Source organism: Auritidibacter sp. NML100628 (genome assembly GCF_003185985.1).
Taxonomy (GTDB): Bacteria; Actinomycetota; Actinomycetes; order Actinomycetales; family Micrococcaceae; genus Auritidibacter; species Auritidibacter ignavus.
The window spans coordinates 1-57,671 of record NZ_QHLP01000016.1; the positions used below are offsets into that span (position 1 = coordinate 1).

Consider the following 57,671-nt stretch of genomic DNA (forward strand, 5'->3'; position numbering starts at 1 on the left):
ATAACGCAGCGATCATGTGCCTAGCCCGGCGTCGACTAAACGTCATGTACGCGATGATGAAAACAGGCACCCTATACGAACCCCGCACCCCGACCGCGGCTTGACAAACACCATAGGGACACCCCCCCCACCCCACCCCGGCACCGCGACCGGCCGGCCAGGTGCGTGAGGTCAGTGCCGCGCGGCTGGCGGCGTGGGTCGCCAGCCGGACTGAGGGTGAGCGGAATCGTGGCCTGTTCTGGGCGGCGTGCCCCCTCGCCGAGAACGACACCCCGCCCACCGACACGTACGCCGTCCTGGCTTCGGCTGCCGAGCATGCGGGGCTCACGGCACGGGAGGTGTCGGCGACGATCCGTTCGGCCTACCGCACCACCCACCCAGCCACGCGGCGATCTGGCCATCCATCTGAGGAGCCGCGCCGGGTGCCGGAACAGGCGACAGGGCAGGTGTTGTCATGACGTCGACGAGTGTGCCGGTGGTGCGGCGTCGCGGTGGACGCCTCGCCGTCGTCACTGCGGTGGCCGGGACAGTGCTGATCGCGCTCGGTGCGTTCTGGTTGTCCTTCACCGCGCTGGCCGACCTCGCCCGTCGTTCGGGTATCGATCAGGGGCAGGCGTGGGCGTGGCCGCTGATCGTGGACGGCATCATCGTCGTGGCCACCGTCTCCGTCGTCGCCCTCGCAGGCCAGCGATCGGCCTGGTATCCGTGGGCGCTGCTGGCGGCCGGGGCGATCGTGTCGGTGACCGCGAATGCCCTGCACGCCGTGGGCGCGGCCGATGCCGATGTGCCCGGTGTGCTGGCCGTGTCGGTGGCGGCGGTGCCGCCGCTGGTGCTGCTGGCAATCACCCACCTGACCGTCATCCTAACCTGCCCACTCCCGGAGCGGACACCGGATGCGGCACGGCAGGAGCTGCCACGACGCAGCGGCGCCATCCTGAGCGCTCCGGCGGGTCACGCGTCCGGGGGGTCGGCGCGAGGTCACGGCTGAGCTGAGGGGTCAGGGGTGGTCGAACAAGCGCATCGCCCGAGACCTCGGGGTCCATCCCTCCACGGTGGGCCGCTGGTTCACCGCCGCGCACCTTCCCGACAAGCAGACCGTCGAGGACACCGCCAGGGAGGCGAGGACACCATGAGCACCACCACCGACCCCGGCCACGACCAGCACGCCCGTGACTATCCCCGCGATCGTCAGCGCCAGCCCGGTGACCACGACACGCACCGCCGGGGCCCCGATCCGACGGAAGGGCCTTCGGCGCCGGAGGCAATACGGGCGTCCAGGGTCACCCACCGCCACCGCGACGACAAGATGATGGCGGCGGATGCCGCGCGGCGGGCGCGGGGTGTGGAGTGGGTGAGACCCACCGATCTGCTCGCCCGCCAGTCGGCGACCCTCGCGGGGCGGGGTATCGACTTCGAGGTCGAACTCGCCCGCCGCACCCGCCAGCTCACCCGAACAGGCGGGCGCGGTCTCGGCGAGGTCGCGCGAACCGTGAGTGATCGGGCTCGGCGGCTGCCGGATGTCTCGGAGTTCGGCCGCGGGAGCCGGCACTCCTGGTGGGTGTCCCGTACGGGGATCGGGCTCGGGTGACCTGACATGCGCACCCCCACCAACACGTCGCCGGCGGAGCCGGCCGTGGTGTGGGGGCGCGCGTGCACCTGTCTGTCAGGAGGTGCCTAACCATGACCACGACAACACCCACCCACTCGCACACCGCTGAGGGCGAGGGTGGTGAGGACTTCACCACCAGCGACGGGCTCCGCGCCCTGCTGCATCGACTCCACGCCGCTGGGCTGGGAGCATGGAGCCATGATCCGGTGGCCGCGGAGCTGATGGCCTACACCGCGACCAAGTACGAGCCGCTGGCCCGCAAGCACGGCTTGGGCCCGTGGGAGGCCGCCAGTGCGGCGTTCAAGGTGATGATCACCCGCGCTGCCCGCGAGGTCCGAGATCCGTAGGCGGTGATCACGCACGCGGTGCGGATCACGTGCCTCTTCGAGGAACGATCCCATGGCCTGCTGTGCTCGGTCCACCAAGCCACGCGTCCGCATGTCTCGCCGTTCCACGACCCCGAAAGGTTCTCCGACCGGGAGAACTCGCTGACCAACTACCACCCGGCCTTCCACATCACCGACCCCCACAGCCACGACAACGACACGGACGCGGAGACGGATTCTTCTGGTGGGGACTCCGACGGTTGTGGGTGCGGTTCGGACCAGGCGTGCATGTCCGCCCGGTTGGCGGCCGAGGACGCCATCGCCTTGTTCACGCTGCTGGGCTGGGACCCCGCGACCGCAAGGGCCGGGGTGGAGCATGTCCGCGAGGCGCTGACCAAGACCGGGGCCCGCCAGACAGCCTACGAGAGCTTGCGGCGGGACAAGAACACCCGCGCCCTGCTGGACATCCCACGTTCCTCGTGGACGGCACTGCTGCGGGCATTATTGGGAAACCCGCACCCCGCCTATGCCGCCACGACCGCAGGGCGGGGTGTGCTGCTGCGCCTGCTGATCGGCGAGGCCCTGCCGGTGCTGCTGCGCGACGACGATCTCATCTTGGCCATCTCCCTCGCCGCACCCGGCACCCACGACGACCCCGGTGGTGACCGGTCGTGACCGCGCCGGCCGGGTATATCGAGCTGGAGCGCGCCGTCGAATCCCTCCACGTCGGGCGCCGGCATCGCACCGAGCTGGGCGACATCGACGAACTCGCTGTCTCGATCACGCGCGACGGACTGTTGCAACCGATCACGATCACCCCCGACGGGGTGCTGGTGTGCGGGGCACGGCGGTTGGCGGCGATCAAGAAGCTCGGCTGGCGCAAGGTCAACGTCTGGGTCCGCTCCGGAATCTCCGACCGCCTCGGGCACCTGCTGGCCGAGCAGAACGACAACGTGCTGCACAAGCCGCTCACCCAGACGGAGGCCGCCACGCTCTACCGCGAACTGAGAGCGCTGGCGGCCGAGGACGCCGACCGCAGGAAGGCGGCGACCCAGTTCACCACCGATAACCAGCCTTGCGCTGACGGTCCCTCCCAGTCGGCCGAGCTACGGGCACGGGTCGTGGCGGAAGTGGAACGCATCGATGATGGCGCGGCAGTGCACCCGATCTACGAAGCAAGCCGCACTGCGGCCGAGACCGCACAGGAGCACCGGGAGGCCGACCTGCATCAGCTCGCTGCCGAGGCCCTCGCCCGCGTCAAGGCTGCGAAGGGAAAGAAGCGCACACCCCGACCCGCGCCGGTGACCGATGACGACGGCGAGCCCGCCCGGTATCCGGTGCAGGCGTTCGTGCTCACCTGGGGCGAGCTGGAGCAGTTGTGGACCCATTACGACGCCGAACACCTCGCCGCCGAGCTGAGCGATGAGCAGATCGAGTCGTTCCTGACCATCGTCGAGGGCACCAGCAGGTTCGCCGAAGAACTCCGTATCCTGCGCGACCGCGACACCGCTGACGAGCCGGTAACAGCTCGCGCCCACTTGCGCGCCCTCTGACGGCCACCTTCGCCCTTCCCGTTCGTCCTGCGTCGGTTGGGTGCGGGAACGCATCTGGAGGGCATGAAGACTCCCGACCTCTCCGAGCCCCGCGTTCGCCGCCGACTCATCGCCGTGCTGGTCGTGGTAGTGCTGGCCAGTGTCGGCATCTATGGCCTCCTTGTCGGCCCACCCGACCAGAGCCGTGGTGATGGCGACTGCGAGACTCCTGGCCCAGTGCTCACCGCGCCGTCCGATCCGGTCCCCACCACGACACCGCGGCTACCAGTCGTGCGGGCCTCGGATGATCCGGAGACCTTCGCCCGCAACGTCGCCATCGCCTTGTTCGAGTGGGACACGGGTAGCGGGTTCATGCCCCTGGACTACACCAGCGTGGTCCTCGACGTCGGCAACCTCACGGGTGCCGAGCAGGCCGGGCTAGCCTACGATATCGCCGCCTACCTCCCGTCCCGAGATGCCTGGCTGGAGCTACGGCAGTACGCCACCACCCAGCACCTCAACATCGACAACACGTTCATTCCCGACGCGTGGGGCACAGCGGTCGAGCAGGCCCAGCCCGGGCAGCTCGCCGACGGCACTGTCGCGGTCACGATCGAAGGCACCCTCCACCGCGCCACCTTCGAACGTCACGGCGAACTCGGCCAATCCCTCGCCACGGCCGGCCCGGTCGCGGTCAACGAGTCGTGGAGTCGCCTGCGCACCGACTCGGCCCACCATGCGGTGCTGCGGGTCTCCGAATGGCCCCGCTCGATGGTGTATCCCGGCTTCTTGTCGCCGGTGCTCTTGTCGACCGGGATTCAGCGGTCGTTCTCGCTGATCTGCACCCCGCTGCGCTCCGATCAGGCCGCCCGCGACATTCGCAAGAAGAAGGTCGGGCACATCTCCGATGCCGCGCAGCGAGCGAAGATCGGGCAGATCGAGGACGCCGCCCAGACCGCGGAATATCACGACGTGCTCCAGCAGGAAGCCGACCTGACCGCCGGCCATGGGGTGTTGCGCTACACCGGCCTCATCTCCGTCTCCGCCCCCACCGTCGAGGAACTCGAGGCCGGGGTGGCAACGATCGAACAAGCCGCCATCCAAGCCTCCTGCGAGACCCGGCTGTTGGTCGAGCAGCAGGCCGCGGCGTTCACCGCCGCCGCACTGCCGCTGTGCCGCAGCGTCTGACTGTCACTCTGAGTCGGTTGGCTTGACGAGGATGGTTCCGGCCGGGTCGACGTCTGAGGCCCAGGCCAGCGTCGGGAGTTCGGCGCCATCGAGGCCGTCCAGTTCGAGACGAACCTTTCCGGCCAGGTGGGCCGAGTTGACGGACTGGCCGTTGGCGATAGAGGCATAGAACTGAGCTGCGTAGTTGATCGCGTCAGCGTCGTCGATCTCATCGGCCATCCCGATGGCGAAGGGCACCACTTGCTCCACGAGGGCATCGATTTGTGATGCGGAGTTGCAGGAGTTCAGCAAGACCAGCAGGGGCGGGTCGTCGGTGGCTCGGACGGAGTTCGCGAAAGCAGTCGCGGTGACGATCACGCCTTCGTGGGGTTCGTCCTGCTCGTCCTCGAACACGATGAGGTCGTCGTCGCTGTGACCGGAGAAGTGCACCACGTGCGGTCGGAACTTCGTGATCCCGTCGAGAAGGTCGGCCGTCGTGGCGGCAGGACGAACATCGAGATCGATCTGATCACGATGCAGCGCGGATTCGACCGCTGACCGGATGCGCTTCTGCTCGCGCCCCACGCGCAGGTCCCCCTCGGACGACGCGCCGAGGATGAGGACCCGGAGCTTCTCGGGCTTCGGTGCGGGCAGTTGGCGCAGAACGTGATGCACCGCTGATTCGGTCTGGCTGATGCGGGAGTCGAGCGCGGCTTTTTCGGCGGTAGCACGCCGGTCGGCCTGCTGTTGCTCGCGCTGACGCCGTCGTTCGGCGGCATCGGCTTCGGACCGCTCCGCTTTCGAGAGCTTGGTCTGCAGCGACGATTCCTCTTTCGCGTAACCGGCGGCCTTGGTCTGCCAGCGACCCGCTTCCTTCCCCGCGGTCTCAGCCTCCTTGTCCTTCCGCTCTGCCTCGCGAAGCTTGCTCTTCATCGTGGACTCGCTCTTGGTCTTCGCCGCGGCCTGGCGGGCCTTGGCGGACTCAGCCCGTTTCTTGGACTCCTTCGATCGGTAGTCCCCGGCCTTCTTTTCCGCCTCGACCCGCTGCTTGCGCTTGCGTTCGAGCTGTCCTCGGTACTGGCTCGCGCTCATCTGATTCCTCCTCGCCCCATCGCGTTTCGGTTCTCACTCTACGCCAGACCACGGACATCTCCGGGGAGATCGTCCTGCACCTGGCTGACACATGCCAGGTCAGAAAGGCGCTCCCCTGCCCACGTTCCACGACCCGGCCGACACCTACCGGGTGTTCGGTGACCTCGTGGCCGGGGTGCGGTCGCTGCGTCAAGTCTTCGACCAGCTCGCCAACGCTCACCTGAACGCGCGGGATCGGGCATTCGACGACAACGGCAACCTCCACTGCGGGTGCGGCGTCCGCGCTGGCAGCCGCCGATGAGCTGCACCAGGCCGGCACCCTGCTCAATCAGGTCTACGACCGGCTCGACGCAGCGTTCACCCACTCGGGCAGGATCGCCTGGCACCAAGCGCCGGTCGCGGATCGAGAAGCCGCGCGGGAGCGGCTGGCCGCACGCCTCGGCCTGGGCCCGGCGCCCGCGACCACGGCCGTGGAGGCGGGGACGCTGACGTTGGCGGTGTGGCCTGATGCGCCGGTGGGTGAGCATCAGCGTTACGCTTACCGGATCACCGACGCCACCATCGGCCAAGCGGTGGAGGGCCGGGACCTGTTCACCGGCGCCGGAAGCCCCGTCGAGCCCGACCGGGCACTCCGTGACCTCGCGACCTTCCTGAGCACGGCGGGCGACGCTCGCCAGCGTGCGCCCGATCATCCCGGTAGCAACCGGGGGAACGCGGGACTGTTCCCGGTCTGGGTACCCGAGGCCGCCCACACCAGCGCTGACGCCCTGGCCGAGCTGAGCGAGCACGGCCCCATCCGACCCGAGGAGGTCTCACAGCGGTGGATCAACACGGTATTCCTCCAAGGCGACGAAACCGACCAGGTGCTCGACGTGATCGACCGCGACGGCCAGGACGTGGAGGCCGAGGAGTTCGTCGCCAAGAAGATCGGCCAGGATCTTGCCCGCACCACCTACGACGTCGACCGCACCCGTCGAACCGAAGAGACAGCCGCGCGAGAGACCCCCGCCCGCGGGACCGTCGGCCGGCCGGCGCCCGAGCTGACCGGCGAACGCCGGGCGACGCCCAGCACGTCGCCGTCCTTGGGTCCCTGAAAGGCACGACCATGTCCATCATCAACGAGGCACCCGAGTTCGACGAGCCAGAATCCGACCAGCTCGACGAGGACGACTACGACGAGCTCGACGACCGGCCCGAGGTTGGGCCTGATCTGGTGGCCGAGCCGCCGCATCCGGTGAACTGGAACCTGCTGTCGGCCCATGACCTGGGGCAGGAATGGATGGAGCTGAACCGATGGGTCGACTGGCTCCGGCACGCCTACGGGCTGCCCGCCTCGGTGATACCGCCGTTCTGGCACCACCACCCCGAACTGGTGTGGGCACTCTCCGCCCTGCACCTGCACTGGCTGTGCGCCTACGACCTGGACCAGAACGTGTCCGCGCCCCTGGTCTGGCACCGCGACTTGGCCGACGCTCGCCATCGTCAGCGGGACTGGGTCGCGACCTCGGGCACCCGCCTGGACCGTGACCGTCCCACCCCCAGACCTCCTGGCCCGGCGAAGACCCCGCCCCTGCCGTCGAGGACATCGTGATCACCGACCAGGACGCCGAGTTCGTGCAGTTCGTCCAGGACCAAGTCCGCGAACGACAAGAGGCCGAAAACGCGTTCTACGCTAATCTCGACCAGACCACCGGCGAACTCCGAGATCGCGACCGCGGTCAGGGCCGGTGATCGACTGTGGTGCGGGTATCAGCGGAAGACGGACCGGTCGGCCGCGAGCCGGTCGGTCCGCGTCCGCTACCACCGCCGCGATGAGATCGACGCGGAGAAGGTCGCTGAGGTCCTCATCCGCATCGCGCTGCGTCAGACCGACGGTCCGACGCAGACCGGTCGCACCGGCAACTACCTCCGCGGCCTGCTGACCAGCACCCGGTAGAATCGGCCATGCACCACGATGATTCGCGTCGATGGCACCGATCCATTAAGCCCCTACCTGTGGGGTGTTCTTTCCGCATTCTGACGTGACCGCCACTCGGCGCACCAGTCGCCCAGCCCGTGGCGCTGGGCTCCGGAAAGGCGGTCACACCATGACGCTCCTCGATCTCCCGGCAAGGCTCGACCTCGCGTCCCTCCGGGCCCTCGCCGCAGGCACGAACCACAAGGCGAAGCAGACCACCGAGACCGGTACTGCTGAGATTGGTACCGGTGATCTCCTACCTGCGGGTCTCTACGAAAGACCAGGCCAGCCGCTACGGGCAAGAAGAAGGCCTGTCCATCCCCGCTCAACGGGAGGCCGCGCAGCGCAAGGCTGAACAGCTCGGCGCGGTCATCGTCAGAGAATTCATCGAACCCGGTGAATCCGCCAAGTCCGCCAGGCGGCGCGCCCTGCAGGAAATGCTCGACTACATCGCCACGAACTCTGTCCGCTACTGCATCATCAACAAGGTCGACCGGATCGTCCGCAACCGCCTCGACGACGCGATCATCCACGCCACCCTCCGCGGCACGAACACCACCCTCGTGTCGGTGACTGAGAACATCGACGAGACCCCGTCGGGCATGCTCATGCACGGCATCCTCGCCTCGATGGCCGAGTTCTACTCCCTCAACCTCGCCCAAGAGGTCATCAGGGGAATGACCCAGAAGGCCATCATCGGCGGCACCCCCACCAAGGCGCCACTCGGGTACCTGAACGTGCGTACCACCGACGCCAAGCGCCGGGAGATCCGCGACATCGCCGTCGAGCCCGACCGGGCCGACCTGATCCGTTTCGCGTTCACCGCCTTCGCCACAGGGGACTGGTCACTGTCCTCGCTGGCCAAGGAACTCAACGCGCGAGGTCTCACCACGCGGCCTACACCGGCACAGCCGGCCCGGCCGATCACGACCACCACGCTTCACAAGGAGCTGACCAACCCGTACTACCAAGGCACAGTCACTTTCCGCGGCCTCACCTATGACGGCGCTGCTCACACCCCGGTCGTCGACCCCGAGACCTGGCTGCGAGTCCAGGCCCAGCTCGACGCAAAGAACGCCGTCGGCGAACGTCCCCATAAGTACGACCACTACTTCAAAGGCTCCCTTTACTGCTCATGCGGAGCCAAGCTCATGATCGAACGGCCCCGCGACAAGAACGGCAACCGGTACGAGTACTTCACCTGCTCCGGACGACGCCGCAAGCGCACCCCCTGCACCCGCTCCGCGATCCTCGCAGAGCGGATCGAACAGCGCATCGAAGCCACCTACAACACCAACGGCCTGACCAAGAACGAAGCCGAACGGGTACACGGCGTGCTACACCGGGTGTTCGACCAGCTCGAAGCCACCAGCGACGACGAACTCAAGCTCCTCGAAGCCCAGAAGGACAAGCTCGAAGCAGAACGATTCAAGTTCGTCCAGGCTCACTACGCCGACACGCGATCTCACTCGGCCATTTCTCCGACCTCGGTGACCTCTACAACAAGTGCGAACCAGCCGAACGACGCATCTTCAACCGCGCCCTGTTTACCCGCATCACCATCGACGCCCCGGGCAAAGTCACTGCAGAAACAAAACTGCCCCGCCATCAGGCGGGGCGAGTTCCGATTTTCCCATCTTACGTGGAGGTAAGGGGACTCGAACCCCTGACCTTCTCCATGCCATGGAGACGCGCTACCAGCTGCGCCATACCCCCGTAGTGAGTAGTTGGAACCTCTCGGAAGCAACTTCTCTACTATACAACCGCATCTTTTAATTGTGCAAATCGGCGGTTAAACGTTCGCATCGATGAGCTGAAATTCTCGGGACGCCCCGGGTGTATAGGTCAAGATGTGGGCTCGACAGTTCTCGAGCCGGGGGACACTACCATAGTGAGAATCCGGTTGTCCCAACAGTACATGAGTCGCGGCCCGTAAGGTGTTGCCATGCGCGACAAACAGCACAGTGGCCGATGCTCCATTATGGCCCAGCTTCGGTAAGACCCCACTCAGCGTTTCCCGGATTGCTTGGGCGCTACGAGTGCCGGATTCTTTGGGTGTTTCGCCCTGGACCGGCCCGCAATTGATATCGGGCCTGCGCCATTGAGCAAATTCTTCTGGCCACTGGGTAGCAATCTCGGAGAAGTAGAGTGATTCCCACTGTCCCCCGGCCGTTTCGGCCAGACGCGCGTCCACGGTGACAATCTGCGAGACTGGACGACGTACTTCACGAGCCTGCAACACATACTCCGCCGTGGTCCGTGCCCGCATGAGTGGAGAACTCCGCACGGCCAGGAAATCGGTCCCGAGCCACCGTTCGGCTGCTTCTTTCGCCTGGACGACTCCGGTCTCATTGAGAGGCACGTCGGTTTGCCCTTGATATCGTTCACGAGCATTCCATTCCGTTTGACCATGTCGTAGCAAAACAACGCGGAATGTCATGGGACGTGCTCTTCTCCGGTCTAGTCCAGCTCGTTGTCGTGTTCGGGGCGTGCCACATCTAGCTCGATCTGCGGTGCTTCTGCCCATAAGCGGTCCAGGGCAAACAGTTCACGTTCTTCACGGTGTTGGATGTGAACGACAAAATGGCCATAGTCCAGCAGTATCCAGCGGGCTTCTTCAGTGCCTTCACGCCGGATTGGTTTCAGATCTTCCTGCTGCCGCAGGGCATCTTCAATCTCTTCGGTGAGTGCTTTTACCTGGCGTTCTGAGCTGGCACTGACGAATAAGAAGGCATCGGTAATTCCCAGGCGCGCGGCCACGTCAACAGCGGAGATATGCTCCCCCTGTTTGCTATCGGCCGCCTGGGCGGCAACGTTGAGTGCTGTCAGGGTGGTCTCGGGAACGCTCACTAAGCTCCTTAGCAGGTTGAGATCGTCGTTACTTAGAAAAACAGCAGAACCAGGCCGATAATCAAGGTGGCCACACCGATTATTAATACCACGGTAGACCACATCATCATTCTCCGCTCAGCAGCAGCGGAATCGCGGGTATCCAGGGGGTCCAGCCCGTGGGCAGAGCCAGCACCGACGGGGTTCTTCTTGACTTTCGCCGGCGCTGGCACCGGTTCGCTCGCCGACGTGGCGGTGGTACGGGAACGGGGTGCTGGACGGTCCTGAGTGGCAGGTTCCACCACCGATTGGGTTGCTGTGGCCTTGGCCTGGAGCTCATCGTTTATTTTCGGCGGTGCGGTGTCCTCGGTGACAGCTGGCAACCCGGTATGTGACGTCCACTCTTCATCGGAGATCACCTGACTCTGGGCGCGCTGATTAATCTCGCCCATTCGTTTGGCCAGATCTTGTTGCCGTTGTAACAGGCGCGGATCAATCCGGTTGGGGTTCGTTTCACCGATCCGGGCGATCTCCTCAGAGACATGCTGAATTTCGCGCTGAAGTTCGGCACGCTCATCCTCGATCGGTTGGGTCAACCCAATTCCGGTGATCTCGGTGGTGGCAGTGGAGGAATACTCGTGAAACGACTGCACTGCTTGAGGTTCTGCCGGGTGGTCTTCGACGGTTTGTGGTGCCTCAGCCCGGCGCGGATGCTGTTGCGGGCGTTCTTGGGCGGCCACATCGTCAGCGTCGGGACTGAAAATATTCGAAGACTCTGCCTCGGCGTAGGCTTGGACACGCTCTGCTCGCGCCTGTCGTCGGGACCGTGGGGTGGTGTCCTGCGATGGTGCGGGGCTTGGCTGAGGTTGCTGAGAGATGACCGGGATACCACCGGTGGCGGTGGCGTCTGCATCGGCACGACGGTGACGCCGGGGAGTCGCCGGCGGGGTGCGTTCGGCACTGGGCGCACGACGAACTGGCTCGGGTTGTCCCGTCACGTCAGTTCGCCGGAAACTCTCGGTGACCTGATCAACAGGAGCTGACCGCGCTGAGTGCGCTGCGGTTCGGTGGTGCTGTGGAACGGTGGTGTGCCTCGGCGCATCGGGTACCGCTTGCGGATCAGCGTGTTGTCCGGGATGGCCCGGAACACTTCCGCGCTGAGTATCGGCGACGCGGTGTCCTGCGGATCGATATTCCTGCTGGATCCGAGGAACCCGACCAGAGACCATCGACGGAGCATCCGTGGGTGAATCCGCAGCCCGACGCGCGCGACGGGGCTGGTTGTTTTGTTCGCTTCGTCCGGTCTGCTCAACCGCAGTGCCCTCGAAGATGGCCCGTTCACGGCGACGACGTAGCTCACGACGGGACAGCGGGCGTGATGACTCGTTGCTCACGAGATCACCTCCTGATCAGTCGCGTTGGTCGGGTCCATGTGTCTGACGACCGCTGGGCGAAGCGGGTCTGTAGCGGCCTCTTCGGTGTCTTCGCTCAGGTATAAACCGTACTTGGCGATATATTGTACGACTCCGTCTGGAACCAGGTACCACACCGGCTTGCCGGCTCTGACCCGGGCCCGACAGTCCGTGGAGGAAATAGCCATGGCCGGAATGGACATCAGCGAAATGTCATCGCGCCCAAAGTCATCGAGGGCATGACCGGGCCGGGAGACACCGACAAAATGCGCTTTACCCCACAAATTCTCCACGTTTTTCCAGGACATGATGCTTTCCATCGCATCCGCACCGGTGATGAAATAGAGCTCGGCATCGGGCCGCAAGGCGTGGAGGTCATCGAGGGTATCGGCGGTGTAGGTCGGCCCGGGACGGTCAATATCCACCCGTGAGACGGAGAACCGCGGGTTGGCCGCGGTAGCAATAACGGTCATGAGATACCGGTGTTCGGCGGCGGTGACGTCTTTATCGGCCTTCTGCCAGGGACGTCCGGTCGGCACGAAGACGACCTCGTCCAACTCGAATTCGGAGGCAACTTCCGAGGCTGCGACCAAGTGGCCGTGGTGGATGGGGTCGAAGGTACCGCCCATAATGCCCAGACGGGGCCGGCGCTGGGCACCGTTACCTGCCATCTGGGACTGATCAGAGTGAGTCACGACTTAAACTACTTTCACATCCCGGTCCCACCCTGCAACGATCGTGGGTCCGAGACCGGGATGGCGACGGAGAGGTTTCCAGAACGGTCTTTAGTGTCCAGACTGCTCGTCGAAACGCTGGTGTGCGCGATCGCGGGTGACGACCTCGCTGCCCGGGGCCTGGTGACGACGCCGAACGGAGCGTAGGGACATGGTGGCAAACAGCAAGCACATCAGGATCACGAAGACTGCAACCCCGTAAGCCCAGGGTTCAACCGGTAATTCGTTGACAATCTCCGGACCGGAGCCAAGGGTGGTGAGATGTGAGAGCATGGGCGTTCTCTTTCTTATCGCTCAGCGGTGTGCAAAATCATCACCTAGTCTACTCACATTGTTTCCACTACGTTCTGATTTGTCCTTGACCGCGCAGAATCCACTTGGTACTGGTCAGCTCTTCCAGCCCCATGGGCCCGCGGGCGTGGGTCTTTTGGGTGGAGATTCCAATTTCTGCGCCCAGCCCAAATTGCCCACCATCGGTGAACCGTGAGGAGGCGTTGACCATGACCACGGCAGCATCAATGCCAGCGATGAACGTGTCGGCATGGGAGAGGTCGTTGGTGATAATCACTTCGGTGTGGCCGGTCGTGTGAGCTTGGATGTGCTCCATGGCGGTCTGAAGATCATCGACGACGCCCACCGCCATCTCCATGTCAAGGTATTCGGTATCCCAGTCCTGTTCGGTGACCTCCAGCAACATCCCGGCGCTCGGTGAGTCGGTGGCGGCAATGAGTTGCCGAGCTGCATCGTCCAGGTGCAAACGCACCCCGGCTTGGGCCAGGGCGCGCAGCGCCTCACGGCCGGCCTGGACCGCCTCGCGGTGGATCAGCAGGGTTTCGGCCGCATTGCACACGGAGGTGCGGTGGGTTTTCGAATTCAGCACGATGTCGGCGGCCATCTGTGGGTCAGCACTAGCATCCACATAAACGTGCACGTTACCCGCCCCGGTCTCAATGACCGGGACCCGGGCGTTGTCCACCACCGAGCGAATCAGCCCCGCTCCCCCGCGCGGGATCAGCAGATCGACTCCCCCGCGCAATTCCATCATGGCCCTCGCCCCAGCGCGACCGTGCTCGTCCACGGATTGAATGACATCGGGGTCAAAGCCTTGATCAGCCAGGGCAGAGCGCAAGATGGCGATGGTAGCCCGGTTGGTGTGTTCAGCCGCCGATCCACCCCGTAGTAGCACCGCGCTACCGGCTTTGAGCCCAATACCGGAAATATCGACAGTGACGTTCGGCCGGGCCTCATAGATGGCGCCGACCACGCCGATGGGCACCCGGACTTGTTGCATCCGGATCCCGTTGGGAAGGTTACGTCCGCGGACCACCTCACCGACGGGGTCGGGTAACGTGGCCAGCTCGTTGAGCGCGGAGCGCAGTCCGGCCATACGCTGTTCGGTGAGCGTGAGCCGGTCGAGTAGCGCCACCGAGAGACCGTTGTCGGCTCCGGCGCTCAGATCCGCTTGATTGTGGTCCAAAATGTAGCGACGTTGGTCCCAGATTGCCTCACCGAGTGCCTGCAGGGTACGATCTTTGCGAGCTCGTGATGCCGAGGCCAATGTCTGCTGGGCGCGACGGGCCCGCTGAGTCATCTCCCAAACTGCCGCGCGTACCGTGGAGTCCTGCTGTGTGGTCATACAGGCCAGTCTAGCGTCGATGGGATACATCTCACGGGCGGATAGTGAGACCGAAGGAATCGCGGGTGACGGTATCGTCGGTGTGGACCACTGCCCGATCGTATTCAGGCCCGAGTGCCTCCCGTAGCTCCGCGGTGGACTTGCCCAACATCTCGGGTAGCTCATGGGAGGAATAATTGATCAAGCCTCGGGCAACGATGGTGCCGTGCACATCGCAGATTTCGACCGCGTCTCCAGGCTCAAATTCTCCGCGGACGTCGACCACTCCGGCAGGGAGCAAGGAGCGATGCCGCTGGGTGACCGCAATGACCGCCCCGTCGTCGATGAGAATTGATCCTCGAGTCTCGGCCATCAACCCCAACCAGGCCGAGCGAGCGGTTTTGCGTTCACCGCGCACATCAAACCAGGTGCCCACATCCTCGCCGTCCAGTGCCGGGGCTGCCAGTGACGCCGCGGTCAGCAGTGCTGGAATCCCGGACCCAGTGGCGATCGAGGCGGCTTCGACTTTGGTCACCATCCCTCCGGTGCCCACACCGGCAGTGCCGGTGGTGCCAATCGTGACGTCGTGGAGGTCCTCGGCAGAGCGGACACGGGCGATGCGGGTGCTGCCGGGTCGGGTGGGTGGTCCGTCGTAGAGGGCATCCACGTCGGTCAGGAGCACCAGCAGGTCGGCTTTGACCACATTGGCGACCAGTGCAGCCAGGCGGTCGTTATCGCCAAACCGAATTTCTTGAGTGGCCACCGCGTCGTTTTCGTTAACCACCGGGATCACGCCCAGATGCAAAAGCCGTTGAAGCGAACGGAAAGCATTGTTGTACTGGGTGCGGCGCATCAATTCATCGGCGGTCAGTAACACCTGGGCAACGGTATATCCGTGGCAGTGGCAGGACTGCGCATAGTAGGCCATCAGTTGGCTCTGCCCCACCGCGGCAGTGGCCTGTAGCGTTGCCAGATCCTTGGGTCGTTTATCGAAGTCCAAGACCGGTAACCCGGCAGCGATCGCGCCAGAGGAGACCAGCACCACCTGGGTGCCAGCATTCCGCAGGGAGGCGATCAACGCGGTGAGCCGGTCTATAGCCTCCAGCGACACACCGGAGGGAGTGGTCAACGATGACGACCCAATTTTGATCACGATCCGACGCGCCTGGGAAATGGTCGAACGGTCAGTGACCGGGTTGTGCGAGACAGGGGTTCGGGTACTCACGCGGGTATCGCCTTCGGTGCTGGATGGATGTGATCTGTGCGGGGCAAGGACCGGATCAGAACTGGTCGTCGTCTTCGTCGGTATGATGCCAGTCGGTCCACAGACCGCAGCGACGTTCCTGTTCCATTTCGGCCTGGGTGGCGGCCCGGGCAGCTTTGCGTTCTGCCCAGTCCTGACGTTTTTCTTCACGGGTCGGACGATGTCGCTCGTCCATGCGATAGTCGGAACCCCGCGGACCGGTGAGGTGTTCCGACCCGGTCGAAATCGTCGGCTCCCAATCGAAGACGACACCGGTGTCGTCATCACCGATCACCACAGTAGCCCCAGGCACAGCGCCGGCTTTGAACAGTTCTTCTTCAATACCAATTCGCTCCAAGCGGTCGGCCAGATAACCCACCGCCTCATCGTTGGCGAAGTTGGTTTGAGCCACCCAGCGTTCCGGCTTGTCCCCACGGATACGGAACAGTGGTTTCGCGCTCCGTTCCTCGGCGGTAATCGTAAAGTCATGGGTACGATCACCCCGACGGCGCCGGGGAGTGATCTGCACAACGGGAGCAGGCTCGGGTTCGGGGGCAGTGGCCCGGGCCTGGTTGACTAACTCAGCCATGGCGAATTTCAAGGCATCCAGGCCTTGGTGGGCAATCGCTGAAATGTCAAAGACCCGCAGTCCGCGGCTTTCCAGGTTATCTCGAACCATCTCAGCCATCTCCTGGCCGTCGGGAAGATCCGTCTTATTCAGGGCGACCAACTGCGGACGTTCGTTCAGCGGTTTCATTTGCTCGCCACTGCTACCCTGGACTGGTTTGACCGAATATGCGGCCAGTTCGTGTTCCAGGGCTTCGAAGTCCGAAATCGGGTCGCGGTCGGATTCCAAGCTCGCACAATCCAGCACATGGACCAACGCCGCGCAACGTTCGACGTGACGCAAAAATTCTAGCCCTAAGCCCTTACCCTGACTGGCACCGGGGATCAGACCGGGCACATCGGCGACGGTGAACCGGGTTTCACCGGCTTGAACCACTCCCAGGTTAGGAACCAGTGTGGTGAAAGGATAATCGGCGATTTTCGGTCGTGCGGCCGACAGCGCAGCGATCAGAGAGGATTTCCCTGCCGAGGGGAAACCGACCAGGGCAATATCGGCCACGGATTTCAGCTCCAGCACAACACTACGTTCTTCGCCTGGAATACCGAGCAATGAGAATCCGGGTGCTTTACGTTTTGGTGATGCTAACGCCGCATTGCCCAGTCCCCCGGTGCCACCGGCGGCCACGACGTATTCCATGCCGGGATGCACGAGATCTGCCAACACGTTGCCTTCTTGGTCTTTAACCACCGTGCCAACTGGGACCGGTAGATACAGTGATTCACCGTCTCGACCATCTTTATTCCCTCCCTTACCGGGCTCCCCGTTGGTGGCTGAGCGGTGGGGACCGTGGTGATAGTCGAGCAATGTGGTTTCTTGGGAGTCGGCGACGACCACCACGTCTCCACCGTTACCGCCGTTGCCTCCGTCGGGTCCGCCAAGTGGTTTGTATTTCTCCCGGCGCACCGAGGTTTCCCCGTGGCCACCGTTGCCACCGGTGGCGTGCAAGGTGACATGATCAACGAACTGTGGCATTGGTTTCTCCCTCACGAGTCAGGTGGTCTCAGTCGGTGGCGGTTCGGGGGTTTAGATAGCGCAAGCGGGGGCGGACCCAGGCCGGCCCGCCCCCGCTGGAGCGTTGGTCTATAGTGACAGCTATGCTGTCACGGTGCGCAACGGCTATTCTGTCGTTGCCGGTACCACGTTGATCACGCGGCGACCACGGCGCTGACCGAACTCGACGGAGCCGGATGCCAGAGCGAACAGAGTGTGGTCTTTGCCCAGGCCGACGTTGTTGCCGGGGTGGTACTGGGTACCGCGCTGGCGAACGAGAATCTCACCAGCGGAGACTGCCTGGCCACCGAAACGCTTGATTCCGAGGTACTGCGGGTTGGAGTCACGACCGTTTTTGGTCGAGCTTGCACCTTTTTTCGTTGACATCTGCTAAATCCTTTTCTTTGACGTCTCGATCGACCTAGGCGATAGAGGTGATCTTGACCTTAGTCTGGTTCTGACGGTGACCCTGACGCTTCTTATAGCCGGTCTTATTCTTGAATTTCTGGATGACGACCTTCTTACCACGGAGGTGTTCCAGAACTTCGGCAGACACCTTAACGTTGTCTAGTTCCTTCTTCTCCGAGGTGACCTTGTCCCCATCCACCACCATCAGTGCGGGCAACTCGATGGAGCTACCGGCCTCAGCGGGAACGCGGTCAAGGGTAACGAGGTCTCCAACGGAAACCTTTTCCTGGCGGCCGCCAGCGCGGACAATCGCGTACACCACTTGGGACTCACTTCTCTCGACGTTAGAAAATTATTCTCTTGCTGTGGCTGAGGCCCGATACGCCACACGGAGGTATTTTGACCTTCTCAGCCTCGACTCGGTGGGTGGACCGGCATGTTTTACGCACACTTAACGCGTAACTTCACAGCACCAGAGCTATACCTTACCTTGTCTGTTACGTGAATTTCAAATGACACACCGGGAAAGATGCGCCACATTTTCACGTCTGCTGACCGTTATTGCGGTGAGGAAATATCCTCTGCACTCACGCCAACACCCAGCATCACCGCAGCAGCCTCTTTGGTCTCGGTCGATTCCTTCGGGGCCTTGACACTCGAGGTCGTTGACCGGGCGGTGAACTGCGCACCGGAATCTGGGGTGGACTCTACCGGGGCGGTCTGGACAGTTTCTGCCCCCACATCCGAGGTCGCCCGCCGCCGGCGTGGTTTCGCGCGCTGAGCCGTGTCGGTTGTTCTCACTGAGCCGAAGGGAGTCGAAGCGTGCTGGCTCTCCTGGGACTCGTGGGCGCGCTGCACATCATCCAGTGCGGAATTGATGTCGTCCAAGATGGACTGTTGTGACTGGACAACACCGTCCGAGTCTGCCCGACGGGGCTTTCGCCCACGGCGACCTCGAGAGGAATCCTGCTCGCCCTTGCCGGACTGGCCTTCATCCTGTTGGTCGTTCGAGCCCTTCTGTTGCGAGGACCCATTGCTGGCTGCGGCAATGGAGTTCATCGCATTGCGAGTCTGCTCGGCTTTCGCATCCCGCTCGGCCTGTTCTTCACGATGGTGTTGCTCCTGGTTCGAGGTGTCGTGCTCGTGTGAGGAGTTGTGGTGGTGATGGTCCGAACGGTTCTTGTCGTTCTTGCGGTTCTTGCGTCGCGACCGCGAATTCGACGCCGAGGAAGAATGGTTGCGGTGTTTGCGAGGTTGCCCGTGGGAGTCGTAGGACACCGATTTCTCCACCGGTTCGTCGTGGACGATAATGCCACGACCGGCGCAGGCCTCACAGGTTTCGGAAAAGACTTCAACCAGGCCAGTCCCCATCCGCTTCCGTGTCATCTGCACCAGACCCAGCGACGTCACTTCAGCGACTTGGTGCCGGGTCCGGTCACGGCCCAGGCACTCCACCAAACGACGCAACACCAAGTCTCGGTTGGATTCCAAGACCATGTCGATGAAGTCGATGACGATAATGCCCCCGATATCGCGCAACCGAAGCTGGCGCACAATCTCTTCGGCCGCTTCCAGGTTGTTCTTGGTCACCGTTTCTTCCAGGTTGCCGCCAGAACCGGTGAATTTGCCGGTATTGACGTCGACGACAGTCATCGCTTCGGTGCGGTCAAAGATCAGGGAACCGCCCGACGGCAAATTGACTTTACGATCCAAGGCTTTGTGGAGCTGTTCATCCAGACGGTGTGAGGCGAACAGGTCCTCACCGTCGTGGTCGTCCGGGTCCCACTTGCTGAGCCGATCCACCAGGTGCGGTGCCACATAGGTCACGTAGGCTTCCACGTTGTCCCAGACCTCATCACCCTGAACCACCATGGCGGTAAAGTCCTCATTGAACACGTCACGGACCACTTTGATCGTCAGGTCCGGTTCAGCATGCAACTGCTCGGGGGCCAGCACCTTCGTGGAAGTGGAGGCGGATTCAATCTCTTCCCACTGCGCCCGCAACCGGTTGATGTCGTTCATCAATTCCTGTTCCGAGGTGCCCTCGGCGGCCGTGCGGACAATCACCCCGGCGTTGTCCGGCATGTGATCTTTCAGGATCTTCTTGAGCCGGGAACGTTCCGTATCGGGGAGCTTACGGGAAATACCGGTCATCGACCCACCCGGAACGTAGACCAAATAGCGACCGGGCAACGAAATCTGGGAGGTCAGTCGGGCGCCCTTATGGCCCACCGGGTCCTTGGTGACCTGCACCAGCACTGAGTCACCAGACTTCAGCGCATTCTCGATCTTCTTGGGCTTGCCCTCCAACTGTGCCATATCCCAGTTGACTTCACCGGCATACAGCACCGCATTGCGACCACGCCCGATATCAATAAAGGCCGCTTCCATCGAGGGCAACACGTTCTGGACCTTGCCCAGATAGATATTGCCGATCAACGAGTCTTGGGTGGTGTTGGATACGAAGTGTTCAGCCAGCACACCGTCTTCCAGCACGGCAATTTGGGTCCGGTGCTCCCGCTGGCGCACCATCATTGTCCGCTCCACGGACTCCCGACGGGCCAAGAACTCAGCTTCGGTCAACACATTGCCACGACGGCGACGTCCCCGGGCCTGCCGGCGACGCTGACGCTTTGCTTCCAGGCGGGTGGAGCCACGCACCGAGGTGACCCGATCCGAGCCGGTCCCCGATCCCCCGGCCGGACGCGGTGCACGCACTTTGGTGACGGTGTTCTCCGGGTCATCACCGGTGCCACCGTCAACTTCCAGGTCGGTGGTACCCCGACGACGCTTCCGACGGCGGCGGGCTACCGGCTGATCACCGCCCTGGTCTGCTGGACCCGATGGGCCGGTCTTCTCCGAACCATCTTCAGCACCCGAGCGGTCACCCTGTCCGCGATTCGAACCATCATCACCCTGAGATGACGATTGCTGCTCAGCGTTATTGCGACGACGACCGCGGCGCTTACGGCGTGAGCGACCGGATTTTTCTCCGTGAGAGTCCTTACCATGTCCGGACCGCTCAGAATCAGAGGACTCTGCATGGCCCCCGTCGTCCTCAGAGTCATCCGCCCGGCGGGTACGAGTCGGAATATCGGAGAGATCAGGGGCGTGAAAGAGCACATCCATCGGGTCGTCGGGAACCTGCAACGACGCCACCTGGTCGTCGGTTCCCTCGTTGCCCTCCGTCTGATTCTCGGTGTTCAGTTGTGGTTCGTTGTCAGCTGCCACTGCAGCTCCTTCATTCCTCGGCATCAGCCACACACTGACCGCGAGGCGGTTCGGGTGCCGTGACGGGCGCGTTTCCCCCGATCGTCCGGGGTGCGCCGTGGATGGCACACAAAAAGCTTGGTCTGAACCGGCTCCACCGGGTGAGGTGCCACGGTGAGGCACGGAACCTGTGGCGTCTGGGCGGCGACCGATCTCGTGCTAGCTCAGTCTGTTCTCATCTCCGACGGTCTCCGCGGGATGCCGGTCGGGAACGTCACCCGGGACCGATCCACTTCGCACGATTGAGCTCGTTTCCTCACGTACACTCAACGCGGTTGCGGTTCATCATCGGTGGTCGCGCAAACTATCGCCACAGGACAGCGGTGAGATGGTGTGGACATCTTCCGTGTCGTCTCCCATTGTGGCACAGATTCACCCAGCACGGGGACATTTCCTGGTCGTGATGGCTGAGAGCATAGACTACATAGTGACCGCGCGTGCCCGCTCTGATGCGATGCCGCCGGTGATCTTCCGATCCAAGGAGTCCCTGGCATGCCCCATGATATCTCCCATCACACCGCAGACCAGACCGCGGTGACCCTCGACGACCGCCTCGATCTGGACCCTGACACCCGTGCCGAGGATCTACCCTGGTTTGCCACCCGCGTCGGGTCAGGCCTGGTGATGCTCATTACCGGGCTGATCGCGATGGGCGCGGCCGCCATCCTGATGTATGAGCGGGTCCAGATCTGGAAGGACCCGGAATATGTCACCAGTTGCGATTTAAGCCCCTGGGTCTCGTGTGGCACCGTGATGCAGTCGTGGCAGGCCCAACTTTTCGGGTTCCCGAATCATTTCATCGGCCTGGTGGGCTTCACCATTGTCATCACCCTGGCCACGGTGTTGGTGATGGGCATGCAGTTCACGCGCACCTATTGGATCTGCATTAATATCGGCGTCGTCTTAGCCCTGGTGTTCTGCCTGTGGCTCTGGACCCAAGCCGTCTATGACATCAATGTTCTGTGTTTATACTGCATGGTGATTTGGGCGGCCGTGATTCCTCTGGCAGTGCTGGTGACCGCTCGCAATATTGCGACGGGAGTGATTCCAACCTCGGCTACGGCCCGCACCTACCTGCTGGCCATGACGTGGCCGATGGTGGTCTTGCTCTACGCGGTGATTGCCGGGTCCATCCTGATTCGCTTCGGCGAGTCATTATTCTCGTGATCCCTATCACTTATTGTCTAAGCTAGGGGGCATGGCAGACAGTCCCTATCACTATGTCCCCGAGGCCCGGAACAATCCAGATCATCCGGCCCACCACGTTCCGGTGCGCCCAGCCGCTTCGGTGGTGCTATTGCGTGACCAAGGCGTCGGAGTTGAGGTTTTCGTGCAATTTCGTGCCAAGACCATGGATTTCGCCGCCGGTGTTGCGGTGTTTCCCGGTGGTCGGAGCGAACCGGGCGATCACCAAGCCGGTGACGGTTTATTGAGTCCCGAAGCGATCGCTGAGCATGCCCAGATTTGGTCGCGGACCAAGCTGGTCTTGGATGACGCGACTCCCGGCGTGGCGGCAATGGCAGCCACCGCGGTGCGTGAGGTGTGGGAAGAAACGGCGGTACGACTCAGTGGTGAGCAGCTGGTGCCGTGGGCGAATATCACCACCCCGTTGGGGGCACCCAAACGCTTTGATACGTATTTCTATGTCGCCGCAGTCACTGATGAGCAACAACATCAGGTCCGTAATGTCACCACCGAAGCTACCGAGGCGCGGTGGTTGAGCACCACCGATCTGCTCCAGGCTTTTGCCGCTGAGCAGATCGCGCTGATGCGTCCAACACTGTATCTGGTTAAAACTGTCCACGCGCTGAAAACGATTCCGGAGATTGTGGCCGGGCATCAGCCGGTGGTGACCCCGCTGTCTGGACTGCGCGGAGTCACCCTCGACTCCGATGACTCGCACTTCACCGCTGAGACAAACCACTAACCGCCGTTGCGGCGACGATTAGTCAGCGCGGTTCCAGCCGAACCAGATCTCCATCTCGCGCTCGGCCGACAGGGTTGAATCCGAGGCGTGGATGAGGTTCTGTTGCACACCAGGGCCCCAATCACGACCGAAGTCTCCGCGAATGGTGCCCGGCAGTGCCACAGTGGGGTCGGTCTTGCCGGTCAGCGCGCGGATGCCTTCGATCACGCGATCGCCTTCCACGATGGCGGCCACCAGCGGACCGGAGGACATGAACTCGACCAGGGCGGGGAAGAATTCTTTGCCCTGGTGCTCTTCGTAGTGATCGGCCAACATCTCCGGGTTGGCGGTCATCATTTCCAATTCGACGATACGGTAACCCTTGCGCTCGATGCGGGTCAGGATCTCACCGACCAAGCCTCGTTTGACTCCATCTGGCTTAATCAGAACCAGCGAACGTTCTGGGGTGGCCATCGGGACTGCACCTCTTTCTGTCGTCTTGCTGTTGTGGGTCGGTGACCGGTGACGGTATCTAGCTGAGAGTATACCGAAGCGGTCTGGTGGGCCGGTTAGCTCTTTGTGTCGGGATGGTCCGTAACACAACGGTACCCGTGGGCAATCTCCCATGCGCGTTGCTGTCGGTCGCGGACGATGTTCTCTTCATCCATCTGCCCTCCCCGGACCACGGCCCACCACCAGGCAGCCAGAAATCCGGCTCCCAAGATCAAGGCAAAGTATTCGAGAAATCCCCCCAGTACAAACAGCACTTGAATCCCCCACCCGATCCAGTATCCCACGGGCTTAGTGAGCAGTCGCGTGGTGACCAGTGCCAGTACAGCCAGGGCGATCGAGGCCCAGAAGACCGGGACCGCCCAGGATTCCTCGCGGTTGAGGTTCAACACGGTCATGCCGTAGAAAACCAGTACCAGGGATTCCAGGCCCAGTAGCGAAGCGCAGAACATCACCCGCAGGGAACGGCGTTTCTGTGGTTGGCCCGGGCGCCAGTCTTTTTGGCGTTGTGTTTCGCGCTGGGGCCGCCAGGACTCTCGGCCGGTGGTTCCGGCGGGCGGTTCTGATGGTTGGTGTTGATCAGTCATCGGTATCACCCTGCTGACCGTGGCCACCACGGTCCACGTCGTCATCCGTGTCGTCTTCCTCGGTGGCGAAAAAGGCTGCCAGGTCGTCGTGATCTTCGACCACCGCGGCTGCAGCCGCCGCGTGGGCGGCTGCGGTATCGGTGGTCTCGGTCTCCCCGGGGCCGAGCAGGCCACGGACTTGGCCTACCAAAGTGATTGACCCGGTGACCAATACACCGGGGCCACCGGTGCCATCAGTAATGTTGGCGGTGCCGGATTCGTGCAGTTCTTCATCCTCGTCCACCACGGCCTCGACGGCCCATCGAATCGCATCGGTCGGGGCCGGTTCGGGATGTAGCGTGTCGGCATCCCATCCGGCATCCAGGGCGTATTCCACCAGAGTGTCGGGATCAATGGCGCGTGGTGAGGCAGAGGCTGTCAGGGCCACGTGCTCGACCGTGTCCCCAAAAGCGTCATAGAGACTGGTTAACACGCCGCGGGCATCCTTTTCTTCCAGAATGCCAACGACCAGCGCCAGCTTGGTGAAGTTGAAGGCCTCTGTGACACTGACGGCGGTGGCTTCCATACCGGCGGGGTTGTGCGCCGCGTCAATCACTAAGGTTGGGTTGGTACGAAGCACTTCCAGCCTTCCCGGGCTGGTGACCTGCAGTAGCCCCTGTTGCAGTAGCTGCTGGTTCAAGGTGTGACCGCCGTGGCCGAGGAAGGCTTCCATCGTGGCGATGGCTACCGCGAGATTTTCTGCCTGATGGGGGCCGTGGAGTGGCAGGAAGAGTTCGGGGTATGTTCCGCTGAGTCCCTGCACCGAGACTTGCTGCCCGCCGACCGCCACCCGTCGGTCGGTGACCCCAAACTCCAGGTTTTCAAACGCGAAGCTGGCACCAACCTCACGCGCCTTATCCAGGAGCACCTGGGCAGCCGCCGGTTCCTGCGCAGCGGAGACGACGTACCCGTCGGGTTTGATAATGCCGGCCTTCTCCTCGGCAATCTCTTCGACGGTCTCGCCCAGCAGGTCGGTGTGATCCAGGGAAATGGGAGTGATCACGGAAACTTGGGCATCGGCAACGTTGGTGGCATCGGTGATCCCCCCGAGTCCCACCTCAAGCACCATCACGTCGACCGGCGCGTCAGCGAAAATCGCGAACGCCAGCACCGTCATGGCTTCAAAATAGGTCAGTGGCGTCTCGTCCTCAACCAGCAGCTCCTGATCCACCAAGCGCACGACCGGCAGGATCTCCGACCACACCCGCAGCACAGTCTCATCATCCACCGGCTCGGAGTTCAACTTAATCCGTTCGGTGAATTTCACCAGGTGCGGTGAGGTATAGCGCCCGGTGGAGAGCCCGTAGCTGTTGAGCATGGTCTCGATCATGCCAGCGGTGGAGGTTTTGCCATTGGTACCGGTCAGATGAATGACCGGTGCGCAGTGTTGGGGATCCCCGAGCAACTCCATGGCACGATACATCGGCTCCATCCGTGGCTCCATCTTGTTTTCTGGGGCGCGGGCGAGCAGATCGCCATAGAGCTCCTCCAGGCTCTGGGGGCCGGTCTGGGGATCTGGTGACAGCTCTGACACGAGGCACTACGCTTTCTGGATTGATGCGAGGGAATCGGTGGAAGCCGGCGAAACCACCTCTACGCTAACACTGACCAGCTTGGAGGCGTCATCGGCCATCGAACCACGCGGGTCGTCTCGGTTTTCATCCGCCACAAGCTCCAGCTGCGTGGTCAGCGTCTCTTGGCTGATCAGCTCCCGGTGGGCGTCAATGGCTGTGATCAGTCCGGTGGGCCCGGTGATCTCGGTCCGAATCCGGTCGGAGACGTCCAGACCGGATTCACGACGTGCTGCCTGGACCGCGCGGATCACGTCGCGGGCCGAGCCTTCGGCGGCCAACTCGTCATCGACACTGGTGTCCAACACTAGGAACCCGTCGGAGATCACCGCCACCGCAGTCTCGTCGGATCCTTCGGACTGATCCACGGTGGTCGCGAGCTCGTATTCGCCGTCGACCAGCTCGACACCGCCGGCGGTGACCACGCCGTCGGCGACCGACCAATCCCCAGCCTTGGAGGCTTTGATCACCTGTTGGACCTGCTTGCCCAGGCGCGGACCGGCGGCCCGGGCGTTGACGACAAGTTGCTGGGTGATGCCGAAATCGGTGGCTGAGGCTTCACTGGTGTCTTTGACGTTGATGGTGTTGATGTTGAGCTCATCGGAGATGATCTCGGAGACGGTCTGATCAACGCGTCCGGCATTTTCAATGACCACCGAGAGCTTGCGCAGCGGCAAGCGGACGCGCCGGCCCGCGCCCTTACGCAGCGCAGAACCGGCCGAGGAAATCTCCCGGGCCAGGTTCATGCTGTGCTGGACGGCCTCGGCATCCTCGCCTTGCGGGAACAGGCTGGCGTCCGGGTAGTCGGTCAGGTGCACCGAACGTCCCCCGGTCAGGCCCCGCCAGATTTCCTCGGTCACCATCGGCAACAACGGTGCTGCCACCCGGCAGAAGGCTTCCAGGCACGTGAACAACACGTCCAGGGATTGTTCATTCTCATCGAAGAACCGCTGCCGGGAGCGACGAATATACCAGTTGGTCATGGTGTCCATGTACCGGCGCAGTTCCTCGGTGGCCTGGGGCACGTGGTAGCGGTCCATGTACTCTTTGACCTGGGTGATCATGGTGCCGGTGGTGGCCAGAATGTAGCGGTCCAGCGGGTCGGTGGCCTCATAACGGTACTGGGCCCGATATCCCTGCGGTCGGGTGCCACCGGCGGTGGCAGAGTTGGCGTAGAGCGTGAAGAAGTGCCACACGTTCCAGGCCGGAAGGAGCACCTGTCGGGCGGCTTCGCGAATGCCGTCTTCGCTGACGATCAGAGTGCCACCGCGCAGAATGGGCGAGGCCATCAGGAACCAGCGCATCGCATCCGAGCCGTCCCGGTCCAGCACCTCGGAGACGTCCGGGTAGTTGCGTAGCGACTTGGACATCTTCTGCCCGTCCGAGCCCAGCACAATACCGTGGGAGATCACGTTTTTGAACGCCGGGCGGTGGAACAGGGCGGTGGCTAGCACGTGCATGGTGTAGAACCAGCCACGGGTTTGGCCGATGTATTCCACGATGAAGTCGGCCGGGTTGTGGGTGTCGAACCAGTCCTTGTGCTCCATGGGATAATGCACCTGGGCATAGGGCATCGACCCAGAGTCGAACCACACATCGAGCACATCGGGGACGCGACGCATCATCGACGTGCCGGTGGGGTCATCCGGGTTGGGGCGGACCAGCTGATCAATCCAGGGCCGGTGCAGATCCACCTCGCCGTGGGCATTGCGGGGTAGTTCGCCGAAGGCTTCTTCGAGTTCAGCTAGGGAACCGTAGATTTCTTGGCGCGGGTAGTTGGGGTCATCGGATTCCCACACCGGGATCGGGGAGCCCCAGTACCGGTTGCGCGAAATCGACCAGTCGCGGGCGTTTTCCAGCCATTTACCAAACTGGCCGTCCTTGACGTTATCGGGAATCCAGTTGATCTGCTGGTTCAGTTCCAGCATCGAGTCTTTGAACTCGGTAACTTTCACGTACCAGGAGGTGATCGCCCGGTAGATCAGTGGGGTCCGGCACCGCCAGCAGTGCGGGTAGGAGTGTTCATAAGAGGCTTCTTTCACCAGCTCGCCGGCAGCGCGCAACGAGCGAATAATCGGACGGTTGGCCTCAAACACCTGCAACCCAGCAATGTCTTTGAGCTTGCCCTCGCCCAGGGACTCATCGCCGAACAGTGGCAGAAATTTCGCGCCCTCATCGACGGAGAGCACCACGGGGATGTCGTGGGCTTCATTGATCGTCTGGTCGTCTTCACCATAGGCAGATGACTGGTGGACCACACCGGTACCGTCGTCAGTGGAGACGTAGTCAGCAACCAGCATGCGGAAGGCGTGCTGGTTGCCCCACTTCTCGTCTTCGGAGAAGTAGGTGAAAATCGGCTGGTAGGTCAATCCGCCCAGGTCCGTTCCGGCATAGGTGGCGGTGATCGCTTCGGTGGCAGCTTCCACGGACTCATAGCCTAGATCGGTGGCATAGGCGGCCAGCCGTTCGGTGGCCAGCAGGAAACGTTCACCGTCCAGCGAGTCCACCGTAGTGGCCTTTGGGCCACGGGGTACCACCACGTAGGAGACCTCCGGTCCCACCGCCAGCGACCCATTGGTGGGTAGCGTCCACGGCGTGGTCGTCCAGGCCAGCACGCGCACCCCGGCCAGGTCCTGGGCGGTTTGTGAGCTGGCGATGTACGAGGCATCCAGCAGGTGATCGTCGATCCCTCCGGTGAGTCGGAAGGTTACCGTCACCGAGGGATCTTGACGTTGCTGGTAGACGTCATCGTCCATACGCAGCTCATGGTTGGACAGCGGAGTTTCATCTTTCCAGCAGTAGGGCAGAACGCGGAAGCCACGGTAGGTGAGCCCTTTCTCGGACAGGTCTTTAAACGCCCACAGCACCGATTCCATATAGGAGGGATACAGTGTCTTGTAGTCATTATCGAAATCGACCCAGCGCCCCTGCCGATTGACGTAGTTTTTCCACTCTTCGGTGTATTTGAGCACCGAAGACCGGCAGGCGTCGTTGAACTTATCGATACCCATGGCCTCAATTTCGGCCTTATCGGTCATGCCCAGCTGCTTCATGGCTTCCAGCTCGGCGGGCAAGCCATGGGTATCCCAGCCGAACCGACGCTCGACGCGCTTACCCTGCTGGGTTTGGTAACGGGCCACAAGGTCTTTGACGTACCCGGTGAGCAGGTGGCCGTAGTGAGGCAGGCCGTTGGCGAAGGGCGGCCCGTCGTAGAAAACGAACTCATTATTGGTTCCGTCCTCAGCGATGGCCGGACGTTGGTCAATGGAGGCTTGGAAGGTGCCATCGGATTCCCAGTACGCGAGAATGGCCTCCTCAATGGCGGGCATATTCGGCGATGACGGAGTGGAGCCGTTGCGCACGGACTCAGAATCTGAGCTGGCCTGAGGGTACACGGTGGAGTTACCTTCCTTGCTGACGATCAATCACGGGTCGGTGTGAATCTCTGGTGTGCAAGGACGCACAACCTGTGGCGCACCCTGGCTAGCCACAGCGGTGTACGCGGTACCACCCTGCTTATCTGAGTTGAAGCTCAGATCGCTCATCGCAACGCTGTAACGGGCTGACCCGTCCGGTTCTACTAGGTACTCGCCTCAATGTTGATGCCAGTGACACGAGGACTGTTCTTCCGGAAGCTCGCCGGTGATTGCCGGGTCATCGCTGGTGAAGTATGCGGTTATTCTGGGTTCATCCTAAACCACGTGCTGGGCAAAATCGAATTAACCCGAGGTCGCTCAGGCGTCTCGAATCAGCTTGTGTTGGGCGGCTTGTTTAACCGGTCGCATCACGATCTGGTCGAGGTTGATGTGGTGTGGCAAGGTGACGGCGTACACGCACACCTCAGCGACATCTTCTGCGGTGAGCGGCTCGGCGACACCTTCATAGACTTTTGCGGCGGCGTCGGCATCTCCGCCCATGCGGTTGAGAGCGAACTCATCGGTCTTGACCAGGCCGGGGAGCACTTCAACCACCCGTAGATTATGTTCGGCTTCCTCAAGCCGTAGTGCGGCGGTGAGCGCGTGTTCGCCGAATTTGGCAGCGTTGTAACCGGCCCCGCCCTCATAGGCGACGATGCCGGCGGTGGAGGTCAGATTCAGCACGGTGCCGGCACCGGATTCTCGAAGCATCGGAAGGAAGCCCCGGATCACGCGCAACGCCCCCATGACGTTGGTCTGCAACATCCAGTCCCAGTCCTCGTCTTTGCCCTGGGCAATGGGGTCGGTGCCGTGCGCCCCGCCGGCGATGTTGATCACCGTGTCGACTCCTCCGGCTTCGGTCACGGCCACAACGAAGCGGTCCACCGAGTCTTGGTCGGTGACGTCTAGTTCTAGGGGAATAATTTCCCCGGTGGGTTGGGCGACTTGTGCCGCCAGCTCTTCAAGCCGGTCGAGGCGACGTGCTCCGGCGAATACCTTCCAGCCTTGGTCGGAGAGCTGAAGCGCGGTGGCGTGGCCGATACCGGAGGAGGCTCCGGTGACCACGGCCGAACGGGTTGCGTGAAAATCCGTCATCTCTGAGGTCATAGCTTTACAGTACCCGGCTGATGCGGCCCCGGGAGGTAACGCAACGGGTGCCCACCTGGTCCGTCAGGTCTGGGACATACTGCTCAGCACGTGCTGTCGGAGTGGTGGTCTGTGAAAGAATATGTGGCATGGCAGAAGATCTTCAGGGCTCGAACTCGCCCAAAAACAACACCATCCCTGATCGTCCAGGCCTCGAAGGGCTCGAAGAGAAATTTACCGCCCGGTGGGAAGCCGACCGGGTCTATGTCTTCGACCCTGACACGGATCGTGACCAGGTCTACTCCATCGATACTCCCCCACCGACCGCTTCGGGGTCGTTGCACGTCGGTCACGTATTCTCCTATACCCAGACCGACGTGTTGGCCCGCTATCAGCGGATGAACGGGAAGAACGTGTTCTACCCGATGGGCTGGGACGATAACGGTTTGCCCACCGAGCGTCGCGTGCAGAACTACTACGGAGTGCGCACCGACCCGGCCACGCCGTATGACCCCGATTATCGTCCACCGGACAAGCCGGCAAAGAACCAGCGCGACTGGGATGTGATCTCCCGCCAAAACTTCATCGAGCTGTGTCTGGAGTTGTCCACCGACGATGAGAAGGTCTACGAGGATCTGTTCACCCGTCTGGGCCTGTCGGTGGATTGGAATCTGTCCTACCGCACTATCGATGACCACTCCCGAGAAGTCTCCCAGCGGGCCTTCCTGCAGAACCTCGCCGATGGCGATGCCTATATGGCCGAGGCTCCCACGCTGTGGGACGTCACCTTCCGCACCGCGGTCGCCCAGGCCGAGCTGGAAGACCGCGAGATGGAAGGCGCCTACCACCGGTACGCTTTCACCACCGAGCAGGGTGAGAAGATCTTTATTGAAACCACCCGCCCCGAACTGCTACCGGCTTGTACCGCGTTGGTGGCTCATCCCGACGATGAACGGTACAAGCCCTACTTCGGCACCACCGTGACGTCCCCACTGTTTGAGGTTCCCGTCGAGGTCAAGGCCCACCCGCTGGCTCAGCCGGATAAGGGGTCGGGTATCGCGATGATCTGTACCTTCGGTGACCTCACCGACGTGACCTGGTGGCGTGAGCTAGAGCTGGATACCCGCACGGTGATCGGTCGTGACGGCCGATTCCAGTCCGAGACCCCAGAATGGATCACCTCCGAGTTCGGTCGTGCTAACTATGAACGACTGGCCGGCAAGACCGTGTTTTCCGCCAAGAAGGCCGTCGTGGAGATGCTGCAAGAACATGATTTGCTCGATGGACAGCCGAAGAAGATCATGCACGCGGTGAACTTCTACGAAAAGGGCGAAAAGCCCTTGGAGATTGTCACCTCCCGTCAGTGGTATTTGCGCAATGGTGGCCGGGACGCCGACCGCCGGGATGCACTAATTGCTCGCGGTGACCAGTTGCAGTGGCACCCGGAATTCATGCAGTCTCGCTACACCAACTGGGTGGAGAACCTCAACGGTGACTGGCTGGTCTCCCGCCAGCGGTTTTTTGGGGTCCCGGTACCGATCTGGTACCGGCTGGATGACCAGGGTGAGCCCGACTATGAGTCCCCGCTGATTCCAGAGGACGCCCAGCTCCCGGTTGATCCGTTGCAGGATGTTCCCGCCGGCTACACTGCTGAGCAGCGCGATCGGCCCGGCGGGTTCACTGGTGATCCGGACGTGCTGGACACCTGGGCGACCTCGTCACTGACTCCACAGATTATTGGCGAATGGTCGACCAATGATGAGCTATTCGACAAGGTCTTTCCTTTCGATCTGCGTCCGCAGGGCCACGACATTATTCGAACCTGGCTGTTCTCCACGGTGGTGCGGGCCGATGCGCTCCACGATTCCGTGCCGTGGCAGCACACTGCCCTGTCTGGCTGGATTCTCGACCCGGACCGGAAGAAGATGTCAAAGTCCAAGGGCAACGTTGTGGTGCCGATGGATATCCTGGACAAATTCGGGGCGGACGCGGTTCGGTATTGGGCGGCGTCAGCCAAGTTGGGCGCCGACACCGCCTATGAGGTCAATCAGATGAAGATTGGTCGTCGTCTGGCGATCAAGCTACTCAACGCCACCAAGTTCGTGTTGCAACTGGGGGCCAACCGCTCCTGGGTTGCGACCACAGCTGACCAGGCCGCACAGATCACCCATCCGCTGGACCGGTCGTTGTTGGCCCAGCTGTCCGACACTATCCAGCAAGCCACTGTTGGCTTTGAGCGCTATGACTACGCCCGGGCATTGACCGTTGTGGAGACCTTCTTCTGGAACTTCACCGACAACTACGTCGAGCTGGTCAAGGACCGCGCCTATGGCGGGCGGGGCGACGACCAGCAACGCTCTGCCGTGGTCACCCTGGCCACCGCACTGGACGCACTGCAACGATTGTTGGCACCTTTCCAGCCCTTCGCTACCGATGAGACCTGGAGCTGGTGGCAACAGGGCTCAGTACACTCAGCACCGTGGCCGGGGCGTGAGGGCGAATCTGCCGGTATTGACGCCGTTGGCCGTGACAGCGATTCCGAGGTGCTCACCGCCGTGGCACGTGCACTGTCCGGGGTTCGTAAGGCCAAGTCCGATGCGAAGGTGTCGCAACGCACCGAGGTCTCAACCGCCACTATTCAGGCGACCTCCGCGCGTGCTGACCAAATCCGGCAGGCCCAAGACGACCTGTACGCTGCCGGGCGCATCCAGCACCTGGAGTTCACCGACCTCACGAATACCGATGAAGAACACGATATCTCCGTGATCAACACCGAGCTCGTGGAGTCCGAGAGCTAAGCTCCTGCCCCGAGTGGTCGGGACCGGATTAGTTAGTCCCGGTGCGACCACAAACGGCGGGGGTGGCCACCAAGACAGTGGCCACCCCCGCCGTTTGTGTCTCAGCGCAGATTAGTCGAAGCGTGGTGTGGAGTCGCGACTGCGCTTGAGCTCATAGAAGTAGGGGTAGCCCGCCAGCGCTACAGCACCATCAAAGATCTTGCCGGCTTCTTCACCGCGCGGAATCTTGGACAGCACCGGGCCGAAGAAGGCAGTGTCACCGAACTGCACCACCGGAGTGCCGACCTCGTTACCGACCAAATCAATTGCCTGCTGGTGGGAGCTGGCCAGTGCCTTGTCGTTCACGTCGGTCCGTGCATCAGCGATGACCTGATCGGCCTGTTCGCTGGCTCCGATCTCCTCCAGAGCGGTCCGGACGGCTGCCTCGCGATCAGAGACGTCATTGTTGTGAATCTGGGTGCCCACTGCAGTGTAGAACTCGCCTAAACGATCATGCCCCAGACGTTGTTCGACGGCGACAGCGGCCCGGGCAGGCAACCACACGTTGGGGTCTTTCTCTTTGCCCTCGGCATCATTGAGGATGCCCAACGACATCACATGCCAATCGACGGTGATATCACGGACCTGCTCGACTTCACGGATCCAGCGCGAGGTCACCCAGGCGAAGGGGCAGATCGGGTCAAACCAGAAATTGACGACGTTATTTTCGGCCATCGGAGCGTATCTCCTTCTGTCGGGTTCCGGAATCTACTGCAATGCAGTCTGTTGGGCCTAGCGACACGCTTCGCGGATTTATTCCGTACACTTCCGATACCGGTCAAAAACGTAAAATTAGGCCGATTTGGTGCGACGTTTGTGGGTCACCTCGCGAGTGACCATCAGCGGTTCGGCCTCACCTCGCACGACGTCGCCGGTGATCGTCACCGAGGCAATGTCGTTTCGTGAGGGCAGATCAAACATCACCGGCTGCAGCACGTTTTCCAGAATGGAGCGTAGCCCACGGGCTCCTGCACCTCGTTCTTCCGCCTGGTCCACGACAGCATCAAGAGCGGACTGGTCAAATTCAAGCTCGACACCATCTAAGGCAAACATCTTTTGGTACTGCTTCAGCACAGCGTTCCTCGGCTCGGTCAGCACCCGAATGAGTGCCTCCCGATCCAGTGGGTCTACTGCGGTAATGACCGGCAGGCGCCCAATGAATTCAGGAATCAAACCAAATTTCAGCAGATCTTCAGGACGCACATCAGAGTAGGAGGGCAACTCCCCTTCACCGAAACTCGACAAGGCTGCGCCGAAGCCGATCCCCTTACGTCCAGCCCGGGACTCGATAATGCCATCGAGTCCGGCAAATGCACCGGCCACAATGAACAGGACATTCGAGGTATCAATTTGCAGGAATTCCTGGTGCGGGTGCTTGCGACCGCCCTGTGGCGGCACCGAGGCAACGGTGCCCTCCAGGATCTTCAGCAGGGCCTGTTGCACCCCTTCACCGGAGACGTCGCGGGTAATCGAAGGATTCTCGGATTTCCGTGAGATCTTATCGATCTCGTCAATATAGATAATGCCCTGTTCGGCCTTCTTGACGTCAAAATCTGCGGCCTGAATCAGCTTAAGCAGAATGTTCTCGACATCTTCGCCCACGTAGCCGGCTTCGGTCAGTGCGGTTGCGTCCGCGACGATAAACGGCACGTCGAGTTTCTTGGCCAGGGTCTGTGCCAAGTAGGTTTTGCCCGAACCGGTAGGGCCGACCAAGAGGATATTCGATTTTCCGACCTCCACATCGGCCAGCGCATCTAGAATCGAGTCATCTCCGAACGTGTCGGTAACAGCCTGGCGGATGGTGTCATTGCCCCGGACACGTTTGTAATGGTTGTAGACCGCGACTGACAAGGCTTTTTTGGCTCGTTGCTGGCCAATGACGTACTGGTCCAAGTGGTCGAAAATCTCGCGAGGAGTCGGCAAGTCGACGTCGTTGGTCTCGGCAACTTCGGTGAGTTCTTCCTCAATGATTTCGTTGCACAGTTCAATGCACTCATCACAGATGTAGACGCCGGGACCGGCGATGAGCTTACGAACCTGCTTCTGGGATTTGCCACAGAAGGAACATTTCAGCAGGTCCGCACTTTCTCCGATTCGTGCCAAGGTGACTCCTCACAACTTTGTTTCGATCCAAGCATAGTAGCTGGCCGGAACTTTTCTGCCCCGTTACACCCGTGTGCCTTGCTCGCTCAGGGGATCTCCCGCCCAAAATTACCCCGAACGTCCCGGGCGATGGAAATCTCGTCTCCACGCTGGGGATAACCACACAGAAAGGCACCGGTGGCGTGAACATCTCATCGCAGAGTGTCCACCCCACCGGTGCTACTGTCAGGCTTAGCTACGTTTGATCTTGCGCGACTCCAGCACCTCGTCGACGAGACCGTATTCTTTGGCCTCTTCGGAGGACAAGAACTTATCGCGGTCAATATCAGCGCGAACCTGATCGACGCTACGGTTGGTGTGCTGGGCGAGGACTTCTTCCATCCAGGTACGAATCCGCAACAATTCGTCAGCGTGAATCTGTAGATCCGTTGCCGTACCACGGTCACCGCCCATGGATGGCTGGTGGATCAGCACGCGCGCGTTGGGAAGCGCCAGGCGCTTGCCCGGAGTGCCGGCGGCCAGCAAGACAGCGGCAGCCGAGGCTGCCTGTCCCAGGCACACGGTTTGGACCTCGGGGCGGATGAACTGGAGGGTGTCGTAGATCGCTGTCATCGCGGTGAAGGATCCACCCGGGGAGTTGATGTACAGAGTGATGTCACGTTCCGAATCCATGGCTTCTAGCACCAAAAGCTGAGCCATAATGTCATCGGCGGAGGCGTCATCGACCTGGGTTCCCAGGAAGATAATCCGGTCCTCAAACAACCGAGCGTACGGGTCCTGTCGTTTGAAACCGTAGGGAGTGCGTTCCTCAAATTGCGGGAGAATGTAGCGTGCCGAAGGCATCATCGGCGCCTGCGCGGCGGGCATGTCCTGACCAGAGTGTTTGTGCTGTGTCATCGAAGAGCTCCTGAAAAGATGTGGTTAGTCCGCTGAGTGTGGTGGTGACACCAGGATGGTTACTGCTCGACACCGCCACCACCGGATACGGAACCGGCACGTTCGGCGATGTGGTCGAAGAAACCGTATTCCAGGCCCTGCTCGGCGGTAAACCACATGTCGCGTTCATTATCTTTGAGGATCCGTTCCACACTCTGGCCGGTCTGTTCTGCAGTCAGCTCGGCCATGACTTTCTTCATGTGCATGATCAGCTGGGCCTGAATGCGGATGTCAGACTCGGTACCACCGATACCGCCGGAGGGTTGGTGCATCAGAATGCGGGCGTGGGGGGTGGCGTAGCGCTTGCCCTTGGTCCCGGAAGAGAGCAGGAACTGTCCCATAGAGGCAGCCAAACCGGTTGCTACAGTCACCACGTCGTTGGGAATGTACTGCATGGTGTCGTAGATGGCCATCCCGGCCGTCACCGAGCCACCCGGGGAGTTAATGTAGAGGTAGATGTCGCTCCGGGGATCCTCTGCGGAGAGCAACAGCATTTGCGAGCAGATTGCGTTGGCGTTGTCATCGCGAACTTCAGACCCCAACCAGATGATGCGCTCTTTCAGCAAACGGTTGTAGATGTAGTCTTCACGTTCGGCCGGATCGACAGTGGCCATCCGTGGTGCGGGGGACGAATCTGTCATGGACGTCCTACCTTCCTTCAATGCTGACAGCTACCTCCACGGCAGCCTGGTTGAATCATCTTCGGGAAAAACACTACTGATGATCGGCTCGTTCTGGGGCCACAGCACACGGTATTTCGCTGTTGGCACGAGTCCGTCACATGCCACGGGCCCGCCGGGGAGCAATTCTGCTCCTCAACGGGCCCGTTCAGTATGGCTAAGTTTTATTTCTGCTCGTCGTCGGCTTCCTCGGTGGATTCACTTGTTTCGTCCTCTTCGGTGGGCTCAGCGACCTCGTCCGCGTCGTCGTCCTGTGGCTTAACGAAGGACGACAGGTCCACGGCGTTGCCATTGGTGTCGGTCACCTCGGCGTATTCGAGGACCTTGGCCAGAGCCTTGCGACGACGCACCTCACCCATGATCATCGGCACCTGGTTGCCCTGATCCAGCATCTGCGCGAACTGGTTGGGGTCCATGCCGTATTGCTGAGCGGTGGTGATAATGTATTCGATCAGCTCAGCCTGTTCGACGCCGATTTCTTCCTGATCGGCGACCTCATCGAGCACGATCTCGTTGACGAAGGCTTCGCGGAAGTTGTTCTCGACTTCTTCGCGGTGCTCCTCCGTGTCATGGTCATCTCCGGCAGAGTGACCGCCATCGTTGAAGTGCTGTTCCAGCTGTTCGGTAATGACCGACTCGGGCACGGGCACCTCGACCAGCTCCAGCAGTTCCTCCAGGACCTTGTCGCGGGCTTCAATCCCCTGGTTGGTCACGGCTTCGTCAGCAGCCTGCTTCTTGAGATCTTCCTTGAGTTCATCGAGAGTATCAAACTCGGAGGCCAGCTGTGCGAAGTCATCGTCAGCCTCGGGCAACTCGCGCTCCTTGACGGCGTTAAGCACCACCTTGACGGTGGCAGCCTCACCGGAGTGCTCGCCGCCGGCCAGGGTGGTCTCGAACACGGCATCTTCTCCGGCTGATAGACCGTCGAGTGCCTCGTCCATACCCTCGAGCATGGTGCCAGAACCGATCTGGTAGGACAGGTCTTCGGCCTCATCAACCGTTTCACCGTCAATGCTGGCGGTCAAAGAGATCGTCACGAAATCGTCCTGCCCTGCCGGGCGATCGATGTCTTTCAGGGTGGCAAACCGTGCACGCAGGTCGTCCAGAGCCTTTTGCTCATCTTCTGCGCTGGGCTCAGCCGGGTCAACGGTGACCTTCAAGCCCTTATAGTCTGGCAGTTCAACCTTGGGACGAATGTCCATTTCAGCGGTAAACTTCAGGGGCGCTTCCTCATCGCCCTCAGCTCCGGGAACGCCGTGGATATCCACCTCGGGGCGAGACAGTGGCACGACCTCAGCCTCGCGCAGACCCTGCTGGAAGAATGAGTCCAGGTTGTCGTTGACGGCCTGTTCGATCACCAGACCACGACCGAAACGCTGGTCGATCAAACGCGGAGGAACCTTACCCTTGCGGAAACCAGGGATCTGCACCTGATTGGCAATGCTCTTATACGCAGCGTCAATACGGGGCTTGAGCTCTTCGTAAGGAACCTCAATCTCCAGCTTGACCCGAGTGGGGCTGAGGTTCTCTGTTGTGGACTTGACCACGTAGGACTCCTGATATCGATCGTGGATAAATGGAATTGTGTAGCGGTTAACGACGAACCGAAACTGTCGGGACGACAGGATTTGAACCTGCGACCTCACGCTCCCAAAGCGCGCGCTCTACCAAGCTGAGCTACGTCCCGAAATGCCCGGGCACAACACACCGTGTTGGCTCCGAGTACAGTGGCACCCCGACGGTGAAACGATCCTTCACCGCACGTGGCTCACTCCGCAGGACCGTTGACTGAATAACCATCACGCAGGCCTGGAGGCCACTAGGCACCCACGATATCTTAGTCTGTTTCGCGTCCAAAACGGAAATTTGGACTGAACACTTTTTTGCACTACACTCAAATTCGCTGTGCATTGCAGTGGTGATAACCACCCTGATGTGCACTGCGGGGATGTAGCTCAATGGTAGAGCCTCTGCCTTCCAAGCAGATAGTGCGGGTTCGATTCCCGTCATCCCCTCCACAACGGCTTCGATCCACCCAGCCCCAGTAGTTCATTGAGGTATACGCACAGAGGGCTCGAGGCCTTTTTCACCTGGGTTCCTCGCCCTCGTCCTCCGTTGAATAAGCAACGGTTGGCAACCCGGTTAGCAATGGTTGTGGGGCCCGTCTGCCCCTAGTTTGTGAGCCAAGTTGTACGCATGCTCATAGGCATCAATGATCGCCTCGTCCTTCATCGGCTTAGAGGCTACCCGGAGCTTGTGTGCCGTGTACAACGCGTGCCTAAACGCGGTCTCATCCCGCGCAGCGCGCCCCTCGGCGATCCAGAGCACTTTGACACCATCGACACGTTCGGCATCCAACCTGTCGAGATCAGCCATGCCCCCTTGTAGCTCTTTGGCGATCTTCCAATAAGCTTGGGCTTCCTCCCGGGTGGTTTTCACCGCATTGATCAGCTCCCGGCCGCTGGTAAAGGATTGCTTCGGGGCAGGGTGCGGCGCCGCATCCGTGGTGCCGTACATGCGTCGTACCTCCTGAATCAATGCGACCAGCTGGAAGATATCTGAGTGCTAATAGTGCCAATGGTAGGCAGTGGGATCATCCCCGGTATAAAACGGCGAGCGGGAAAACCCATGCGAGAAGTGCGCATCCGCGCCTAGCAGCTCACACAGCTGATTCGTTGTGGCCCGCAGCAGGCGCATGTTCGAGGAATCGCCCGAGGAATCGGCATAGACCGGGTCGATCAGCCAGATCAACTGTGCTTTGCCGTTGATCGGGTAAACTCCGATCCAGGGGGCGCAGCTGGCGTCTTTCATGGCCACCACGGCGTTGATGACCTCAGGGGCCATATCGGTGACATTGCCACCGGCGGAGCCCAGCATGTCCACGTCCAAGACAATGACGGTGGCTCGTTGCTTATGGACAAGTTTGACGTACTGCAACCTCCCCAAAGCGGAGGATTCCACGCGGTAAAGCCTGGGCTTGCGCTTGCCGTCTTTGGTCTTCGTCCACGCGCCCGAGAACTTCCGTGTGGGGCAACCGTGCAGGGTCTCCCGGTCAAGGTGCTTGAGTAGCTTGTAGCGCTCGTAGTCCGTGGCTCCCCGGGACGGCAGTGGCACAGTGCGAGGGGAGAGAAAATCCGCTGTTCGCGCTGCATCGGTGCTGTTGAGCGGAAAAAGTGGGGACACATTCTCGGTCCCATGGGGTATAGTCATAGACAGGCTTTCTCCCCACTTGGGATGGGGCGATAAGCGAGCGTCATGCGGGTGGTAGCCTGCGTGGCGCTCATTTTTGTTCGTCAGGTAACTACAGACCTGTAATTCTCCTACCGAAGCTTAGCATTTTTGACCTTTCAAGCAGTGCACAAACGCTCAATGGCCTGCGTCTATTCATTTACCTATCCCCTAGATCTTCCAAGAAGATCAGCAAACAGTAGATAAGCCTATGCGCAAAGGCGTATCTACGCATAAACGGATAGGCGCGTAGGCGCATGTCGATCCCAAGTGTGCATCCTTAGTGCCCTAACCTGACCTCACGCCTCATGTCATCTCAATAATCCAATCCAAGGGCGGCACAGGAAAAACCACTACCGCGCAATGTTCCTTGCGGCAGCTCTCGAGCGTAAAGGTCGCAAAGTAGTCGTCATTGATATGGATCCTCAGTTATCTGCCTTTCAATGGGCAGAACAAACGGCGGATACCGCTTTCCGGTTGTTAAGGCAACCTCCGAAAGGGAGTTGAATACGTGGCTCAGTAGAACAACAGAAGCAGACTATTTGATAGTTGATACTCCTCCGGGCGCTGGCAATCTCATTGATGCAGCAGCTTCAATCGCCTCTCTCATTCTCGTTCCCACCGGTGTATCCCCTATGGAGATTTCTCGGACTCAGATCACACTTAACGCTTTAGCTGAGGCCGATCCACCAGTAGCTGTTGTACTTGTGAACCTCGACCGCCGTGAACGTCTACTCGATGAGGTGCATTCCGAACTTGTAGGCAATGAAACCGCTACGTTAGCCGACGTTATCGTTCCTACCAGAGCAACAACTCGCCACGCTTTCGGAACTAACCCTGAGCTTTCCGAGCCGTGGAAAGCTCTCGCAGATGAACTTGAACAGGCTTTCGACTAAAGAGGAGGAACAATATGGCAATCGGAGACAAGAAGAAAATCTCTAAAGATCCGACACCGGGGGAGAAGGTCACCCCATCAAAAAAGATGTTTGCAGATGCATCACCCAAAACATCGAAGGTCAATCTATACGTGCGCGACGCAGAGCTTTTGAAAGCCATAAAAATCGCAGCTCTAGAAGACGACACGAGCCTCTCGCTCTTATTCGAAGAGTGGGGACTGCAATGGCTGAAGAAGAGAAACGGCACTAGTGGACAATTTTTTTATGTAGATGTGCGCCTATGCGCATATCTACATAGACGCATAGGCGCCTCAAGCATCTTGCGCTACTTGTCTCTACTTTGTGCGGAAGATTTTCTTACGGTGACACAAGCACCCTTTCCCCAGGGGTGGCACCCTTTCGTAGTCCCCGTTGCCGCGTTGAGCCCCTGTGACGCTCCGCCGCAGCGGGGGCTACTCATATCCCCGCATCACACCGGCCTTAGAAGTCCATTCCCGGATTCGCACCATGATCTGGACTCCACGACTGCCCGCCTAAATCAGCTTCACGGGAGGGGAGGGGCGCTCCATGTGCTCGCCGCGAATGTATGACTGCGTCGAGATCAAACGACGGCATGTACGGCATGCCAGGGGAGACATAGCCGTCCACGTGCTTCTCGTCGTCCTGCCACACGGCATCGGCGCGCAGTCCCGCGAACTCGACTGCCGCCTCCGCCCGCTCGGCCTGCTGTTGTACCACCGGTAGTCGTGCCCGATCCTGCTGTTGAGCGCGAATCACCTCTGGTGTGGCCAGCGCGTCCAACAGGTCCACCCGCTCGGCGGTAACCGCATCGTCCTGATAGTCCGGGCGGGTGACATACCGGCACGCTGCACGCTGCTGACGGATCTGTACCAACTGCTCATCCAACTCAGCCTTGGCCTGCTCCAACGCCTCGCACTCACTACGGGCCTGGATGATCTGTCCTTCAAAGGATTCAGCGCGAAACTTCGCCCACCTGCTCCGCGACTGCTGCGCCGACTCCGCCTGAGGCACACGGCCACGCGCCTCCACCAACCGGTGCCCCACACTCTGCGACTGCTCGGACACCGCCTGCTTACGCTCGTCGAGGTGCTCGATCAGCGCGGCGATCTCGTTATGTTCGACCACCTCCCCGTGTTCTGCTCGCGCTGCCTTGCACCGGGCCGCAACCACCTCTGGCTGCTCGGTCGCCCACTGCAAGACATTCTCCGGCACTGCCCACAAGGGGCGCTGCACGCGATCCCGCACCGGAGGCTGATCCTGACGACGAGCACACCTAACCATCCGCTGCTGACGTGCCGCCAGTCGAGCCTGCATCACCTCAGCCATGCTTGTGCCCACAAACGGGTCACCATCGACCGGATATGCCGAGGGCAACCGCTCCAACGACCACTCCCGGTAGGCATCCCGCCACAACTGATGCGGGGTCTCATCCCGACGATCCCTAGCACGCGTCGCGACCAACAACTCCTCGGCATATCCCACCGACTCCCGCCGCTCCGACGATGTGGTCACTCTGGTGTGCGCGGTGCCCACATCCCCCGGGAGTCGACTCCGTCAAATACAGCACGTTGGACACCCGGCCATGAGTCATCGGCACGTACACACCAGCCCGATCCACCTTTGAGGCATCGGCTACCACGCGCGCCACATCCACCGTCATGCCCTGGGCAGAATGCCCTACATGATGGTCATAGATCACGCCTCAGACTGAGGTGATGCGATGCACAAAACCGCGAACCAGAGCCTACTTCTTTAAGACTACGGGAAAAATACTTCACCCGAGGCAAAAATCTCCACTTACAGCAAAAAGATGCCCGCCGCAACCAACTCAACTGTGGTTGCGACGAGCATCGACAGCAATGCCTCACTACATCTCGTGTCCTTAGAACACCTATTGCGGGGCACTCGGTCGATGTGCCCACTTATGCGCACCTAGGCACCCTGCGGGTCATGGGCCAATTGCACGGGGTAGACATTCACGATGTCCGCGTCATCAAACGGCCACGGGTGTGGGCTCTGGACGTCGGGGGTCATCGGCTTCACCTCCCCCCAACTCCGTCGTGGTAGTGGAGGTACCACCCCACACGCTCGGCCCGATCAGCGTCAAGATCGACGGCAACAGCAGTGGACGGACAATCAGCGCGTCCATCGCGACGGCCATGGCCAAGCCCAGACCGATCTCGCGCACAATGCTGATTTCCGCGACTATGAACGACAGGAATACTCCGATCATGATGATCGCCGCGAAGATCACCAACCGTGACGTCTTGGCGATTCCCAACGCAATGGCACGACTATGGGCCGCACCGTTAACGAATTCTTCTTTCATGCGGGAGGCCATGAGGACCATGTAGTCCATCGATAGGCCAAAGACGATGGCGAAGATAACGATCGGGGTGACCGAGTTGATGGAATCACCCATCACGGCTTTCCATATAAAGGACAACAGTCCCATCGCCGCAGAGACCACCAGTCCGTTGAGGGCAACCGCGAGGACGGGCAGGCGCCACGAGCGGAATGCCCAGCCCAGCAGGGCCAACGAGATGAGCACCACGGCTGCGATGATCCAGGGAATGGAGCTTTCGACCAAGCGATCGAAATCATCCCCCTGGGCGGTGGCTCCCGAAACGTAGACATCAGCCTGGTCGCCTGTGAGATCTTTAATATCTCGGATCATCTCGTGGGCGTCATCAGAATCCGGCAGTCCCGTCGAGGTGACGAGCATGCGAGAGTAATTCACTGACTGTTGCGATCCCGATAGTGGGTAGGGGGAGAACTTTTCCTCTGGCGTCCCCGGGACAAGCACCTGATCGACGTTGCTGACGCCACCAAGTTGGTCGGCGAATGCTGTGGCTTTCGCCTGCACGTCTTCAGCTGATTCGCCCGGTGCCCCTTCGAAGGTCACGCTCGTGGGGAACAAGGCGCGGGCATCGAGTTCGGACTGGATCGCTTCGATGCCCTCACGGGAATCCTTGCCCTCTGGGAGGATCGACGCGCTGGCGACTGGGACCTGCAGCTTGATTCCCGCCAACGGTGCGGCACATACGAGCAGTGGCACCACGACCGCGAGAGCCACGATGGCTGGTTTGGTCAGCGCGGTGCGGAGCATCGGTGAATCTTTTTCCTCCTCGATAACCAGCGCGTCGTGGAAGCCCGGCAGTTTGCCGAAGAAGAGTCGGTCGCCGAGCACGGTGATGATGGCCGGCACCAGGGTGGACAGAGCAAGCAGCGCAATCGTCGTCACAATGATTCCTGCCAACGCAATAGAAGAGAAGACCATATTCCGAGCGATAAACAGGGCGCACAAGGCGGCGATGACGCTCAGGCCACCAAAGCGGATGGCATGCCCCGCGGTATGCGTCGCCAGGCGCAATGCCTCCGGTTTGTCCACCCCAGCGTGGATGTTCTCTTTGTAACGAGCAATGAGGAAGAGACAATAGTCCACGCTCACAGCCAAGCCGATCAATGATGCACCCGTGACGTACATGTTCGACACATCCATGAACTGAGCCAAGACCGTCCCGGCACCTTGTGTTCCCGCCAGGCAGATGCCTGCCGTGATCAGCGTGACTGCGGTCGGACCGACGGCGCGGTAGACGAACAGCAGCACGAGGATGAGTAGCGGGAAGGCGATCATTTCCGCGTGCAGGGCATCTTGCTGGGACTGAATATTCAGGTCATAGTCCAGTGCTGCAGCGCCCGTAACGTGAATGTCTACCGCGGTGCCGTCGACAGCCTCGGCGACTTTGTCACGGAGTGTGGGCACCATGTTCTGTGTCGTCGTGTTGTCGGCGTCGAAGCCGACTTGGACGATCTGCGTCTGCCCGGAGTCAGAGCCGAGCTGCGCGACTTGTCGTCCATCCGTCACATACTCAACGTGTGGCAGCTCGTGGATGGCAGTTTCCACGGCATCCAGTGTTGAAGAATCAACGGTCTCGTCGGAGGTGAGCACGACGGAGAGTTCATTGTCGGCATCGCCGAAGGCCTCGCGGTTGACGTCTTGGCCGGCGAACGATTGACCGTGTTGGTCATTGAAGCCGCCGGCTTTGACGGCGTCGTTAAGATGCCATGCGCCGACCGCGCTGAGGACGAACACTACTGCCCACAGGAGAATCACGAGCTTGGCGTGACGCTGAACAAACGTAAGAATCATGAGTTATGGCCTCCCGTGTGCTGCGCCGGAGAGCTGGGCTACGGCACCAGAGATCTTCTCTTTGCGCGCGACTCCTCGGGGATCAGCAGCATCAATGTTGTGTAGTGCGTGTTCGTAGGCGTCGACGGCGCCGGAGGTGTCACCGGCGGCAGCCAGAGACTCCTCAAGCCCCACATAGGCCTGTGATGTCATCTGCCCTTCGCGGGCGACGGCACGCTTGAAGTGCGTGCTCGCTTTGCCTGTGCCGCCTCCCATCCATGGCGGCAGGACCAGAGAGCTACGACCAGCGAGGTAGGCCGCGAAGTCGTAGGACGAATGCAGGTCGGAAAGTCGATCGGCTTTTTGATTCACGACAGCGGCACGCACCATCGTGCCCACGGGAGTCAGTGAGTTTAAGGCGCGGAAGCCGTCGATGCGTGTTTTCTGTACCTGAAAGTCCAAGCGCCGTCGGGACGTTTTATCTGCAATTCTCAGCAGAAGCTGAATCCGGGAGATGACCTCGGCGGGCAGGTTTCCGTCCACCGTGAGGTTCTCAGCCACCATGGTGTGGGAGAGCGTAACCATCCCGTCGAGCGCCTGGCCGGAATTTTTCGCGGTGACGTGACTTGAGCGGTACTTCAGACCAGAGATCTTGTCGAAAGCGTGATCGCGCATGGCGCGCGCTCGGGCACGTTCATCACCACTGGTCGGCACCGTCAACGGTTGACCAGTCGCGACAGAGAGCAACCGGTGGCGGGGAATGGACGCACCCTTCGGAAGCACCTCGGCCAGGCCGGTCATCCCGACGGGAATGACGGGCGTCTTGTTGGCCAATGCCATCCGGAACGCTCCGGACTTAAACGGGAGGAGCCCATCTCCCGTGTTGCGGGGGCCTTCGGGGTAGAGAACGAGTGTGTCGTCACGATCCAGGACGTCGCGGGCACGTTGGAAGATTTCTTCGCTGGGCGCGTTGCGGTCCACGGGGTAGCAGTCCATGGATTCGTGCCAGACGCGCGACAAGAAGGTGTCGAAGGCTTCCGCCTTTGTCGGGAACCAGACGCGGCCGGGGCGAACAGACTCGGCGAGGGTTTTCGTCACGAAGTGGTCCATGTAGGACGACTGGTTGGCGACGAGGATGACCGGTCCTGTGCGCGGGATATTATCTAGTCCTTCGACATAACCGACATGTCGGAGGACGAGGTCGTGGATGCGAGGGGTCGATATTTTGCGGGTGGATGGCCCGATGCGGTTGGTGTTGTGGTTGACCATGGTGGCACTTACTTCACGCTCGTCAGGGGGGTGGCCAGTGGGGAGCCGTCGGGACGTTGGGTGATCGCGACACCGGCGGCGACCTGTTCTTGGCGGTAGGTGCGCAAGACTTCGATGGTGGATAGTGCGATGCCGCGTTCGGCGCACCATTCCACGAGCTGTGGGAGGCGCAGCATTTCGCCGTCGTCGCCGATGATTTCGACGATGGCTCCCACGGGAGCGAACCCAGCCATGGCGGCGAGGTCACTGCCTGCTTCGGTGTGGCCGATGCGGGTGAGCACGCCGCCCTCGCGTGCCATGAGTGGGAAGCCGTGGCCGGGGCGGTGGAAGTTGCTGGCTACTCTCCCGGAGGCCAACAGGGTGATCGTTGCGGCGCGGTCGGAGGCGGAAATGCCAGTGGTGATGCCGAAGTCAGTGGCGGCATCGCAAGAGACGGTAAAGGAGATGCCGAAGTCGTCTTCGTTGCGTTCGACCATGGGAGCGAGGTTAAGGGTGCGGGCGTGCTCAGCGGTCATGGGAACGCACAGCAGTCCCTTGCTTTGGGTGATCATGAAGTTGACAGTCTCGGGAGTGATCGCTTCGGCGGCCATGATGAGGTCGCCTTCGTTGTCTCGATCTTCATCGTCGACGAGAACGACCATCTTGCCGGCGGTAATATCCGCGACGATGTCTTCAATGGGAGCCAGGTGGGTTTCTGCACCGAGGCGAGCGGTGGTCTTGGTGTCGTCGGTCTGTGGAATGTCGGTCAGCATGCGGGTCATGGTCAGATCCTTTCAAGAAATACCCGTGACGCAACATCAATGTTGTGTCACGGGTATTTATACCACAGGCCACAAATGCGCCCCACACGAGCGGTAAAGTACCCAAGATTGGGGGTAGTTTGTTATATAATTCCAGCGTAATGAGTAACAACTTCCTTTTTACTGGGCGATCACCTATCATTCATGCCATGTCATTAAAGACTCAGAATTCCGCGGTTATTACTCTTGAGCATGATCCGTCTATGATCAGAAAATCCTGCTCGACATCAGCAATCTCTCCACATGGAACCCTGCCTTCAGCAATATCGAGCCAGAAGATTCCGACGGTGCGCATTCCGTGACCGTCCGTAGCCTCCTGAAAGGAAAGTTAACCTACACGCAACCCTCCCCTGACGTCATCACGTTTCATATCGAGATCCCGGGCCTCACCGAAGAATCCACCTTCACCCTCACCCCAGATCCTCGCGGCACGACGGTCGCCCACACCATCAACCAGCACGGTGTCCTCACCGCCATCATCGGTGACCACGAAGCCTCTCTCGTCCCCCACAAGCGCCTGACCCGCCTCGCCCAGACCCTCAACAACCCCTCCCCACACGACATCCCCTCATGAACAAGACCATTGCCGACCACCCTGAAGAGTTCCGCTACCTGATCCTCGCCCTCCAACGGCAAGGAAACCGACAACTCAACAATCTCTTTGCACAGCTGGACCTGACCAATTCCCAAGCCGAAGCCATCGAAGTCATCGGCACCTACGGCCCGATGAGCACTCGAGAAGTCGGCGATTACCTCGTGTGCGAATCCGGCAGTCCCAGTCGCCTGCTCACCACTCTCGCATCCAAAGGGCTGACAATGACCTCCCAGTCCACCACAGATAAACGGGCAACCCTCCACGCTCTCACGCCGGCCGGTCGTGAAATGGTTGCCGCGATCACCAATCTCAAGAAGAACTTCGACGACAGTATCGGTGATGCCCTCACCCATGCGCTCAGCGCTCACCCGGAGGACATCCTCACCCAACTGACCTGTCTACTGACTGACCCCTCCCTAAGCGCAGCCATGAAGAAGCGCTACCCACACCTGTTCGACAAGCTCTAGGTTCCAGTCCCATCGCGACCGGATCGAATCAACACTCGCATCCAGAACATGCCCCTATGCGCATAGGGGCATGTGCGTATTTATTCACATCCGAAGAGCTATCGATGCGCTCGTGCACCACGCAGTGACCCCACCGGTGATAATCAACCTATCGCGCCAACATTCCGCTCCCACCACCATCACCACTGACCATCAGGTGCCCACCTCACACCAACCGGGATGGCACCTCTTCTCCACGGACAATCATCATGCAGACCCGACGACTACGCAGCCTCACCGTCTCTACCCTCGGCCTGGGATATATGGGGTGAGCGCCCTCTATGGCCGACCAGACAAAACAGAAGCTATCGCCACCCTAAATCTCGCACTTAGTCAGGGCGTCACCTTCTTCGACACCGCCGAGTCCTACGGCAACGGGCACAACGAGACTCTGCTCGGCGAACACTTATCCCACCGCGACGACATCATCACCCCGAAGTTCGCAATCACGACAAACCCACTATCCTTCCCCACCGGACAAGACGGGCGACCAGAGAATTGCCTCGCCGCCGTCATCGGATCCCTCACACGCCTCCGCCGTGACTACATCGACCTCTACCACCTCCATCAACCAGACCCCCAGGTCCCTATCGAAGAATCCATCGGCGTCATGGCCGACCTCGTCCACGAAGGCCTCATCCGACACATCGGCGTCAGCGAACTGACTGCCGAACTACTCCGCGCCGCCGACGAGACCTACCGCATCACCGCCCTGCAATCCGAATGGTCGCTCCTCTCCCGCGACATTGAGAACGGACCAGTTCCCGAAACCCGCAAACGCAATATCGGAATCGTGGTCTATTCCCCCCTGAGCAGAGGACTACTGACAGGCGATCAGAAGGCCACCACTCAGCTTCCTCTCCTGGACTACAGGCGTGCACTCCCCCGATGGAGGCGAAAAAACCTGGAGCAGGTCGAGATCGTCGACCCCATCGCCCGCAACCACAACGCCACACCTGCTCAAATATCGCTGGCCTGGCTACTCACCCAAGGCGATGACATCGTTCCCATTCCTGGCACAAAGCAACGGGGAAACTCCTGGACATATCGACGCGTTGAAGATCTCACTCACCGACAAGGAACTGGAGTCGCTCAACCACCTGTACGCTCATGGCGGACGCTACCCAGGAATGTCCGACTGATAATCCTTACTCAGCAGAGGTCTTCTCCCCTGCGAGAGATTCGATGAAGCACAAGAGAATCGGACGGTACTCGGCATACCGCCGTTGCAGATCTTCACTCGCGGTCATTTCATCGAGAGTCGCCTCCAGCATTCCCACCACAAGGACTGTCGCCGCCTCCACGTTGACATCGTCGCGAATCTTTCCCTGCTCCTCTAACAGACCAAAAATCTTCAACACCAAAGGCACGCGGATGCGGTTATCCAATTCGCGTCAATCGGCCGCCGGCAATACTCCAACAGCTTGTTGTCGCAGTGCGCAGTAGCGATCATCGGTTTGGATTGATTCCATGGCCACGTCCAACGCGGGGGGCACAAGAGCATCGGACCTGATCTGCACATCCAACGTGTGTTCAATCTTGCGCGCCGCATCGTCACACGCCTGGCCATCGTCTGGCGGTCTCTCATTGGTGGCATCTCCGTCTGACACCTCATCGGAGCGGAAGCTGTGGTGTCCCGTGCCAAACATCAGGACACTCTCTCGCTTGTCCGTTGCGGGTCTAAGCCACCGGCAACTGGGTGCGGTCACCGGGCTGGTGTGCCGGCAAAGCCGGTTCGTCCGGGTTGTCGTCGACGGCACCGCGGGCCTTGAGACGTTGCACCACAGTGGCAGCTTCCTGACGGGTCGAGCCCTCAGCTGCTTCCTTCAGGTGAGCGAACTCGGCAGGGATCTGCCGGCCCAGCGCGTTCATGGCCTCAACGTAGAGCTTGCCGGAACGGTAGGAAGACCGCACCAACGGCCCTGACATGCAGGCCTTGACACCACGCTCGTAGGCGAAGTCACGCAACCGGAGGAACTCTTGGGGCTTGACCCAGCGGTCCACCGGCTGGTGCAACGGCGAGGGTCGCATGTACTGGGTGATGGTCAAAATGTGGGTTCCGGCATCGACCAGATCGCCAATGGTTTCTTCAATTTCTTTGGTGGTCTCTCCCATGCCGAGAATCAGGTTGGATTTGGTGACCAGTCCTGAGTCGCGGGCTTTACTGAGTGCACCCAAGGATTTCTCATACCGAAAGGCGGGACGAATAATCTTCATCAACCGCGGAACAGTCTCGATGTTGTGGGCAAAGACCTGGGGCTGAGCATCGAAGACCATCTGCAACGGGCGGTCTCCCCCGCGGAAGTCATCGACCAGCAGCTCCACCCCGGTGCCTTCGCCACGACGATGAATGGCACGGCAGGTTTCAGCATACAGCCAGGCGGCACCGTCTTCGAGGTCGTCGCGGGCCACACCGGTCACCGTCACATAGCGTAGTCCGAGTTCCGACACCGAGTCAGCCACACGTTCGGGCTCTTCTTGGTCGTACTCCCCCGGCTTACCGGTGGCGATGTCGCAGAAGCTACACCGGCGAGTGCACACCGCCCCACCGATTAAGAACGAGGCTTCCCGGTCTTCCCAGCACTCGTAAATGTTGGGGCAGTTGGCTTCCGCGCAGACAGTGTTCAGAGACTGCTTGCGGACTTGCTCACGCATGTTCCGGTATTCCGGCCCAACTGTGGCTTGGGTTTTCAACCAGTCGGGTCGATCCTCGCGAGGTACTTGAGCGTTTCGCGCCTCGATGCGCAATAGCTTGCGTCCTTCTGCTTTCGGCAAGGTCGACATGTCAGGTGTTCCTCTCCTTGTGAAACGAGATCGGATCAGCTGTGGTGTGGCTGAAGACTCTGTTGCGTTTCTGCGGTGGCGGCGTAGACCGGATCAATCAGTGGGGTCAATCGTTCGGTGAGCTCCGCAACCAGCGGATCAACCAGATCAGCGACCGCAAGGTCGGTGACGCCTTCTTCTGCCATCGAGGTCACCGCAGCGTCATTGATGCCACACGGGATAATCCCAGTGAACGATGTATTGGGGTCGGTCGTGACGTTGAGCGAAATACCGTGCATGGTCGCCCCGCGCGAAATCTTCAGGCCAATGGCCGAGATCTTCCGGTCGGGGTTGCGCAACCAGACTCCGGCCCGGTCCTGGATGCGTTCTACCGGCAAGTCGTAGTGTTCACCCAGCACGGTGAGCACGGAGGCTTCCACACTGCGGATGTAGCGCAATGTGTCGATGGGCTCGGCAAGCTTGACGATCGGGTACACAATGAGCTGTCCGGGCCCGTGCCAGGTCACCGATCCGGCACGGTCCGTCTCAATCACCGGAATCTCATCGGAGATAATGTCGACAGCCTTGGTGTTCCGTCCGGCCGTGTAGGTGGATTCGGCCTGCCAGATCAGTAGCGTTGATTCTTCTCGGCCTTCAGAGACAGCCCGGTGAATTTCACGTTGGCGCTGGTCCATGGTCGCATAGCTCTGTAGACCGTTGTCGAGTTCGTTGAGAATGCGCATGCAATCCCCTCAATCCTGCGCGATGAAAGTACATCCATTAAACCAGATGACTTCGGTTGATGACGCAAATTATCTTATCCCTGACAGCGGGTACACCAGTACAGTTTTCGTTGGTGCATCGATTCCACGACAATGTTCTGTGTGCCACAGACCCGGCATGGCTCGTTCTGTCGTTGATAGACGTAATAGGCGTGCTCGGGCCAGGCATCGTTCAGAGCGGTTCCGGGACGGTCTTCGGCCCGGGTGGTGATAATCTTTCCGGTCGCGACACCACGACGCATCAGGCGTACTTCGTCCTCCCACAGCTGGTGCAGCTGTTCCGCGCCCAGTTGTCGCGACGGGGTGTGCGGGTTGATGCCGGTGCGAAAGAGCCCTTCGGCCCGGTAGATATTGCCTATTCCGCCAATGATTTTCTGGTCCATCAGCACCTCCCCGATGGGACGTCGGGTGGCCAGCGCTCGGTCGATAAACCGTTGCGGGTCGGCATCACGACGCAAGGGGTCGGGTCCAATACTGGCCACCACGTCGCCAGCTTCATCCACGGTGAGCACCCGGACCACAGAGGCACCGATGAGATCAGCCCACCCGTGGTCGGAGACGATCCTGACCCGTGTGGTGGGTTTGGGCTCGGGCGGATCGGCCGGGTTGGTGCTCAGCTGCCAGGCGTGCTGCTCACGTTCGCCGATCTTGCGTGGCGCTCCGATCGAGGACACGGTGGCCACATGCTCGTCACCACCGAAGGTCCAGGCCCCGTACATGCCCAAATGCACGTTGAGGATCAGCTCGTGGTCAAAGACGAGGAAAAAATGTTTCCCGTAGGCTTCAGCCCGTCTAGCCCGCCGCCCGTCTAGCCGGGCGGCGCCGGCACTGAACCGTCCCTGCGGAGAGGTGATGCGTAACGGTTGGTCGGTAAAGACCTCGGAGAAATACCGGGCCAACCGGTGGATGGAGTGTCCTTCAGGCATCAGCTACGTCGCTACGCGTCCAACCCGTCGGTGCCCAGTTCGAAACCTTCGATCTCACCGCGCTGTTCGAACTCGGTAACCTGGTTAATGCGGCGCTGGTGACGTTCTTCACCGCTAAACGGTGTCTCTAAGAATGCGGTCACAATTTCCAAGGCTTCCTCGGCTGCGTGCTGGCGCCCCCCGATAGCGATGAGCTGAGCGTCATTGTGTTCACGGGCCAGGTGGGCGGTGGCTACTGACCAGGCCAGGGCAGCTCGGATACCGGGGACTTTATTAGCAGCAATTTGTTCGCCATTGCCGGACCCACCCAGCACAATACCCAAGGAGTCCATTCCGGCTGCACGTTCCCGGGCGACTGCGAGCGCGGCGTTGATGCAAAATGACGGGTAATCATCGTCGGGGTCATAGGCCTGAGGCCCATGGTCCAACACGTCGTATCCGGAATCGGTCAGGTGATCAATGAAGTAGTGGGCCAAATCCAGCCCGGCATGATCGGTGGCAATGTGCACACGCATGGCGTTGGTCTCCCCTTGGTGTTGTTGCGATCGGTGACGGTGTGAGCCTCACCTTCACCCTACCGCGAACCCTCTCACCGCGGAGCAGCGGCTGACGAGCCAGCTATCCAACGGTGAGTCTGCTGTGGCGGACAAGAAACGGACAGAAAGTGACAGAATGGGGAACAGACCAAGAGACGACCGGACTTCGAATCCGATCAACCCGAGACGTCCAGCGAGGTGTTTTGTAGAGGATGACCACATCACAGTTGCTCAATATCACGGCCACCGAAGCACAAGCGCGGGCCACCGCGTTCGATGTCGAGTCGTACCAGGTTGAGCTGGATCTCTCGTGGGACGGTGAAGTGTTCGGGTCCCGTACCGAGGTGCACTTTACCGCTGCGGACCGCGCCAGTATCGCCCCGGAATACAGTTTCATCGACTTTGTTGGGGACTCGTTGCGCGAGGTGAGCCTGAACGGCATCAACCTACCCACCGACGAGTATCACGGCGCTCGTATTGCCCTGCCGGTCGAGCATCTCGCCGATACCAACGTGCTGGTCGTCGATGCTGTGGCCCGCTATACCAATACCGGTGAGGGACTACACCGCTTTGTGGATCCGGTCGATAACGAGACCTACCTGTATTCGCAGTTCGAGGTGCCCGACTCGCGCCGGGTGTTCACGGTCTTTGAACAACCCGATCTGAAAGCCACCTTCCAGTTCACGGTCATCGCCCCGGACCACTGGACCGTGATCTCTAACCAACCCACCCCGGATCCGATTCCTCTGGAATTATTAGCCGGAGCCGGTGTGACCGGTCGCCGGGACGACACAGCACACCACACCCGGGGGCATCTGGCTCGCTGGGAATTCACACCCACGCCACGATTGTCTTCATATGTGACCGCGCTGATTGCCGGCCCCTACTATTCGGTCCACTCCACAGCCACTTCCACCACCGGCCGGGAGATTCCGCTGGGGCTGTACTGCCGGGCTTCGATTGCCGAGTATTTGGACGGTGACAACCTCTTTGAGATCACCCGGCAGGGTTTCGACTTCTTTGAGCACGAATTCAATACGCCCTACCCGTTTGAAAAATATGATCAGCTATTTGTCCCGGAGTTCAATGCCGGGGCGATGGAAAATGCCGGCGCCGTGACGTTCTTGGAGGACTATGTCTTCCGTGGCCCGGTGGCCGAACAGCTGGTCGAACGACGGGCCATCACGATCCTGCACGAGATGGCCCACATGTGGTTCGGCGACCTGGTGACCATGCGCTGGTGGAATGATCTGTGGCTGAATGAGTCCTTCGCCGAGTTCGTCTCCCACGTCGCAGCGGTGCAGAACACCCGGTTTGATCAAGCCTGGACGACCTTTTCCGCGGTCGAGAAAACCTGGGCCTACCGCCAGGACCAGCTCAGCACCACGCATCCGATTGTGGCCGATATCAGGGATCTGAATGACGTGCTGGTGAATTTTGATGGCATCACCTATGCCAAGGGTGCCTCGGTGCTCCGGCAACTGGTGGCCTATGTAGGTCACGACGCGTTTGTGGAAGGTGTGCGGCGTTATTTCCATACCCATGCCTACGGCAATACGGAGCTGAAAGATCTCCTCGGTGAACTGCAGCTGGCCTCGGGCCGTGACCTGGCCGAGTGGTCCGAGCTGTGGCTGAGGAGCTCTGGGATCAACACGCTCGAGCCACAGCTACAGCTTGCCGAGGACGGTGAGACGATCTCCTCTTTGCAGATCCTGCAGTCGTCTCAGCACAGTGAAACGCCATTGCGCCCCCACCGGGCGGTGGTGGGCTGCTACCGGAACGACCCGGCCCACCCCGAACGGCTGATTCGGGCAGAACGGATCGAGCTCGACATCACCGGTGAGACCACCGAGGTCCACGTACCAGCCGGCACGAAGGTCCCGGACATTCTGCTGGTCAATGATGAAGACCTGACCTATGCGAAGGTGGTGCTGGACCCGGACTCCGCGCGCACTACTATCGACCGGCTGTCGGATGTGGCAGATTCCGGAGCTCGTGCGGTGCTCTGGGGTGCACTGTGGCACATGACCCGCGATGGAGTGCTCTCGGCATCGGCGTTTATTAGTACCTTGCTGAAGCATCTGGGTGCAGAGACCCACTCGAGTTTGATCTTCACTCTGATCCGTCAGCTCAATACCGCCCTGAATCGATATGTTCCGGCCAGCCATCAGCCCCAGATCCGGCACACAGTCGCCGAGAAGCTCTGGGAGCTGGCCACCGCGGCACCGGCCGGCAGTGATACCCAGCTCCAGTTCTTCAAGGCGTTCATTCTCCATGCCCGCCACCACCAGCTCGAGATCCTCTCCGAGGTGCTCAGCTATGGTGCTCATGGTCAGGATCCGCGGTTGCCCGGGCTGGTGCTCTCCGACGAACTGCGCTGGGATGCGCTGACCTCGCTGGTAGCCGGTGGCTACGCCGGGGTGACCGAGATCGAGGCAGCGGCTCAGGCCGATACCACGGCCACGGGAGCGTTGTCTCGTCATAAGGCCATGGCAGCCCGGCCCGAAGCACAAGCCAAGGCTGACACCTGGAGCCGGCTGGTGGAGGCTGATATGTCCAATACCACCCAGCGCCAAACCATTATTGGTTTCAACCGGGTCCACGACCGTGCAGTGCTGGAACCGTTCATTGACCAGTACTTCGAGGTCATCGACACCGTCTGGGGCCAGCGCTCGCACGAGATGGCCGAAACGTTCGCCGAAGGCCTCTTCCCCGGCTGGGATGTCTCCGAATCCACTCTCGAGAAGGCCTCGACCGTCCTGGCATCTACCAACCATTCTGCGCTGCAACGAGTTCTGGCAGAAAACCGCGATGATCTGATCCGGTCCCTGAGGGCCCAACGAGCCTTTGAAACGACACCGTCTGGCAATCACCGCAGCACCGGTAGCACGAACGAGACGAACGACGCATGATGGAACACACCTTTCAGTTACGCGCCGAATGGTCGAGCCGTGACACCCCGCACCCGAAGCGGGGGTTCACCCGAGATATCCTCATCCAGGCCGATGGGCCCGGTGAACTGCAGGGCTCAGCGGCCAGAGCGTTTCATGGTGACACCTCCCGGTGGAATCCGGAGCAGTTATTGCTGGCGGCTCTGGCCGAGTGCCATATTCTGTCGTACTTATTCGTGGCAGGCCAAGAAAAATTGGCGGTCTCCCACATCGAGGTCGGTGGCGAGCTACTGCTCTCGCACGACCTGAAAGAGGGCGGACAAGTCGCCAGTGCGGTGTTACGCCCCCAGGTGTGGCTGGATGAGGCGACTCATGACCAGGACCCCCAGGCCTACCAGCGGGCCGGAGAGTTGCACGAGACAGCTCATCAACAGTGTTTCGTCGCCCGGTCGGTGAATTTTCCGGTGGCCATCAAGCCGGTGACCACCGGAGAACCTAAGCGAAAGTCACCTCAGTTCACCACCCGCCTGGGTGCTCCGATTACACTGCGACCGCCCCGACCGGCCAAAAAACCCGTGTCGGTCACCGGTGCCACCGGTTCCCCGGCAGTGGAACAGCGTAGCTTCTACGACCAGGTGGGCGGACACGAAACCTTCGCGAAACTGGCGCGGGTGTTCTACGAGCAGGTCGCCACGGACCCGGAGTTCCGAGCCCTGTATCCCGAGGAAGACCTGGGTCCTGCAGAAGCTCGACTGCGCATGTTTCTGGAACAGTACTGGGGTGGGCCCACCACTTATTCCCAGCAACGTGGCCACCCGCGGTTGCGGAAGCGCCACATGCCCTTCGAGATCGGACCCCAAGAACGGGACACCTGGTTGAAATACATGAAGGTCGCGGTGAAGTCCTTAGACCTTGCTCCCCTGCAGGAAGAGACCCTGTGGGATTACCTCGAGCGCGCCGCCCACGCGATGCAGAACCGGTCTTAGCCCTGAATATGTCGTCAGACCAGGCATACCCTTTTGCACGCGCATCTATCAATCTTGGTCAGTTCCAGCATTCTACGTGGTGCATTTGGGTAGCAAGAGGTCCAGTGACGGAGCCGCCACATGAAGCTGAGAAACACCGCCAAGCGAGGTTAACAATCACAGAAGCATATAGGTATTAGCGTCCAGGGCCATACATTTCAAAGTGTTTGATAATTGTTTTTATTCACCAACCGAGAGTTCGTCATCAAGCCGGGTTCCTGATAAGGCACACATTGAACCAGCTTGGTTCATAACGTCGTTAATGAGTTCAACAGCGCTATCTAACAGTTGCCTCCTGCCGAGATTCGTTATGATCGTTCCTTCAACAGGATAAAAGTCTTGGACCTTATCACCCGAACAAGGCGGCAAGTACCCTTCTGACACTGAATCTCTGCGACGGAACGCTGTTGGGACAGGGACGACTCCGAACCGCACATCATAGTCACTTTGAGGTCCACCAGCTTTGCGAAACTCAAGCAAAATCGCGGTTAGATCTAACCCAATCTTTTCAATGTCATCCAAACGTAAATGCGATGGGTTGATATCGTTTTCACCGATGAACCCATCTCGGGTGATTCCCACTGCGATTGAACCATCACTGTGGAGTTCAATCCTGGCTCGAAAGGTTCTCTCCCGGAAATTTCGGGACATGGTCCAATAAAATTTTCGTAATCCTCGACAGGTGCGGAAGTTACTATCACCAATGATCTCTGTTATCGCTGTGGATTCTTTCTTCATCCACGGGTAATCAGCGGCACGGCGCAAGATCCCCTCTGCGGAGAGGTTGCCCATCGAATTTGAATTCATAAGTGGCTGCG

Annotated in this window: 50 protein-coding genes, 3 tRNA genes and 5 pseudogenes (1 of these 58 running past the window's edge); 20 read left to right on the forward strand and 38 right to left on the reverse strand. The window is 60.7% G+C overall.

Annotated elements, in window-relative coordinates; all coding sequences use genetic code 11:
* Positions 1–454: 454 nt before the first annotated feature.
* The 5 genes and pseudogenes from DCC24_RS09920 to DCC24_RS12220 form a co-directional block, all read left to right on the forward strand.
* A pseudogene (locus tag DCC24_RS09920) lies at positions 455–1,133 on the forward strand (DUF2637 domain-containing protein).
* On the forward strand, positions 1,130–1,588 hold the full coding sequence (locus DCC24_RS09925) for a hypothetical protein (RefSeq protein WP_110099767.1): 459 nt from the start codon (positions 1,130–1,132) through the stop codon (positions 1,586–1,588). The pseudogene DCC24_RS09920 and the gene DCC24_RS09925 overlap by 4 nt, the downstream one beginning before the upstream one ends.
* Before the next feature lie 92 nt (positions 1,589–1,680).
* A pseudogene (locus DCC24_RS09930) lies at positions 1,681–2,610 on the forward strand (hypothetical protein).
* A complete protein-coding gene (locus DCC24_RS09935) occupies positions 2,607–3,488 on the forward strand; it encodes a ParB N-terminal domain-containing protein (protein ID WP_110099768.1) in 882 nt (293 codons plus the stop codon). The pseudogene DCC24_RS09930 and the gene DCC24_RS09935 overlap by 4 nt, the downstream one beginning before the upstream one ends.
* Before the next feature lie 612 nt (positions 3,489–4,100).
* A pseudogene (locus DCC24_RS12220) lies at positions 4,101–4,655 on the forward strand (SCO6880 family protein); the annotation flags it as partial.
* Between the two features lie 3 nt (positions 4,656–4,658).
* On the opposite strand, the gene DCC24_RS09945 reads toward DCC24_RS12220, so the two are convergent.
* Positions 4,659–5,726 carry a CHAT domain-containing protein gene (locus DCC24_RS09945; RefSeq protein ID WP_110099770.1) on the reverse strand — a complete coding sequence of 356 codons (1,068 nt, stop codon included), beginning with the start codon at positions 5,724–5,726 and terminating at the stop codon, positions 4,659–4,661.
* Between the two features lie 91 nt (positions 5,727–5,817).
* On the opposite strand from DCC24_RS09945, the gene DCC24_RS09950 reads away from it, so the two are divergent.
* From DCC24_RS09950 to DCC24_RS09970, 4 genes and pseudogenes are all read left to right on the forward strand, one after another.
* The gene (locus DCC24_RS09950) at positions 5,818–6,027 is read left to right on the forward strand and encodes a hypothetical protein (protein ID WP_199446262.1); all 210 of its coding nucleotides are present in this window, start codon (positions 5,818–5,820) and stop codon (positions 6,025–6,027) included.
* A 214-nt stretch (positions 6,028–6,241) separates the two neighbouring features.
* The gene (locus DCC24_RS12380) at positions 6,242–6,820 is read left to right on the forward strand and encodes a hypothetical protein (RefSeq protein ID WP_233492065.1); all 579 of its coding nucleotides are present in this window, start codon (positions 6,242–6,244) and stop codon (positions 6,818–6,820) included.
* Between the two features lie 11 nt (positions 6,821–6,831).
* A pseudogene (locus DCC24_RS09960) lies at positions 6,832–7,457 on the forward strand (hypothetical protein).
* Positions 7,458–7,931: 474 nt separating this feature from the next.
* Positions 7,932–9,335, forward strand: a complete 1,404-nt coding sequence (locus DCC24_RS09970; protein ID WP_158524655.1) for a recombinase family protein — start codon at positions 7,932–7,934, stop codon at positions 9,333–9,335.
* On the opposite strand, the gene DCC24_RS09975 is transcribed toward DCC24_RS09970, so the two are convergent.
* The 12 genes from DCC24_RS09975 to DCC24_RS10030 form a co-directional block, all read right to left on the reverse strand.
* Positions 9,327–9,399: transfer RNA gene (locus DCC24_RS09975), tRNA-Ala, on the reverse strand. The genes DCC24_RS09970 and DCC24_RS09975 overlap by 9 nt on opposite strands.
* 76 nt (positions 9,400–9,475) lie before the next feature.
* Positions 9,476–10,123, reverse strand: a complete 648-nt coding sequence (locus DCC24_RS09980; RefSeq protein WP_158524656.1) for a histidine phosphatase family protein — start codon at positions 10,121–10,123, stop codon at positions 9,476–9,478.
* Positions 10,124–10,143: 20 nt separating this feature from the next.
* A complete protein-coding gene (gene rsfS / locus DCC24_RS09985) occupies positions 10,144–10,533 on the reverse strand; it encodes a ribosome silencing factor (RefSeq protein ID WP_110099773.1) in 390 nt (129 codons plus the stop codon).
* 32 nt (positions 10,534–10,565) lie between these two features.
* Positions 10,566–11,906: a hypothetical protein gene (locus DCC24_RS09990; protein WP_110099774.1), complete on the reverse strand. Its 1,341-nt coding sequence runs from the start codon at positions 11,904–11,906 to the stop codon at positions 10,566–10,568.
* Positions 11,903–12,595, reverse strand: a complete 693-nt coding sequence (gene nadD, locus DCC24_RS09995) for a nicotinate-nucleotide adenylyltransferase (protein WP_110099810.1) — start codon at positions 12,593–12,595, stop codon at positions 11,903–11,905. The genes DCC24_RS09990 and nadD overlap by 4 nt, the downstream gene beginning before the upstream one ends.
* Positions 12,596–12,709: 114 nt before the next feature.
* On the reverse strand, positions 12,710–12,931 hold the full coding sequence (locus DCC24_RS10000) for a hypothetical protein (protein ID WP_110099775.1): 222 nt from the start codon (positions 12,929–12,931) through the stop codon (positions 12,710–12,712).
* A 67-nt stretch (positions 12,932–12,998) separates the two neighbouring features.
* Positions 12,999–14,294: a glutamate-5-semialdehyde dehydrogenase gene (locus tag DCC24_RS10005; protein ID WP_110099776.1), complete on the reverse strand. Its 1,296-nt coding sequence runs from the start codon at positions 14,292–14,294 to the stop codon at positions 12,999–13,001.
* 31 nt (positions 14,295–14,325) lie between these two features.
* On the reverse strand, positions 14,326–15,498 hold the full coding sequence (gene proB, locus DCC24_RS10010; protein WP_110099777.1) for a glutamate 5-kinase: 1,173 nt from the start codon (positions 15,496–15,498) through the stop codon (positions 14,326–14,328).
* A gap of 55 nt (positions 15,499–15,553) precedes the next feature.
* On the reverse strand, positions 15,554–17,116 hold the full coding sequence (gene obgE, locus DCC24_RS10015; protein WP_110099778.1) for a GTPase ObgE: 1,563 nt from the start codon (positions 17,114–17,116) through the stop codon (positions 15,554–15,556).
* 144 nt (positions 17,117–17,260) lie between these two features.
* Positions 17,261–17,521, reverse strand: coding sequence for a 50S ribosomal protein L27 (gene rpmA, locus DCC24_RS10020; protein WP_110099779.1), 261 nt, complete (start codon positions 17,519–17,521; stop codon positions 17,261–17,263).
* Between the two features lie 34 nt (positions 17,522–17,555).
* On the reverse strand, positions 17,556–17,864 hold the full coding sequence (gene rplU, locus DCC24_RS10025) for a 50S ribosomal protein L21 (protein ID WP_110099780.1): 309 nt from the start codon (positions 17,862–17,864) through the stop codon (positions 17,556–17,558).
* Positions 17,865–18,100: 236 nt separating this feature from the next.
* Entirely contained in the window at positions 18,101–20,797 is a 2,697-nt protein-coding gene (locus DCC24_RS10030) for an Rne/Rng family ribonuclease (RefSeq protein WP_110099781.1), read from the reverse strand.
* A 507-nt stretch (positions 20,798–21,304) separates the two neighbouring features.
* Here DCC24_RS10030 and DCC24_RS10035 point away from each other — a divergent pair.
* Together DCC24_RS10035 and DCC24_RS10040 are read left to right on the forward strand one after the other, a co-directional pair.
* Entirely contained in the window at positions 21,305–21,979 is a 675-nt protein-coding gene (locus DCC24_RS10035) for a vitamin K epoxide reductase family protein (RefSeq protein ID WP_110099782.1), read from the forward strand.
* Positions 21,980–22,010: 31 nt separating this feature from the next.
* On the forward strand, positions 22,011–22,739 hold the full coding sequence (locus DCC24_RS10040) for an NUDIX hydrolase (protein WP_110099783.1): 729 nt from the start codon (positions 22,011–22,013) through the stop codon (positions 22,737–22,739).
* An 18-nt stretch (positions 22,740–22,757) separates the two neighbouring features.
* Here the strand turns inward: DCC24_RS10040 and ndk are convergent, their stop codons facing one another.
* From ndk to DCC24_RS12535, 6 genes are all read right to left on the reverse strand, one after another.
* Positions 22,758–23,192 carry a nucleoside-diphosphate kinase gene (ndk, locus tag DCC24_RS10045; RefSeq protein ID WP_110099784.1) on the reverse strand — a complete coding sequence of 145 codons (435 nt, stop codon included), beginning with the start codon at positions 23,190–23,192 and terminating at the stop codon, positions 22,758–22,760.
* A 95-nt stretch (positions 23,193–23,287) separates the two neighbouring features.
* The gene (locus DCC24_RS10050; protein ID WP_110099785.1) at positions 23,288–23,815 is read right to left on the reverse strand and encodes a DUF4233 domain-containing protein; all 528 of its coding nucleotides are present in this window, start codon (positions 23,813–23,815) and stop codon (positions 23,288–23,290) included.
* Complete coding sequence (locus DCC24_RS10055) at positions 23,808–25,388, reverse strand: folylpolyglutamate synthase/dihydrofolate synthase family protein (RefSeq protein WP_233492067.1); 1,581 nt, start codon at positions 25,386–25,388, stop codon at positions 23,808–23,810. The genes DCC24_RS10050 and DCC24_RS10055 overlap by 8 nt, the downstream gene beginning before the upstream one ends.
* A 6-nt stretch (positions 25,389–25,394) precedes the next feature.
* Positions 25,395–28,820, reverse strand: a complete 3,426-nt coding sequence (ileS, locus tag DCC24_RS10060) for an isoleucine--tRNA ligase (RefSeq protein WP_369860245.1) — start codon at positions 28,818–28,820, stop codon at positions 25,395–25,397.
* A gap of 339 nt (positions 28,821–29,159) precedes the next feature.
* On the reverse strand, positions 29,160–29,948 hold the full coding sequence (locus DCC24_RS10065; protein WP_233492068.1) for an SDR family oxidoreductase: 789 nt from the start codon (positions 29,946–29,948) through the stop codon (positions 29,160–29,162).
* A 4-nt stretch (positions 29,949–29,952) separates the two neighbouring features.
* Entirely contained in the window at positions 29,953–30,078 is a 126-nt protein-coding gene (locus DCC24_RS12535) for a hypothetical protein (RefSeq protein WP_255410737.1), read from the reverse strand.
* On the opposite strand from DCC24_RS12535, the gene valS reads away from it, so the two are divergent.
* Complete coding sequence (valS, locus tag DCC24_RS10070) at positions 30,077–32,725, forward strand: valine--tRNA ligase (RefSeq protein ID WP_110099786.1); 2,649 nt, start codon at positions 30,077–30,079, stop codon at positions 32,723–32,725. The two genes, DCC24_RS12535 and valS, sit on opposite strands and share 2 nt — an antisense overlap.
* 111 nt (positions 32,726–32,836) lie before the next feature.
* On the opposite strand, the gene DCC24_RS10075 is transcribed toward valS, so the two are convergent.
* The 6 genes from DCC24_RS10075 to DCC24_RS10100 all read right to left on the reverse strand — a co-directional run bounded on the left by DCC24_RS10075 (position 32,837) and on the right by DCC24_RS10100 (position 38,170).
* Positions 32,837–33,439 carry a disulfide bond formation protein DsbA gene (locus DCC24_RS10075; RefSeq protein ID WP_110099787.1) on the reverse strand — a complete coding sequence of 201 codons (603 nt, stop codon included), beginning with the start codon at positions 33,437–33,439 and terminating at the stop codon, positions 32,837–32,839.
* A 117-nt stretch (positions 33,440–33,556) separates the two neighbouring features.
* Positions 33,557–34,867 (reverse strand): ATP-dependent Clp protease ATP-binding subunit ClpX, encoded by a 1,311-nt coding sequence (gene clpX, locus DCC24_RS10080; RefSeq protein ID WP_110099788.1) that lies wholly within the window; start codon positions 34,865–34,867, stop codon positions 33,557–33,559.
* 231 nt (positions 34,868–35,098) lie between these two features.
* Positions 35,099–35,764 (reverse strand): ATP-dependent Clp protease proteolytic subunit, encoded by a 666-nt coding sequence (locus tag DCC24_RS10085; protein WP_369860237.1) that lies wholly within the window; start codon positions 35,762–35,764, stop codon positions 35,099–35,101.
* A gap of 59 nt (positions 35,765–35,823) precedes the next feature.
* Complete coding sequence (locus DCC24_RS10090; RefSeq protein ID WP_110099789.1) at positions 35,824–36,444, reverse strand: ATP-dependent Clp protease proteolytic subunit; 621 nt, start codon at positions 36,442–36,444, stop codon at positions 35,824–35,826.
* A 203-nt stretch (positions 36,445–36,647) separates the two neighbouring features.
* Positions 36,648–38,030 (reverse strand): trigger factor, encoded by a 1,383-nt coding sequence (tig, locus tag DCC24_RS10095; protein ID WP_110099790.1) that lies wholly within the window; start codon positions 38,028–38,030, stop codon positions 36,648–36,650.
* Between the two features lie 66 nt (positions 38,031–38,096).
* Positions 38,097–38,170 (reverse strand) — tRNA-Pro (locus DCC24_RS10100).
* 257 nt (positions 38,171–38,427) lie between these two features.
* On the opposite strand from DCC24_RS10100, the gene DCC24_RS10105 reads away from it, so the two are divergent.
* Positions 38,428–38,501, forward strand: a tRNA-Gly gene (locus tag DCC24_RS10105).
* Positions 38,502–38,625: 124 nt separating this feature from the next.
* On the opposite strand, the gene DCC24_RS10110 is transcribed toward DCC24_RS10105, so the two are convergent.
* Positions 38,626–39,000 (reverse strand): hypothetical protein, encoded by a 375-nt coding sequence (locus tag DCC24_RS10110; protein ID WP_110099791.1) that lies wholly within the window; start codon positions 38,998–39,000, stop codon positions 38,626–38,628.
* Positions 39,001–39,048: 48 nt separating this feature from the next.
* Complete coding sequence (locus DCC24_RS10115) at positions 39,049–39,693, reverse strand: replication initiation protein (RefSeq protein WP_110099792.1); 645 nt, start codon at positions 39,691–39,693, stop codon at positions 39,049–39,051.
* A gap of 461 nt (positions 39,694–40,154) precedes the next feature.
* Here DCC24_RS10115 and DCC24_RS11975 point away from each other — a divergent pair, with 461 nt between their 5' ends.
* On the forward strand, positions 40,155–40,607 hold the full coding sequence (locus DCC24_RS11975; RefSeq protein WP_199446263.1) for a hypothetical protein: 453 nt from the start codon (positions 40,155–40,157) through the stop codon (positions 40,605–40,607).
* Between the two features lie 480 nt (positions 40,608–41,087).
* Here the strand turns inward: DCC24_RS11975 and DCC24_RS10125 are convergent, their stop codons facing one another.
* From DCC24_RS10125 to ribB, 4 genes are all read right to left on the reverse strand, one after another.
* On the reverse strand, positions 41,088–42,140 hold the full coding sequence (locus tag DCC24_RS10125; protein ID WP_146206318.1) for a hypothetical protein: 1,053 nt from the start codon (positions 42,138–42,140) through the stop codon (positions 41,088–41,090).
* Positions 42,141–42,621: 481 nt separating this feature from the next.
* Complete coding sequence (locus tag DCC24_RS10130; protein ID WP_110099795.1) at positions 42,622–44,781, reverse strand: MMPL family transporter; 2,160 nt, start codon at positions 44,779–44,781, stop codon at positions 42,622–42,624.
* Positions 44,782–44,784: 3 nt separating this feature from the next.
* The gene (locus DCC24_RS10135; protein ID WP_110099796.1) at positions 44,785–46,029 is read right to left on the reverse strand and encodes a lysophospholipid acyltransferase family protein; all 1,245 of its coding nucleotides are present in this window, start codon (positions 46,027–46,029) and stop codon (positions 44,785–44,787) included.
* Between the two features lie 8 nt (positions 46,030–46,037).
* A complete protein-coding gene (ribB, locus tag DCC24_RS10140) occupies positions 46,038–46,790 on the reverse strand; it encodes a 3,4-dihydroxy-2-butanone-4-phosphate synthase (RefSeq protein ID WP_110099797.1) in 753 nt (250 codons plus the stop codon).
* Between the two features lie 337 nt (positions 46,791–47,127).
* On the opposite strand from ribB, the gene DCC24_RS12225 reads away from it, so the two are divergent.
* The 3 genes from DCC24_RS12225 (at position 47,128) to DCC24_RS10155 (ending at position 49,119) form a co-directional block, all read left to right on the forward strand.
* Positions 47,128–47,403: a hypothetical protein gene (locus DCC24_RS12225; protein WP_199446264.1), complete on the forward strand. Its 276-nt coding sequence runs from the start codon at positions 47,128–47,130 to the stop codon at positions 47,401–47,403.
* Positions 47,400–47,891, forward strand: a complete 492-nt coding sequence (locus tag DCC24_RS10150; protein WP_110099798.1) for a MarR family winged helix-turn-helix transcriptional regulator — start codon at positions 47,400–47,402, stop codon at positions 47,889–47,891. The genes DCC24_RS12225 and DCC24_RS10150 overlap by 4 nt, the downstream gene beginning before the upstream one ends.
* A 307-nt stretch (positions 47,892–48,198) precedes the next feature.
* Positions 48,199–49,119 (forward strand): aldo/keto reductase, encoded by a 921-nt coding sequence (locus tag DCC24_RS10155; RefSeq protein WP_199446265.1) that lies wholly within the window; start codon positions 48,199–48,201, stop codon positions 49,117–49,119.
* Here the strand turns inward: DCC24_RS10155 and DCC24_RS10160 are convergent.
* The 6 genes from DCC24_RS10160 to DCC24_RS10185 form a co-directional block, all read right to left on the reverse strand.
* Positions 49,079–49,291, reverse strand: coding sequence for a hypothetical protein (locus tag DCC24_RS10160; RefSeq protein WP_146206319.1), 213 nt, complete (start codon positions 49,289–49,291; stop codon positions 49,079–49,081). The two genes, DCC24_RS10155 and DCC24_RS10160, sit on opposite strands and share 41 nt — an antisense overlap.
* 33 nt (positions 49,292–49,324) lie before the next feature.
* Complete coding sequence (locus tag DCC24_RS10165) at positions 49,325–49,579, reverse strand: hypothetical protein (protein ID WP_110099800.1); 255 nt, start codon at positions 49,577–49,579, stop codon at positions 49,325–49,327.
* Positions 49,580–49,610: 31 nt separating this feature from the next.
* Complete coding sequence (locus DCC24_RS10170) at positions 49,611–50,714, reverse strand: lipoyl synthase (protein WP_110099801.1); 1,104 nt, start codon at positions 50,712–50,714, stop codon at positions 49,611–49,613.
* A 35-nt stretch (positions 50,715–50,749) separates the two neighbouring features.
* Entirely contained in the window at positions 50,750–51,436 is a 687-nt protein-coding gene (gene lipB / locus DCC24_RS10175; RefSeq protein ID WP_110099802.1) for a lipoyl(octanoyl) transferase LipB, read from the reverse strand.
* A gap of 74 nt (positions 51,437–51,510) precedes the next feature.
* Positions 51,511–52,401 carry an Fpg/Nei family DNA glycosylase gene (locus tag DCC24_RS10180; RefSeq protein ID WP_110099803.1) on the reverse strand — a complete coding sequence of 297 codons (891 nt, stop codon included), beginning with the start codon at positions 52,399–52,401 and terminating at the stop codon, positions 51,511–51,513.
* A gap of 11 nt (positions 52,402–52,412) precedes the next feature.
* A complete protein-coding gene (locus DCC24_RS10185) occupies positions 52,413–52,916 on the reverse strand; it encodes a ribose-5-phosphate isomerase (RefSeq protein ID WP_110099804.1) in 504 nt (167 codons plus the stop codon).
* Positions 52,917–53,149: 233 nt separating this feature from the next.
* Between DCC24_RS10185 and pepN the strand changes: the two genes are divergently transcribed.
* The 3 genes and pseudogenes from pepN (at position 53,150) to DCC24_RS12390 (ending at position 56,814) form a co-directional block, all read left to right on the forward strand.
* Positions 53,150–55,849, forward strand: a complete 2,700-nt coding sequence (gene pepN, locus DCC24_RS10190) for an aminopeptidase N (protein ID WP_110099805.1) — start codon at positions 53,150–53,152, stop codon at positions 55,847–55,849.
* A pseudogene (locus tag DCC24_RS12385) lies at positions 55,849–56,292 on the forward strand (OsmC family protein); the annotation flags it as partial. The gene pepN and the pseudogene DCC24_RS12385, both read left to right, overlap by 1 nt.
* A 144-nt stretch (positions 56,293–56,436) precedes the next feature.
* Positions 56,437–56,814, forward strand: coding sequence for a globin (locus DCC24_RS12390; RefSeq protein WP_233242980.1), 378 nt, complete (start codon positions 56,437–56,439; stop codon positions 56,812–56,814).
* Between the two features lie 219 nt (positions 56,815–57,033).
* On the opposite strand, the gene DCC24_RS10200 is transcribed toward DCC24_RS12390, so the two are convergent.
* Positions 57,034–57,671 carry the 3' portion of a helix-turn-helix domain-containing protein gene (locus DCC24_RS10200; protein ID WP_158524657.1) on the reverse strand. 622 nt of this gene lie beyond the right edge of the window, so 638 of the gene's 1,260 nt are visible here — the last part of the coding sequence; the start codon falls outside the window, past its right edge — the gene reads right to left on this strand; its stop codon occupies positions 57,034–57,036.

Excerpts from the sequence above, each read along its gene's own strand:
- DCC24_RS09925 (WP_110099767.1), top strand. The coding sequence starts at position 1,130 with ATGAGCACCACCACCGACCCCGGCCACGACCAGCACGCCCGTGACTAT.
- DCC24_RS09945 (WP_110099770.1), bottom strand. The coding sequence starts at position 5,726 with ATGAGCGCGAGCCAGTACCGAGGACAGCTCGAACGCAAGCGCAAGCAG.
- DCC24_RS09950 (WP_199446262.1), top strand. The coding sequence starts at position 5,818 with ATGCCAGGTCAGAAAGGCGCTCCCCTGCCCACGTTCCACGACCCGGCC.
- DCC24_RS09980 (WP_158524656.1), bottom strand. The coding sequence starts at position 10,123 with ATGACATTCCGCGTTGTTTTGCTACGACATGGTCAAACGGAATGGAAT.
- nadD (WP_110099810.1), bottom strand. The coding sequence starts at position 12,595 with ATGGCAGGTAACGGTGCCCAGCGCCGGCCCCGTCTGGGCATTATGGGC.
- DCC24_RS10000 (WP_110099775.1), bottom strand. The coding sequence starts at position 12,931 with ATGCTCTCACATCTCACCACCCTTGGCTCCGGTCCGGAGATTGTCAAC.
- DCC24_RS10005 (WP_110099776.1), bottom strand. The coding sequence starts at position 14,294 with ATGACCACACAGCAGGACTCCACGGTACGCGCGGCAGTTTGGGAGATG.
- obgE (WP_110099778.1), bottom strand. The coding sequence starts at position 17,116 with ATGCCACAGTTCGTTGATCATGTCACCTTGCACGCCACCGGTGGCAAC.
- rpmA (WP_110099779.1), bottom strand. The coding sequence starts at position 17,521 with ATGTCAACGAAAAAAGGTGCAAGCTCGACCAAAAACGGTCGTGACTCC.
- DCC24_RS10030 (WP_110099781.1), bottom strand. The coding sequence starts at position 20,797 with ATGCCGAGGAATGAAGGAGCTGCAGTGGCAGCTGACAACGAACCACAA.
- DCC24_RS10035 (WP_110099782.1), top strand. The coding sequence starts at position 21,305 with ATGCCCCATGATATCTCCCATCACACCGCAGACCAGACCGCGGTGACC.
- DCC24_RS10040 (WP_110099783.1), top strand. The coding sequence starts at position 22,011 with ATGGCAGACAGTCCCTATCACTATGTCCCCGAGGCCCGGAACAATCCA.
- ndk (WP_110099784.1), bottom strand. The coding sequence starts at position 23,192 with ATGGCCACCCCAGAACGTTCGCTGGTTCTGATTAAGCCAGATGGAGTC.
- DCC24_RS10050 (WP_110099785.1), bottom strand. The coding sequence starts at position 23,815 with ATGACTGATCAACACCAACCATCAGAACCGCCCGCCGGAACCACCGGC.
- DCC24_RS10065 (WP_233492068.1), bottom strand. The coding sequence starts at position 29,948 with ATGACCTCAGAGATGACGGATTTTCACGCAACCCGTTCGGCCGTGGTC.
- valS (WP_110099786.1), top strand. The coding sequence starts at position 30,077 with ATGGCAGAAGATCTTCAGGGCTCGAACTCGCCCAAAAACAACACCATC.
- DCC24_RS12535 (WP_255410737.1), bottom strand. The coding sequence starts at position 30,078 with ATGCCACATATTCTTTCACAGACCACCACTCCGACAGCACGTGCTGAG.
- DCC24_RS10075 (WP_110099787.1), bottom strand. The coding sequence starts at position 33,439 with ATGGCCGAAAATAACGTCGTCAATTTCTGGTTTGACCCGATCTGCCCC.
- DCC24_RS10085 (WP_369860237.1), bottom strand. The coding sequence starts at position 35,764 with ATGACACAGCACAAACACTCTGGTCAGGACATGCCCGCCGCGCAGGCG.
- DCC24_RS10090 (WP_110099789.1), bottom strand. The coding sequence starts at position 36,444 with ATGACAGATTCGTCCCCCGCACCACGGATGGCCACTGTCGATCCGGCC.
- DCC24_RS10110 (WP_110099791.1), bottom strand. The coding sequence starts at position 39,000 with ATGTACGGCACCACGGATGCGGCGCCGCACCCTGCCCCGAAGCAATCC.
- DCC24_RS10115 (WP_110099792.1), bottom strand. The coding sequence starts at position 39,693 with ATGACTATACCCCATGGGACCGAGAATGTGTCCCCACTTTTTCCGCTC.
- DCC24_RS11975 (WP_199446263.1), top strand. The coding sequence starts at position 40,155 with ATGGGCAGAACAAACGGCGGATACCGCTTTCCGGTTGTTAAGGCAACC.
- DCC24_RS10130 (WP_110099795.1), bottom strand. The coding sequence starts at position 44,781 with ATGATTCTTACGTTTGTTCAGCGTCACGCCAAGCTCGTGATTCTCCTG.
- DCC24_RS10135 (WP_110099796.1), bottom strand. The coding sequence starts at position 46,029 with ATGGTCAACCACAACACCAACCGCATCGGGCCATCCACCCGCAAAATA.
- ribB (WP_110099797.1), bottom strand. The coding sequence starts at position 46,790 with ATGACCCGCATGCTGACCGACATTCCACAGACCGACGACACCAAGACC.
- DCC24_RS10150 (WP_110099798.1), top strand. The coding sequence starts at position 47,400 with ATGAACAAGACCATTGCCGACCACCCTGAAGAGTTCCGCTACCTGATC.
- DCC24_RS10165 (WP_110099800.1), bottom strand. The coding sequence starts at position 49,579 with ATGTTTGGCACGGGACACCACAGCTTCCGCTCCGATGAGGTGTCAGAC.
- DCC24_RS10170 (WP_110099801.1), bottom strand. The coding sequence starts at position 50,714 with ATGTCGACCTTGCCGAAAGCAGAAGGACGCAAGCTATTGCGCATCGAG.
- lipB (WP_110099802.1), bottom strand. The coding sequence starts at position 51,436 with ATGCGCATTCTCAACGAACTCGACAACGGTCTACAGAGCTATGCGACC.
- DCC24_RS10180 (WP_110099803.1), bottom strand. The coding sequence starts at position 52,401 with ATGCCTGAAGGACACTCCATCCACCGGTTGGCCCGGTATTTCTCCGAG.
- DCC24_RS10185 (WP_110099804.1), bottom strand. The coding sequence starts at position 52,916 with ATGCGTGTGCACATTGCCACCGATCATGCCGGGCTGGATTTGGCCCAC.
- pepN (WP_110099805.1), top strand. The coding sequence starts at position 53,150 with ATGACCACATCACAGTTGCTCAATATCACGGCCACCGAAGCACAAGCG.